Annotated in this window: 54 protein-coding genes and 2 tRNA genes (1 of these 56 cut by a window edge); 28 read left to right on the forward strand and 28 right to left on the reverse strand. The window is 56.7% G+C overall.

Going from position 1 to position 57,671, the window contains the following annotated elements; translation table 11 throughout:
* Together G512_RS0107910 and G512_RS0107915 are read left to right on the forward strand one after the other, a co-directional pair.
* On the forward strand, positions 1–437 hold the 3' portion of the coding sequence (locus G512_RS0107910) for a CarD family transcriptional regulator (RefSeq protein ID WP_028481258.1). The gene continues 142 nt to the left of window position 1, outside the view; only the last 437 of its 579 coding nucleotides appear in the window; its start codon lies beyond the left edge, outside the window; its stop codon occupies positions 435–437.
* A 173-nt stretch (positions 438–610) separates the two neighbouring features.
* Positions 611–1,477, forward strand: coding sequence for an RNA polymerase factor sigma-32 (locus G512_RS0107915; protein ID WP_028481259.1), 867 nt, complete (start codon positions 611–613; stop codon positions 1,475–1,477).
* 54 nt (positions 1,478–1,531) lie between these two features.
* On the opposite strand, the gene G512_RS0107920 is transcribed toward G512_RS0107915, so the two are convergent.
* Both G512_RS0107920 and G512_RS22045 read right to left on the reverse strand, forming a co-directional pair.
* On the reverse strand, positions 1,532–2,998 hold the full coding sequence (locus G512_RS0107920) for a M48 family metalloprotease (protein WP_028481260.1): 1,467 nt from the start codon (positions 2,996–2,998) through the stop codon (positions 1,532–1,534).
* Between the two features lie 18 nt (positions 2,999–3,016).
* Positions 3,017–3,580 (reverse strand): OB-fold nucleic acid binding domain-containing protein, encoded by a 564-nt coding sequence (locus G512_RS22045; protein ID WP_155943654.1) that lies wholly within the window; start codon positions 3,578–3,580, stop codon positions 3,017–3,019.
* 433 nt (positions 3,581–4,013) lie between these two features.
* On the opposite strand from G512_RS22045, the gene G512_RS0107930 reads away from it, so the two are divergent.
* From G512_RS0107930 to G512_RS20375, 3 genes are all read left to right on the forward strand, one after another.
* A tRNA-Arg gene (locus G512_RS0107930) sits at positions 4,014–4,090 on the forward strand.
* A 210-nt stretch (positions 4,091–4,300) separates the two neighbouring features.
* Positions 4,301–5,464, forward strand: a complete 1,164-nt coding sequence (locus G512_RS0107935) for an alpha-hydroxy acid oxidase (RefSeq protein ID WP_028481262.1) — start codon at positions 4,301–4,303, stop codon at positions 5,462–5,464.
* 93 nt (positions 5,465–5,557) lie between these two features.
* Positions 5,558–7,057, forward strand: coding sequence for a nicotinate phosphoribosyltransferase (locus G512_RS20375; protein ID WP_051269099.1), 1,500 nt, complete (start codon positions 5,558–5,560; stop codon positions 7,055–7,057).
* A gap of 14 nt (positions 7,058–7,071) precedes the next feature.
* Here the strand turns inward: G512_RS20375 and G512_RS0107945 are convergent, their stop codons facing one another.
* Both G512_RS0107945 and G512_RS0107950 read right to left on the reverse strand, forming a co-directional pair.
* The gene (locus G512_RS0107945; RefSeq protein ID WP_028481263.1) at positions 7,072–8,094 is read right to left on the reverse strand and encodes a Gfo/Idh/MocA family protein; all 1,023 of its coding nucleotides are present in this window, start codon (positions 8,092–8,094) and stop codon (positions 7,072–7,074) included.
* 21 nt (positions 8,095–8,115) lie between these two features.
* Positions 8,116–9,297: an AGE family epimerase/isomerase gene (locus G512_RS0107950; protein ID WP_143181385.1), complete on the reverse strand. Its 1,182-nt coding sequence runs from the start codon at positions 9,295–9,297 to the stop codon at positions 8,116–8,118.
* A 238-nt stretch (positions 9,298–9,535) separates the two neighbouring features.
* On the opposite strand from G512_RS0107950, the gene G512_RS0107955 reads away from it, so the two are divergent.
* On the forward strand, positions 9,536–9,892 hold the full coding sequence (locus tag G512_RS0107955; protein WP_028481265.1) for a hypothetical protein: 357 nt from the start codon (positions 9,536–9,538) through the stop codon (positions 9,890–9,892).
* A gap of 53 nt (positions 9,893–9,945) precedes the next feature.
* Here the strand turns inward: G512_RS0107955 and nagE are convergent, their stop codons facing one another.
* From nagE to G512_RS0107970, 3 genes are all read right to left on the reverse strand, one after another.
* Positions 9,946–11,649 carry an N-acetylglucosamine-specific PTS transporter subunit IIBC gene (gene nagE, locus G512_RS0107960; RefSeq protein WP_028481266.1) on the reverse strand — a complete coding sequence of 568 codons (1,704 nt, stop codon included), beginning with the start codon at positions 11,647–11,649 and terminating at the stop codon, positions 9,946–9,948.
* A gap of 68 nt (positions 11,650–11,717) precedes the next feature.
* On the reverse strand, positions 11,718–14,276 hold the full coding sequence (ptsP, locus tag G512_RS0107965; RefSeq protein WP_028481267.1) for a phosphoenolpyruvate--protein phosphotransferase: 2,559 nt from the start codon (positions 14,274–14,276) through the stop codon (positions 11,718–11,720).
* A complete protein-coding gene (locus G512_RS0107970) occupies positions 14,276–15,169 on the reverse strand; it encodes an N-acetylmuramic acid 6-phosphate etherase (RefSeq protein ID WP_028481268.1) in 894 nt (297 codons plus the stop codon). The genes ptsP and G512_RS0107970 overlap by 1 nt, the downstream gene beginning before the upstream one ends.
* Before the next feature lie 300 nt (positions 15,170–15,469).
* Between G512_RS0107970 and G512_RS0107975 the strand changes: the two genes are divergently transcribed.
* From G512_RS0107975 to nagA, 3 genes are read left to right on the forward strand one after another with little or no spacing between them, the layout of a single operon-like run.
* Positions 15,470–16,231: a GntR family transcriptional regulator gene (locus G512_RS0107975; RefSeq protein WP_051269103.1), complete on the forward strand. Its 762-nt coding sequence runs from the start codon at positions 15,470–15,472 to the stop codon at positions 16,229–16,231.
* 23 nt (positions 16,232–16,254) lie between these two features.
* Complete coding sequence (locus G512_RS0107980) at positions 16,255–17,292, forward strand: SIS domain-containing protein (protein WP_028481270.1); 1,038 nt, start codon at positions 16,255–16,257, stop codon at positions 17,290–17,292.
* Positions 17,292–18,464 (forward strand): N-acetylglucosamine-6-phosphate deacetylase, encoded by a 1,173-nt coding sequence (nagA, locus tag G512_RS0107985; protein WP_028481271.1) that lies wholly within the window; start codon positions 17,292–17,294, stop codon positions 18,462–18,464. Before G512_RS0107980 ends, nagA begins: the two co-directional genes overlap by 1 nt.
* Positions 18,465–18,710: 246 nt before the next feature.
* Here the strand turns inward: nagA and G512_RS0107990 are convergent.
* The 5 genes from G512_RS0107990 to hemC form a co-directional block, all read right to left on the reverse strand.
* Positions 18,711–18,786 (reverse strand) — tRNA-Thr (locus G512_RS0107990).
* A gap of 153 nt (positions 18,787–18,939) precedes the next feature.
* Positions 18,940–20,715: a heme biosynthesis protein HemY gene (locus G512_RS0107995; RefSeq protein ID WP_028481272.1), complete on the reverse strand. Its 1,776-nt coding sequence runs from the start codon at positions 20,713–20,715 to the stop codon at positions 18,940–18,942.
* A gap of 18 nt (positions 20,716–20,733) precedes the next feature.
* A complete protein-coding gene (locus G512_RS0108000) occupies positions 20,734–22,767 on the reverse strand; it encodes a COG4223 family protein (RefSeq protein ID WP_028481273.1) in 2,034 nt (677 codons plus the stop codon).
* Between the two features lie 117 nt (positions 22,768–22,884).
* Positions 22,885–23,607 (reverse strand): uroporphyrinogen-III synthase, encoded by a 723-nt coding sequence (locus G512_RS0108005; RefSeq protein ID WP_028481274.1) that lies wholly within the window; start codon positions 23,605–23,607, stop codon positions 22,885–22,887.
* Positions 23,607–24,545: a hydroxymethylbilane synthase gene (hemC, locus tag G512_RS0108010; protein WP_178378250.1), complete on the reverse strand. Its 939-nt coding sequence runs from the start codon at positions 24,543–24,545 to the stop codon at positions 23,607–23,609. Before hemC ends, G512_RS0108005 begins: the two co-directional genes overlap by 1 nt.
* Before the next feature lie 103 nt (positions 24,546–24,648).
* On the opposite strand from hemC, the gene tsaD reads away from it, so the two are divergent.
* The 15 genes from tsaD to G512_RS0108090 all read left to right on the forward strand — a co-directional run bounded on the left by tsaD (position 24,649) and on the right by G512_RS0108090 (position 38,461).
* A complete protein-coding gene (gene tsaD / locus G512_RS0108015; RefSeq protein WP_073833181.1) occupies positions 24,649–25,761 on the forward strand; it encodes a tRNA (adenosine(37)-N6)-threonylcarbamoyltransferase complex transferase subunit TsaD in 1,113 nt (370 codons plus the stop codon).
* A 30-nt stretch (positions 25,762–25,791) separates the two neighbouring features.
* Positions 25,792–26,268: an NUDIX hydrolase gene (locus G512_RS20380; RefSeq protein WP_051269105.1), complete on the forward strand. Its 477-nt coding sequence runs from the start codon at positions 25,792–25,794 to the stop codon at positions 26,266–26,268.
* A gap of 5 nt (positions 26,269–26,273) precedes the next feature.
* Complete coding sequence (locus G512_RS22050; protein WP_051269108.1) at positions 26,274–26,798, forward strand: NUDIX domain-containing protein; 525 nt, start codon at positions 26,274–26,276, stop codon at positions 26,796–26,798.
* 18 nt (positions 26,799–26,816) lie between these two features.
* A complete protein-coding gene (locus G512_RS0108030; RefSeq protein WP_028481277.1) occupies positions 26,817–27,824 on the forward strand; it encodes an NAD(P)H-dependent glycerol-3-phosphate dehydrogenase in 1,008 nt (335 codons plus the stop codon).
* Positions 27,825–27,911: 87 nt separating this feature from the next.
* Complete coding sequence (locus G512_RS0108035) at positions 27,912–28,202, forward strand: YciI family protein (protein ID WP_028481278.1); 291 nt, start codon at positions 27,912–27,914, stop codon at positions 28,200–28,202.
* A gap of 1 nt (position 28,203) precedes the next feature.
* Positions 28,204–28,632, forward strand: coding sequence for an EVE domain-containing protein (locus G512_RS0108040; RefSeq protein WP_028481279.1), 429 nt, complete (start codon positions 28,204–28,206; stop codon positions 28,630–28,632).
* 245 nt (positions 28,633–28,877) lie between these two features.
* Positions 28,878–29,261 carry a RidA family protein gene (locus G512_RS0108045; RefSeq protein ID WP_028481280.1) on the forward strand — a complete coding sequence of 128 codons (384 nt, stop codon included), beginning with the start codon at positions 28,878–28,880 and terminating at the stop codon, positions 29,259–29,261.
* A 134-nt stretch (positions 29,262–29,395) separates the two neighbouring features.
* Complete coding sequence (locus G512_RS20390; RefSeq protein ID WP_036488997.1) at positions 29,396–30,061, forward strand: carbonic anhydrase; 666 nt, start codon at positions 29,396–29,398, stop codon at positions 30,059–30,061.
* A 118-nt stretch (positions 30,062–30,179) separates the two neighbouring features.
* Positions 30,180–30,575, forward strand: a complete 396-nt coding sequence (locus G512_RS0108055) for a VOC family protein (RefSeq protein ID WP_028481281.1) — start codon at positions 30,180–30,182, stop codon at positions 30,573–30,575.
* Between the two features lie 96 nt (positions 30,576–30,671).
* Positions 30,672–31,790, forward strand: a complete 1,119-nt coding sequence (gene leuB, locus G512_RS0108060; protein WP_028481282.1) for a 3-isopropylmalate dehydrogenase — start codon at positions 30,672–30,674, stop codon at positions 31,788–31,790.
* 134 nt (positions 31,791–31,924) lie between these two features.
* Complete coding sequence (locus G512_RS0108065; protein WP_028481283.1) at positions 31,925–32,464, forward strand: GNAT family N-acetyltransferase; 540 nt, start codon at positions 31,925–31,927, stop codon at positions 32,462–32,464.
* 802 nt (positions 32,465–33,266) lie between these two features.
* Positions 33,267–34,229 (forward strand): LysR substrate-binding domain-containing protein, encoded by a 963-nt coding sequence (locus G512_RS20395; RefSeq protein ID WP_081657406.1) that lies wholly within the window; start codon positions 33,267–33,269, stop codon positions 34,227–34,229.
* A gap of 186 nt (positions 34,230–34,415) precedes the next feature.
* Complete coding sequence (locus tag G512_RS0108080; RefSeq protein WP_028481285.1) at positions 34,416–36,062, forward strand: U32 family peptidase; 1,647 nt, start codon at positions 34,416–34,418, stop codon at positions 36,060–36,062.
* A 203-nt stretch (positions 36,063–36,265) separates the two neighbouring features.
* Entirely contained in the window at positions 36,266–37,441 is a 1,176-nt protein-coding gene (locus tag G512_RS0108085; RefSeq protein ID WP_028481286.1) for a M20 aminoacylase family protein, read from the forward strand.
* 78 nt (positions 37,442–37,519) lie between these two features.
* On the forward strand, positions 37,520–38,461 hold the full coding sequence (locus G512_RS0108090; RefSeq protein ID WP_028481287.1) for a threonine/serine dehydratase: 942 nt from the start codon (positions 37,520–37,522) through the stop codon (positions 38,459–38,461).
* A gap of 32 nt (positions 38,462–38,493) precedes the next feature.
* On the opposite strand, the gene G512_RS0108095 is transcribed toward G512_RS0108090, so the two are convergent.
* Positions 38,494–39,201, reverse strand: coding sequence for a TenA family protein (locus tag G512_RS0108095; RefSeq protein WP_028481288.1), 708 nt, complete (start codon positions 39,199–39,201; stop codon positions 38,494–38,496).
* Positions 39,202–39,726: 525 nt separating this feature from the next.
* Positions 39,727–40,752, reverse strand: coding sequence for an aspartate-semialdehyde dehydrogenase (locus tag G512_RS0108105; RefSeq protein WP_028481289.1), 1,026 nt, complete (start codon positions 40,750–40,752; stop codon positions 39,727–39,729).
* A 26-nt stretch (positions 40,753–40,778) separates the two neighbouring features.
* On the opposite strand from G512_RS0108105, the gene G512_RS0108110 reads away from it, so the two are divergent.
* The 3 genes from G512_RS0108110 to G512_RS0108120 all read left to right on the forward strand — a co-directional run bounded on the left by G512_RS0108110 (position 40,779) and on the right by G512_RS0108120 (position 42,724).
* Complete coding sequence (locus G512_RS0108110) at positions 40,779–41,108, forward strand: hypothetical protein (RefSeq protein WP_143181384.1); 330 nt, start codon at positions 40,779–40,781, stop codon at positions 41,106–41,108.
* Positions 41,109–41,409: 301 nt separating this feature from the next.
* Complete coding sequence (locus tag G512_RS0108115; RefSeq protein WP_036489092.1) at positions 41,410–41,904, forward strand: hypothetical protein; 495 nt, start codon at positions 41,410–41,412, stop codon at positions 41,902–41,904.
* Between the two features lie 184 nt (positions 41,905–42,088).
* Positions 42,089–42,724 (forward strand): DUF2726 domain-containing protein, encoded by a 636-nt coding sequence (locus G512_RS0108120; protein WP_028481292.1) that lies wholly within the window; start codon positions 42,089–42,091, stop codon positions 42,722–42,724.
* On the opposite strand, the gene G512_RS0108125 is transcribed toward G512_RS0108120, so the two are convergent.
* The 6 genes from G512_RS0108125 to G512_RS0108150 form a co-directional block, all read right to left on the reverse strand.
* A complete protein-coding gene (locus G512_RS0108125) occupies positions 42,721–43,137 on the reverse strand; it encodes a hypothetical protein (protein WP_028481293.1) in 417 nt (138 codons plus the stop codon). The genes G512_RS0108120 and G512_RS0108125 overlap by 4 nt on opposite strands.
* A 139-nt stretch (positions 43,138–43,276) precedes the next feature.
* Positions 43,277–44,353, reverse strand: a complete 1,077-nt coding sequence (gene modC / locus G512_RS0108130) for a molybdenum ABC transporter ATP-binding protein (protein ID WP_028481294.1) — start codon at positions 44,351–44,353, stop codon at positions 43,277–43,279.
* On the reverse strand, positions 44,350–45,048 hold the full coding sequence (gene modB / locus G512_RS0108135; RefSeq protein ID WP_028481295.1) for a molybdate ABC transporter permease subunit: 699 nt from the start codon (positions 45,046–45,048) through the stop codon (positions 44,350–44,352). Before modB ends, modC begins: the two co-directional genes overlap by 4 nt.
* Positions 45,048–45,812, reverse strand: a complete 765-nt coding sequence (gene modA / locus G512_RS0108140; protein ID WP_028481296.1) for a molybdate ABC transporter substrate-binding protein — start codon at positions 45,810–45,812, stop codon at positions 45,048–45,050. Before modA ends, modB begins: the two co-directional genes overlap by 1 nt.
* 163 nt (positions 45,813–45,975) lie before the next feature.
* Entirely contained in the window at positions 45,976–46,746 is a 771-nt protein-coding gene (locus G512_RS0108145; RefSeq protein ID WP_028481297.1) for a tellurite resistance TerB family protein, read from the reverse strand.
* 73 nt (positions 46,747–46,819) lie between these two features.
* On the reverse strand, positions 46,820–47,299 hold the full coding sequence (locus tag G512_RS0108150; protein ID WP_036489095.1) for an Lrp/AsnC family transcriptional regulator: 480 nt from the start codon (positions 47,297–47,299) through the stop codon (positions 46,820–46,822).
* 114 nt (positions 47,300–47,413) lie between these two features.
* Here G512_RS0108150 and hppD point away from each other — a divergent pair, with 114 nt between their 5' ends.
* Positions 47,414–48,526 carry a 4-hydroxyphenylpyruvate dioxygenase gene (gene hppD / locus G512_RS0108155; protein WP_028481299.1) on the forward strand — a complete coding sequence of 371 codons (1,113 nt, stop codon included), beginning with the start codon at positions 47,414–47,416 and terminating at the stop codon, positions 48,524–48,526.
* 84 nt (positions 48,527–48,610) lie between these two features.
* Here hppD and G512_RS0108160 read toward each other — a convergent pair whose 3' ends face one another.
* The 8 genes from G512_RS0108160 to G512_RS0108200 all read right to left on the reverse strand — a co-directional run bounded on the left by G512_RS0108160 (position 48,611) and on the right by G512_RS0108200 (position 57,549).
* On the reverse strand, positions 48,611–49,999 hold the full coding sequence (locus G512_RS0108160; protein ID WP_036489000.1) for an alpha,alpha-trehalose-phosphate synthase (UDP-forming): 1,389 nt from the start codon (positions 49,997–49,999) through the stop codon (positions 48,611–48,613).
* A gap of 38 nt (positions 50,000–50,037) precedes the next feature.
* Complete coding sequence (locus G512_RS0108165; RefSeq protein ID WP_028481301.1) at positions 50,038–51,864, reverse strand: glycoside hydrolase family 15 protein; 1,827 nt, start codon at positions 51,862–51,864, stop codon at positions 50,038–50,040.
* 16 nt (positions 51,865–51,880) lie between these two features.
* The gene (gene otsB, locus G512_RS0108170; RefSeq protein WP_028481302.1) at positions 51,881–52,654 is read right to left on the reverse strand and encodes a trehalose-phosphatase; all 774 of its coding nucleotides are present in this window, start codon (positions 52,652–52,654) and stop codon (positions 51,881–51,883) included.
* 330 nt (positions 52,655–52,984) lie between these two features.
* Positions 52,985–54,115, reverse strand: coding sequence for a thiolase family protein (locus tag G512_RS0108180; protein WP_028481303.1), 1,131 nt, complete (start codon positions 54,113–54,115; stop codon positions 52,985–52,987).
* On the reverse strand, positions 54,112–55,575 hold the full coding sequence (locus G512_RS20400) for a class I adenylate-forming enzyme family protein (protein WP_051269112.1): 1,464 nt from the start codon (positions 55,573–55,575) through the stop codon (positions 54,112–54,114). The genes G512_RS0108180 and G512_RS20400 overlap by 4 nt, the downstream gene beginning before the upstream one ends.
* Positions 55,572–56,129: a biotin transporter BioY gene (locus G512_RS0108190; RefSeq protein ID WP_028481304.1), complete on the reverse strand. Its 558-nt coding sequence runs from the start codon at positions 56,127–56,129 to the stop codon at positions 55,572–55,574. The genes G512_RS20400 and G512_RS0108190 overlap by 4 nt, the downstream gene beginning before the upstream one ends.
* A gap of 75 nt (positions 56,130–56,204) precedes the next feature.
* Positions 56,205–56,825: an energy-coupling factor transporter transmembrane component T family protein gene (locus G512_RS0108195; protein ID WP_028481305.1), complete on the reverse strand. Its 621-nt coding sequence runs from the start codon at positions 56,823–56,825 to the stop codon at positions 56,205–56,207.
* A gap of 1 nt (position 56,826) precedes the next feature.
* Entirely contained in the window at positions 56,827–57,549 is a 723-nt protein-coding gene (locus tag G512_RS0108200) for an energy-coupling factor ABC transporter ATP-binding protein (protein ID WP_028481306.1), read from the reverse strand.
* Positions 57,550–57,671: the final 122 nt, after the last annotated feature.

Below are 57,671 nucleotides of genomic sequence, written 5' to 3' on the forward strand. Positions count from 1 at the left end.
TCGAATTTGATCAGGAGAAGATGACACTTCGCGTACCAGTTTCGAAAATCTCTTCAGTTGGTATGCGCAAGTTGTCTGATGCTGCGACAACGAAGAAAGCCTTTGAAACAATCAAGGGCAAGCCGCGGGTCAAGCGGACAATGTGGAGCCGCCGCGCTCAGGAATACGAAGCGAAGATCAACTCAGGCGATCTGCTTTCTATTTCTGAAGTGGTGCGCGATCTGTATCGAGCAGACACTCAGCCAGAACAGTCCTACTCCGAACGCCAGCTTTACGAAGCAGCGCTGGACCGGATGGCGCGTGAAATTGCAGCCGTGCAGAAACTGTCCGATTCCGAAGCTGTACGCCAGATCGAGCAGGAACTGGCAAAAGCGCCTAGCCGTGTAGCCAAGGCATCAACAGCTGATGACGCGGACGATCAGGAAGCAGCCGCATAAGGCAGCCCGCTTCCAGCCAACAAAGAACCCGGCCACGCGCCGGGTTTTTTGTGACCTGCGACACGCTGCCACACCCAATGCAAATACCAAACGCCCTGTGAACCGTCTCTCTCGCCCCGCCGTAAGCATTATTGCGAACACAAACTCCCAGAAGGGCGGAGGCACATATGGGCATGGTAGACTATCAAGGCTACTCCAACCAAATCTTGGAAGTCGCCCGAAGAGCACCTTACCTGACAAGAGAAGAAGAGCTCGACCTTGCGAAACGTTGGCGCGATAAACAAGATGCTCAGGCACTGGAGCGCTTGACCCTAGCTCATTTGCGCCTCGTCCTTTCTCAGGCGATGAAATTTCGCTCGTTCGGCCTTCCATTGGCTGATATGGCTCAAGAAGGTCAAATAGGACTTATGGAAGCGGCGGCAAGATTTGACCCCGACCGGGAAGTTCGGTTTTCGACCTATGCCAGTTGGTGGATCAAGGCCTCCATTCAAGACTACATATTGAGAAACTGGTCGATCGTTCGTGGCGGCACCTCCTCGGTGCAAAAGCGTCTTTTCTTCAGCGTTCGGCGCCTACACCTCGAGATTGCCCGGCAGCACCCGGACTTTTCTGATGTGGAAGTGAAATCCAAGATCGCCGAGAAACTGGGCGTTTCCGCAAAAGACGTGGAACGTATGTCCTCCCACTTGTCTGGACCTGACACCTCGCTGAACGCACCAATCAGCGAGGCAGATGATGGTGTTGCGGAGAAAATCGACCTGTTGATGGATACGGCACCTCAGCCAGATGACATAGCGTCCGAGCAGATCGACATGGATCGAAAGCGAAATTGGCTTGCAGATGCGATGAAAAGCCTGAACCAGCGCGAGTTGATGATCCTTAAAAAACGCAGGTTGGCAGACGAGACAATGACCCTCGAGGCCTTGGGGCAAGCTATGGGCATCTCGAAAGAACGTGTGCGGCAAATCGAAAGTGCGGCATTGAAGAAGTTGCGAGCGCACCTGGAGGAGCAAGAGCCGCGCCTGCTGCCCGCTCAGTAAGCCATCTCAGGCTGTATGCACCGATTAAAACCACAGTCACATTGGCTGTGGTTTTTAATCTGTGATCACCTTGACCAGATCACCATCTTTGAACCTGTGGTTTGCATCAACCTGGTTGAGAATGACAAATAACTGCAGTCGACGCGATGGCTCGATGCCACTCATACGCACCGCCAATTTACGGGCTGTATCACCAGTCTTGGCCTGCACAACCTTCACGCGCAAGGGCTGTAGACGCGCCTGCTCCGCCGGTGATAGCTGCCTGAAACTGTCAAGCGTCTGTTCGAAGGCCCTATTGAAGGATGCGTTGGGCGACCTGCTGGCAAAAATGAAACGATAGCCGGTCAAACCAATCCGCACGACCCCGATCCGGAACGACCATCCATCCGTCACCGCTGACCCGATAACCGCCGGAAGGCCATTGATCGTTGTGGGACGAACACTGTTGTCAATCAATCCGTTTACCCAGCCACTGCGCATGTATTCGTCAAGGCTGTTGAATTCGGTCAAGTCAGCGCCATCAAACCGCATGGCCGTGCCTTTTCCATCACTCGCCAGAACAGCCTCCGGGCTGTTTTCCAAGGCGAATTGCGAGGGTACGCTGAAGGAAATGCCAAGACCCTTATGAAGGAAGCTGCGGCCGCGTATGTACCCTTCCAGCGGATCATCTCCAAACAACATTCCGTCAATGTTGCTCAAGTAGTCGGCGCGATCACGCTTGCCAATACCGGGCGCACCAATCTGGCGCGCACTCTGGACGGCGCGTCGCACTCGCTCTGGAGTGTTGGGGTGTGAGGACAAAAAGTCCGGCGCGTTGCTTGTATCCCCGCCAAGGGTTTGAAACTTCGCAAAGCGATCCATCGTCTTCAGGAAGCGCGAGGCCGCGTAGGGGTCATATCCCGCGGCTGCCAGTGTCCGCACACCAATATCATCGGCCTCAAGTTCCTGTTCCTGAGAAAACCGAGCGAAAGACATCTGAGAAGAGCGCACGGCATTTTCCAGCTGGCTGCGATCCTCCACCACAGAACTCATGACGCGGTTGGCCAGTTCGGCAGCCTCGGCGCGACGTTGACGTTGGATCGCGTGATTTGCAGTCACATGCGCCATTTCGTGGGCCAGCACAGCGGCCAGCTCAGAGGTGTCATTTGCCAACGCCAAGAGGCCCCGAGTGACATAAAGGTATCCGCCGGGCAGGGCAAACGCGTTCACGGCAGGTGAGTTGAGAATGGTGATTCGGTACTGAGCACGCGGATCGTCCGAGGCCGCAACCAGCCCACCAACGACTTTTGCAATCGCCTTCTCAGCGCCTGCATCTTGATAAACACCGCCATAAGTCGCCACAACGCGTGGATGTTCACGCGCGCCGATATCAGCCGTCAGAGACGGACGCAACGTACCGGGTTTGGTTTCAGTGCCGGTTGATCCCACTAACTGACAGGACGCCACCGTTCCCGCCACTATGAGCGTCACTAACAACCGCATACCGCGTTTTACAGCGCTTAGGGGTGTCCCAAAAATCATTCCTGCTGGCCGCTCCAACTACTCAATTATTCGCAAGGCGTCAGGATGCCGTATTTCAATTTCCGGCCCACCACGCAATTGCACAACCCCGCGCACTTCAACTGTTTTTTCTGCAAGCCCTTCAGGTTCGAGCCCCTTGCTCCGAAAAGCATCCAGATTTTCTACCTCAATAATGCCAGTAAAATCGCGAGTCCAGCGCTCACCGAAATTCAAATAAAAAGTTGATCGTGTTTTTCCGACCGAAACAACCTTGCCCCTAACGATCTGGAAAGTACCGCGGGCCGTATAAAGCCGCGAATCTGTGGCAAGAAAAGGACCATCCTTGCTCCACCACCCACGTTTTGCTTGAGAAGCGCTCCATTCCGCCCGTTGATAAACTACGTCAACATCGTCGAGACACCGCAGCATCCCTCTGGGATTCCAATAGAACGCAACGCCTTGCTCCAATAGATACTTCGCTAGATCATCAGCCGGCCGTTTGCCTCTCAGAATGCGGACCGGCCATATACCCCAGCGATCCGGTTGCTCCGACAGAACTTGCAAACGCATCCCCGCCCCCCGGTTCAACCAAGCTTCGACCAATGGGCTCGCCAATGGCGGCATCGTGTGAATGCCAGCCAACTCATATCGGCTTTGCAGGCCAATGAAAGTCGCCGTAGACGCGTCCCAGATTAAAGAGGCGGCCTCGTTCTGCGGAAGTTCGCGACATAATTTGCGTGTTTCCTCGGCTGATAAGGCACCGCCCCAACACACCACCAAGAGAACCACCACCCAAAACCACCGTCGGCTCATGCCCCTCACCACACTCGTTTACGCCAACTAAACTTCAGGATGCATAGTCAAACAACCCACACTTTTCTCAGTAGGGCGAAAACTCACCTCTACAGGTACGATTTGGCCCGCTGAAGCCGTCCTGACAGGCATAAAGCCGCGGAAAGCTGCAGTTGCACCCTCGCCCAAAACGAAAAATCATGTTATGCGCACCCTACTCGCGTCTGGATTGACGTCCGTTATTGGCCCCGTAGCTCAGCTGGATAGAGCGGCCGCCTCCTAAGCGGCAGGTCACAGGTTCGAATCCTGTCGGGGTCACCATTCCCAACATTCATGTTATGCAATGCGCAGGACAGGCGATGGGCTCTCCAACAAAATAAGACGAAAGTCTACATCAAGTAGTTCTCAGTAATATACCTTCATATAACTCGACGTTATCTGTATAAATACCTCACTCTCTTTCTTGGATTTCGTTGACAGCGGATGAGGCAAGGCGCTTAGTAGCTTCCGGGAGAAAATATGGGAGCAGGTATGTCGCCTATTTTGGAGATAAACGACCTGAAAAACAGGGCACGCCGCCGCGTACCCAAGATGTTTTTTGATTATGCCGATTCCGGTTCGTGGACGGAAGGCACCTACAAAGCCAATGAAAATGACTTTTCGAAGATAAAGTTGCGCCAACGCATCGCAGTAGACATGACCAACCGGTCGCTGAAAAGCACCATGGTTGGGCAGGATGTAGCCATGCCCGTCGCGCTGGCCCCAACCGGCCTGACAGGCATGCAGCATGCAGATGGAGAAATTCTTGCTGCACAGGCTGCGGAAGAGTTTGGCGTTCCGTTTACCTTGTCCACCATGAGCATCTGTTCACTGGAGGCCGTGGCAGAAAAAACAAAAAAGCCCTTCTGGTTCCAACTCTACATGATGAAGGACAGAGACTTCATCGCCAACCTGATTGAGCGAGCCAAGGCTGTCGGGTGTTCTGCACTTGTGCTGACGCTGGACCTGCAGATACTCGGTCAGCGCCACAAGGATCTGCGCAACGGGCTATCCGCACCACCGAAGTTTACCCCGAAACATATCTACCAGATGGCAACACGCCCATTATGGTGTCTTGGCATGCTTCGAACCAAGAACCATAGCTTTGGCAATATCGTTGGTCATGCCAAGGGCGTGTCTGACCTGTCCTCGTTATCATCCTGGACAGCAGAACAGTTCGACCCCCAACTGAACTGGAATGATGTGGAATGGATCCGCAATTTGTGGGGAGGCCCCCTCATCCTCAAGGGCATTTTGGATATCGAAGATGCTCGCATGGCCGCTCGCACTGGCGCTGACGCCATCATTGTTTCCAATCACGGCGGCCGGCAATTGGATGGCGCTCCCTCCTCCATTGAGGTACTGCCTTCAATTGCAGATGCGGTAGGTGACCAGATTGAAATCCATATGGATGGGGGTATTCGCTCTGGTCAGGATGTATTGAAAGCCAAGTGTCTTGGCGCACAGGGCACATATATCGGCCGACCATTTCTTTATGGGCTAGGGGCTGACGGAAAGGCAGGCGTCACAAAAGCACTGGAGATCATCAGGCATGAACTCGACGTGACAATGGCGCTCTGCGGCAAACGGGACATCAACAGTCTTGACGCGAGTATCATTTACCCACCTCAAGGTTTGCAAAACCCCAAAGGATAGAGGTAAAACACCCAGCACCCATACCACAGGCAGCGTCCGTATGGCGACGCTGCCTTTCTTGTTTGAAGCTCCAATGAGCTGGAAGGCTTTCCGATGTCATACAAGCCCGGTTTCTTCAACGGTCCGGACGCGGTCGTGTCCGCCATCGATCTCAACAACTTGCTGCTCGACACGGACAGCTACAAGCACTCGCACTACCGCCAATACAAACCGGGCACCCAATTTGTTTCGTCCTATGTTGAAGCGCGGACAGCGAACGGGGCCATTGACTACACAGTGTTTTTTGGTCTTCAGATCGAACTGGCCAAGTTGCAAGGCGAAGTCGTTACAGAACAAGCCATAGCCGAAGCAACACCTTTCCTTCGCGCTCACGGGCTGGAACCGGCGGTCGATGCCTGGCGCCGCATTCAAACCCGTCACAATGGTCGTCTACCCGTACAGATCGATGCGCTACCGGAGGGGACCGTAACCGGTCTGCGCACAGCGCTCATGCGAATCACCAATACGGATCCCGAGTTTTATTGGCTTCCCACGTTTTTGGAAACACGCTTGCTTCGGTCAATTTGGTACCCAAGCACCGTTGCAACCAACTCTCTGTCAACCCTGCGTGAGATTGCCCGACGCATGCAAATCACGGACGGTAACGCGGACGGTGTGGAGCTGAAATTGCATGATTTTGGCGCACGAGGAACGACATCTTTCGAAGCCGCCGGTATCGGCGGATGTGCCCACTTGGTCGCGTCGCGCGGTACCGACACCATCAGTGGTTTGGTGTACGCGCGCAATTTTTATGGCGCTGACATGGCCGGCTATTCCATTCCGGCTTCAGAACACTCAACCATGACCAGTTGGGGGGGCGAGGCTGGCGAACTGGATGCCATGGCAAACATGTTGCAGCAGTTTCCTGATGGAGTTGTAGCCTGCGTCTCCGATAGCTACGACCTCTTCCGCGCCCTTGGTGACTACTGGGGAGACACACTCAAGGAACAGGTTCTGGCTCGTAAAAACGGCTTTCTTGTCGTACGTCCTGACAGCGGTAACCCTTGTGAAATACTCCCCAGCGCCATCGAGGCGCTTGGAGAAAAGTTTGGCTTTACCGAAACCTCAACAGGATATCGCCTGTTAAACGATAAAATACGTGTCATTCAGGGCGATGGGGTCACACCCCAATCCATAATTGACATCATGCAGGCACTGATGAACCACAAGCTGGCTATTGGAAACGTTGCCTTCGGCATGGGTGCAGGCCTATTGCAAAAACTAGACCGAGATACATTCGGCTTTGCCATGAAGGCCTCAGCGGTTTGCATCAACGATACATGGATGGATGTATTCAAGGCCCCCGCAACTTCCGTGGCAGGATTGAAAGCCTCTCGCCCCGGGCGTTTGGCGGTCGTGAAACCCGAACCCGGCATTTACGAAACCGTTCGGCTTGAAGACCTCGGATCTCGTCAAGATCAGTTGGAAACGGTTTTCAAGGATGGCACCGTGACGCGCATTCATCCATTTGAAGAAGTGCGGTCCCGGGCCAGCACCGAATACGATGACATGATGAATGCAAAGGCTCAGGGGCGCTGGTCTGGCACCCGCTGAGCCACACCATTTCTTTAGTCGGAGACTGTTGTGTTGACAGTCTCCCAGGCTTCAGTTGCCTCGGAACGGAAGATCGCGTCGATGATGCGCATATTCAAGATGGCATCTCCGGTCCCATAGGGAAGCTCTTCCTCACCACGCACGACACGGGAGAACAGCTCACCTTGAAGCTGATACTGGTCACAAGCGGGAATGGTCTCGATCTCCAAAGCACCGTCGCCCAACGTTTTTCCGTCATCCAATCGCAAAACCACTTCGCCGCCTTGAGGCGCGTTGTACGGGATAAGTAGTTCGAGACGCTTTTTTGTGCCCAAAAGGTTCAAGCGCTGATAGGGAACGGATTGCGTCGCGACGGAAAACTCCGCTCTCTTGCCATTTCCAAAATCCATAAGTGCGGTAGTCAGGCGGTCCGTGCCAAAATCTGGATGACGGTCCACGAGGCTGATAACCCGCTTCGGATCATTGTCGAAAAAGTAACGCGCCGCCACGATTGGGTAGCATCCAATATCCATCAGGGCACCGCCCCCAACCGACAGTTTGTTGCGGATGTTGTCAGGGTCAGGGTTGTTGTAGGTGAAAACAGATTGAACCAGTAGCAAGTCACCAAGTTCGCCCGCTTCGACAATTTCACGCGCTCTTTGCCATTGCGGGTGACACCGCACCATGAAAGCTTCCATGACGAACCGATCCTCAGGTACGTCCAAAAGCAACGCCGCTTCGTCCCCGTCAAGCGCAATCGGCTTTTCGCAAAGTACATGCTTGCCGGCTTCCGTCGCTTTGAGCGTGTACGGCACATGCATATGGTTAGGCAGTGGATTGTAAATCACTTCAATCTCGGGATCAGCCAGCAGCTCTTCATAGGAGCCATACGCCTTTGGGATTCCAAGGCGTTTAGCGGCAGATTCCGCGCCGGCAAGGTCTCGGGATGCAATCGCGGCCACTTCCATGCCTTGCGCCTTCATCAACGCCGGCACAACCTTTTCCATTCCGATCCGAGCCGTGGAAAGAATACCCCATTTGGTCTTTTTAGTGGTCATCTGAACCTCCCGCACGTCGATTTAGCTTGTTGTCTTTAAGATGTTTCGACTGTCTTGCACCGCATCAAAGCTGACAAGCTCGGAGATGGCACAAACGATATGGTAGAACGTACTCGCGGGAGCATTTTCTTCAATGAAGGTTCCATCCGGCTGCAGCTTGTCCCGCCATAAGCCGGGCGGGACGCCTTCAAAGAACTTCTTCAGCGCCACGAGCGAACGATTCAGCGACTTCACATAGCGCTGTCTTTCATCAGCCTCGCAGATTTCGAGCATTGCGATGGCCGCCTTGATCCATTCCGTCTGCCCCCACATTCGAGCCACAGGATCCGTTACGGCGAACGTATCATCGAGCGCCATAATGACCACATCGTGGTTGGGATCCAACCCGTGACCCTCGCCAATATCATACAAAGCGCGGGCAGCAGCCAGAGCCTGCTCATGTTGGCGCGGCGCCCCCCAGCGCACCAGCAGCCAAGCCCACTCGAATTGATGGCCAGGTTCCAGGCGGCGCCCCTTGTCTCCGGGCATGGGCTCCCATTGCAAGTCAAAAAACTCACGCACAGCCCCCGTTTCGGGGTCGATGAAATGCCTCAAGGCCAATCCCATGAGTTCCTCGGACAAATCACGCCAAGGCCCTTCGGGGTCAACGTGTTCCCAAGCCATTGTGGCTTCCAGCAAATGCATGTGCGGGTTGGAGGCCAGCGGCTCTGAAGGCGGATTGGTTTCATGAAACCCAGCCTCGGAATGGGCATAATGGGCGCGCATGTAGTCATGAATCTGACCGGCAATCTGACGTGCCTCAGCATAATGCACTTCGTCCGCTGCCGCGATGGACGCCAGCCCAAGCAGGGCAAAAGCCTGATTGTACAAATCAAAGGACGCATCCGTCAGCGCACCGGTATCATCCATCAACCCTGCAACATATCCCTCATCGGTTCGATAGGAATCCAACATGCTGTTGAGAGCATGCATGGCAGCAGACTCCCACGGCCCCTGCCACCCCAAACGTCCACCTTCGCAAAACGAATAGATCATCCGCGGATTCACGCGACCGCGGCGTGGTCCTTTCGCACCGCGCCCAGTCAGATCGATCGTCTCGTAGTAACCGCCAAGCACGTGGTCTGCACCTTCAGCCCACCACAGCGGGAGCGCCTTTTCGAAAAGCCATTGTTTTAACTCTAGAATATGCGCATGAGTATCCACTGTCAGGCCTCTTCGGATGCAGGTGTTATGGGCGTCCCAGTTCCTCCGGAACCACAGGGCGCAACTTGAAAAGCGGCCTGCATCCTAGCTACATGAATGATTTCTCACAATAAGTAGCTGAACCGAAATCGCTTTCCCCCTGCGACTTTTTATTGTCTTGGAAAGGGGGGAGCCGAAGTAATCCAGGGGGTTTCAAGTGGCGTATCAAAACATAATTACAAAAGCAGAAGAGGCTCCCATGGCTGGCACGCACGAGGAAATGCTCGACTCCATTCGCTGTGCTTCGGCCATCAGGCTGAGGACCTCGAAAGGTTACACCAATCTTGAGAAGGTTGTTACCTGCATCGCTTTGAACAGAGTGTTCTTGTTGCAGGAAAACCAAACGCGAGGTGATGGCTTCGGAGCCCTCCAGGAAAATCAGCTCGCCATTCTTTTTGTAGACCGAGACCCAGTGATCATATCCACCCGCCAACCGAAAGACTTTGACCGCTTGGCCCCCGTCCTTGCCTGCGCGTGCACCCCATCACCCACAATTGCAAAAGCGCCTCTGCAGGCAAACTGCGTGCTGGAAGTAACATTCAGCACATCACACTAAAAAACGCCCCGCTGATAAAGCGGGGCGTCCATTCGTCTCCCAGTTGGGAAAAATCAGGCAGAAACCATTTCGCCTTTGATTTCAGATGACAGTTGATCTGCAATCGGACCAACGATCACCTGGACAGAGCCAGCTGCAGGCTTCACCACTCCATGCGCACCGAGACGCTTGAGAGCAGCTTCATCTACCTTGGAGCCATCCACCACATTGAGGCGCAAGCGCGTTGCACATGCATCCACATTGGTCAGGTTCGCAGCCCCACCCAAAGCAACCAGATAGCTGGCTGCACGGCTTGCACTCGCAGCAGGACGCGGGGCAGTGCGCTTCAGCGCTTCCTTCACATCACCAGCGAGTTGATCTGCGATAGGACCAACAATCACCTGAACGGAGCCAGCGGCAGGCTTGACCACACCATGGGCGCCCAGACCTTTCAGTGCGGCTTCGTTGACGGCTGCGTTGTCAGCCACCGTGACCCGCAAACGGGTCGCACAGGCATCCACATCCAGAACGTTACCGACACCACCAAGAGCCTGAAGGTAGGAGCCAGCCTGATCATCACCAGCCGCGGCCATGGCGGTACCAGCGACTTCACCAGTCGTTTCAGCTGCTGCTTCGGCAGCAGTTTCGCGGCCCATGGTCTTCAGATCGAAGAACTTAATGGCAGCGACGAAGATGAAGTAGTAGATCGCAAAGAACGCAGCACCAACCGGGATCAACATCAGCGGATTGGTAGAGATACCGAAGTTGATCACGTAGTCGAACAGACCAGCAGAGAACCCGAAGCCGAGCTTCACGTTAAGCAGATCCATCACAACCAGAGACACGCCGGTCAGGATTGCATGGATCAGGTACAGAGCCGGAGCCAGGAACATGAAGGCAAATTCGATCGGCTCGGTGATACCGGTCAGGAAGGAGGTCAGCGCCATGGACGCCAATACACCACCCACTGCCGCACGGTTCTCAGGCTTGGCACACTGGTACATGGCCAGACATGCGGCTGGCAGACCAAACATCATGACCGGGAAGAAACCAGCCATGTAGGCACCTGCAGTCGGATCACCCGCGAAGAAGCGGTTCAGGTCACCAGTGACTACCTGTCCAGCCGAGTTGGTGAAATCGCCCATCAGGAACCAGATGATGTTGTTCAGGATGTGGTGCAAACCGGTCACGATCAACAGACGGTTCAGTGCGCCATAAAGGAACAACCCGATTTCACCCATGTGGGTGATGCCGTTTGTCAATCCGGTCAAAGCTGCATCAAATATGGCCCAACCATAGCCGAAGGCTGCAGCCACGACCAACGCCGCCAGACCGGTGACGATCGGAACAAACCGGCGCCCGCCGAAGAATGCCAGATAGTCCGGCAATTTGATGCTGTTGTACTTGTTGTACATCATCCCGGCGACGACACCCATGATGATGCCTATCGGAATAGCGATGCGGCCTTCCATTGTGCTGGCTGCATCAGGTTCGAGCCCGGCCAGATTTACCGCACCCTGCTGGGCAATGAGGAAACCGACGAGACCGGCCAGACCGGCTGCACCGTGATTCTCCTTTGCAAAGCCGACCGCAATACCAACGGCAAACAACATCCCCAGATTGGAGAAAATTGCACCGCCAGCTGCGGCGACAAATGGAATGTTCAACAAGTCTGGCTGACCGACACGCAGCAGGATTGCTGCCACAGGCAGCACCGCGATTGGCAGCATCAAGGAACGTCCCAAATGCTGGACGCCCGCAAATGCATTATTCGACATTAAAAAGTCCTCCCGCTCTCACTTTCAAAATAAGAGTTGAATTCTGGCTCCACACAACTTGCATGCGATCACGCTCCAGTTTCGCTAGCAAGACGGCGCACATCCTTGGATGTTTGAGCCGTTACAGCGGCCTGGGCCAAAGCCCGACAGTCCGCCAGGTTCAGGGTACGGATCAACGCCTTGACATCAGCGATCACCGCAGGCGTGGCCGACAACTCGGTCACTCCCAGTCCAATCAGGAACGGAACTGCAGCCACGTCTGAAGCTGCACCACCGCACACGGCGACAGTCCGTTCTTTTTCAGCGGCACCGGCAGCAACCTGCTCAATCAGGCGCAGCACACCGGGGTGCAGAGCATCAATGCTCGGCGCAAGAGCTGGATTGCCGCGGTCCATTGCCAGCCCGTATTGCGTCAAATCGTTTGTTCCTATTGAAAAGAAAGCAGCTTCTTCTGAAAGCTGACGTGCTGTCAGGGCCGCTGCCGGCACTTCAATCATGGCGCCGACCTCAATGGGCTCATCGCGCCCCAAGGCCTTGCTTTCTTCCTCGATCATCGCCTTCACGGCGCGCAGCTCGTCAATAGAGGTCACCATGGGCACCATCACCTTGGCCACCCCATAGGGTCGCACGCGCAGGATGGCGCGAAGCTGTGTCCGCAAAAGATCTGGTTGCTGCAGAGTTGCCCGAACGCCACGCACACCCAAAGCCGGATTTTCTTCTTCGGCGATTGGGAAATAGGTCAAAGGCTTGTCACCACCGGCATCCAGCGTCCGAATAATCACCGGGCGGCCCTGCAGCGCATCGGCAATCGCCTGATACTGCATGTACTGCTGATCCTCGGTCGGCGCACTTGAACGCCCCAGATACAGAAACTCGGTACGCAGAAGGCCACATCCTTCAGCCCCTTCAGACAATGCAAATGCGGCATCCTCCACCTTCCCCAAATTGGCAAAGACTTCGATACGCGCACCGTCTGCGGTGTAGCAAACTTCATGCGCCCGCTTCCGGTTCAACTCGCGTTGTGCCGCCCGCGCTGCAGCGGCATCACGTGTTTTTTGCTGTTCCGTTTCACTGGAGAAAACCCGAAGTGTACCTTTGGCCCCATCCAGAATGATCGGCGCGTTTTCCGGAACACGGGCAATATCTGGCCCGACCGCCACCAGGCACGGCACACCCAAGGATTCTGCAATAATCACAGCGTGCGAAGTCTTCCCACCGGCAGCCATGCAAATGCCCGCAAGCCGGCCAGGAGGAACGGCTGTCAACTCGGATGGCAACACTTCGTCAGCAATCAAAACGCCACCTTCAGGAAAGTCTGCAAGCATAGCGCGCGGATCATTCCCGGTCAGAAGCCCCAGAACCTGTTGCTCCAGATCCTTGAGATCGGCCGCCCGTTCTTTCATGCGTGCATCACTCAAGCGCTCAAGCACCCGAACCATGCGCCCGGCGACGAATGTCCAGGCCCACTCGGCGCTCTTGCCCTCTTTGATCAGCTCAAGGGCGCCAGGCACAAGATCAGGTTCCTGCAACAAAGCAGCATGCGCCTGAAAAATACTTGCGGAATGGCTTGCATCTGAAGAAGCCGCTTCAAGCCGTGTCTTCATGGCGTTAATCGCCTCTTGAAGCCGTGACGCCTCCGATGCAGCATCCGATGCTGTTTCAGGAAATTCCGTGCGCTGATGAAACAACCGAACCGCAGGCCCGACTGCGATGCCCGCGACAGCAGTAGTGCCAGCATCCAGCGTGACTTCTTTGTCAGACGCAAACATCTCAACCGACAAATCGACAATCTGTCCGCCTCGGGTTGAAGCTTCGGGTGCCCTGTCTGAAGGAGAAGCACTCAACGTACCTTGTTCCACCACGTCATCACCAAGCCCGGCAGCAATATCGTCCGTCAGCTTTTCAACCAAAGGCCCAGCTCCCGGCCCTTGGGCAGTAACGGTCAGAACATCACCGTGCTGGGTACCCAGGGCCATGAGAGAGACGACACTCTTGCCATTGGCGGTTTGGCCTCTGCATTCGATGGTGACCGCACCAAAAAACTCGCGGGCGGCGTTTGCCAGGGCGGCTGCGGGTCGTGCATGCAGACCGCTGGCAATCATCAACTTCACGTCTTTTGTGGCGATCTCATCGGACTCGATTGTCGTTTCCTCAGCCTGCGGGGCGTCGCCACCATCCACGGCCATCATGAAGTCGCCACTTTGAACTTCACAGTAAACTCGGCGTTCCAGAATGGGATGCGCTTCACCGTTGGCCACAACTATAATGACCTGCAGGCTGCGGGCTTTTTGCGCCACCATGTCCATATCAAAGGAAACAAGCTTGTCGCCAGCTCGGACGGTTTGCCCTTCCTCAACGTGGGGTACAAACCCCTCGCCGCCCATCTCGACAGTATCCACGCCAATATGAAGCAGAATTTCCGCACCGTTGGCGGCCCGTACTGTGCAAGCATGATGAGCCTTGTGAAGCGCAACCACGGTACCATCACAAGGTGCCCGTAGTTCTGCCTCGAACGGATCAACCACCATTCCGTCGCCAATGAGCCCCTCGGCAAAGGCCGGATCCGGCACCTCAGCAAGAGGGCTCGCCCACCCGGCAATCGGAGCCTGTAAACGCACAACGGTCATTATCGACTATCCCCTGAATTCAGTGACCGACGTAATACGCCCCCCGCAGCCTCCAGCCGCGCATCAATTTCATTGTCCGCAACCCCACTCAACCCGAGTACGGCCCGTTTAACGGTGCCATAACGGCCCAGCGCATCAGTTGCATCCGCATCAGATACCTGCGCGATTTGCGCGACCATGGCGGCACAGCGCTTGCGCAATTTCGCATTCTCCGGACGGACGTTGACCATGAGATTGTCATGAATGCCGCCGAGACGGGTCATGAGCGTTGTCGAGAAAAGATTGAACATTACTTTTTGTGAGGTTCCGGCTGCCAATCGGGTTGAGCCCGCCACCACTTCTGCCCCCGTCAGAGCAACAATCATGTGCTGCGCAGCTTCTTCCAATGGTGACCCGGTGTTATTGGCAAAACCAATTGTCAACGCCCCATTGGCGCCTGCAGCCCTCAATGCCTCAATGGTGAAGGCACTGCGTCCGCTTGCCGAAACCCCGACAATGACATCCTCGTCCCCAACGTCGAGATCCGCGACGCGATCAGCGCCAACAGTCCCTTCATCCTCTACCGAATCAGCCATTCCATTGGAGAGATCCAAGCCACTCGGCAAAATGACACGCACCCGGTCATCAGGCCAATCGAACGTGGATCCAAGCTCAAGAGCATCAAGAAGAGAGATGACGCCGGAGGACCCGGCTCCCACATAAATCAGGCGCCCTTCAGACCCACCCAGACGCGCAACAGCAGCATCAACGGCCGCCCCCATATCCCCCAAGGCCGGAAGACATGCAGCAACTGCGCGCATCTGGCCGTCCCATAGAGAGTTCAGGATTTCGGTCGTCTCCCAGGTATCCAATCCGCGATACCGTTCTGCCGCTTTTTCTGTGCCGTCCGACATGTGTCCTCCCAGCGCACGATCTCCAATTGGAGCTATATTGGACTGCTAAAAACCATACCGATGACGTAGACCGGACGCAACCTGTTTTTAATACCAATTTAATACCAGATCCACTCGGTGACATATCTGTCGATCATATAAATCGATCCAAGTCATTGTTTTCATTCGTTATATATCACTACAATTAGCACTAATGCTTATAATTTTAAAAACTATGGTTTGCTACCGAGAAATGAGTTCTTGCAAATTGGTACGGTATTGGTATGCTTAGCCCACTATCGATGCACTCGGAGTAAAACCATGTCGCTTAGAACTCCAGAGGCCGGGGGGATCGAGCCGATTGAGCTCTCGCAAGACCTGCCTTTGCCTTTGTACCTGCAATTGGCAAAGCATCTTCGCAATCAGATCACGAGCGGCAAACTGGCTGAATATGATGCCCTGCCCGGAGAACGCGAGTTAGCCGACCGTTTCGGTGTTTCCCGTGTTACCGTCCGCAAGGCCCTCTCGTCTCTGACCGCAGAGGGACTGTTGAACAAGCGTCAAGGATCCGGGTGGTTCATCAACAGCAGCACTCACGTGGAGCAACGCCTGTCAGCCCTGACCAGTTTCTCAGAGGATATGGCCTCTCGCGGCCTTCAATCGGGAACGGTTTGGCTTGACCGGTCCATCTCCAGAGCCACCCCGGAAGAAGCGTTGTTGCTCAACTTGCGCCCCGGAGACCAGGTTGCTCGACTTAATCGTCTTCGTCTGGCGGACAAGACCCCGCTAGCCATTGAATTGAGTGTAGTTCCCACAAAATACCTGCCGGATCCCTTTGGTTTTGAAGGGTCGCTGTATCAGCATCTACGCAATCTCGGGCATCCACCACACCGCGCCCTGCAACGGCTCAGCGCTGTGAGATTGATTCCCGATTTGGCCCGCCAACTGGAACTTCCGGAAGGCGCTCCAGCTCTTTACATCGAACGCCGCACCTTCCTGGAAGACGGCGCGCCGCTCGAATTCGTCGCCTCACACTACAGGGGCGATGCCTACGACTTCGTCGTTGAACTAAATCTGACCTAAACCCTCTCGGGAAAGGCAAGACTATGACTTTGACCCAAGCAGACCGGACCGCACTCGGCCGGGAGGCGTTGGAAACGCCTGATCGTGTGCGCGCGCAATTTGCAAAGAACGAAGGCGCGGTAAAAGATCTCGCGCAGCGCCTACGCAAATCCCCACCGCGTTTTGTTGTGACGTGTGCTCGGGGAAGCTCCGACCATGCATCCATGTATGGCAAGACACTCATCGAAAATTACGCCGGGCGGGCGGTTGCCTCAGTCGGTATGAGCATCGCCTCAGTCTATGGCCGATCACTGGACTTGAAGGACTCTCTCTTCATCGCCGTGTCTCAGTCCGGTCGCAGCCCAGATTTGTTGCGCCTAACGGAAATGGCCAAGGAACAGGGCGCACTTGTCGTCGGCTTCGTGAATGATGAAACCGCCCCACTTCTGGAACTGGCTGACGTGGCAATGCCACTTTGTGCAGGACCGGAAACGAGCGTCGCCGCTACGAAGTCCTACCTTCTCTCGTGCGCTGCCTTCTTGAAACTGGTGGCCGAATGGACTGAAGACACACACTTGTTGGGTGCCGTTGACCAGCTCCCCGGCGCATTCGATGCTGCCACACAACTGGATTGGGCTCCTGCGCTATTGAAACTGCAGCATGCCCGCAACATGTTCGTGCTCGGTCGCGGTCTCAGTTTTGGTGCTGCGCTGGAAGCTGCGCTCAAAATGAAAGAAACCTCCCGTATTCATGCGGAGGCATTCAGTGCTGCCGAAGTCATTCATGGGCCGCTTGGGCTGGCAGGCACAGGTTTGCCGGTGCTGGCCTTTGGTCAGGAAGATGAAGCAGCGGATACGATTCGCGCAACCATTGCCCGTATCACCGCCTTGGAAGGCGACGTTCTTTCCGCGATCGAAGCACCGGAAGCCGTCAAGCTTCCCACTGTTCCCGGAGTCAACCCGGTCATAGATCCGCTATGCCAACTCCTCAGCTTCTATGTAGCCGTTCAACACCTGGCGCTCACTCGGGGCATTGATCCCGACAATCCACCCAACCTGCGCAAAGTGACGGAGACACGCTGATGAAACGCTTTCTAACCGGTTGCCGGATTTTTACCGGCGAAGCACTTTTATCCGGCCACGGCGTGTTGGTGGCAAACGGCAGGGTTGAAGCGCTGCTTCCAGCAGACGCAAAACCCGAAGGTGCAGAAATCCTGCGCCTGTCACCGGATGCACTCCTGACACCCGGCTTCTTGGACCTGCAAGTCAACGGCGCAGGGGGCGTCCTGTTCAATGAAACGCCGACCGTGGCCGCCGCCCATCGCATTGCCGAAGCTGTCCGTCCCTTTGGCGTAACCGGCGTTTTGCCAACACTCATTACCGACAAAAAGGAAGCCTTGGACGCCGCTTGTGGTATTACCGCGGATGCAGCCAGTGTTACAGGTTCTGGCGTGCTTGGAATTCATGTAGAAGGACCGTTCATCAGCAAAGAGCGGAAGGGGGTTCATAATCCGGACTTCATTCGCGCACCTAGTGAAGAGGATCTGGAAACACTCAAGGCGCTTGCCAACAAACTTGCCCCTCACAACGCGCGTGTCCTGCTGACAGTCGCGCCAGAAAATGTGAGCGACGCATCACTGGCAGATCTGGCCAAGGCGGGCGTTGTACTTGCTGCCGGCCATACAGCCGCCACCTATGAACGCATCGAAGAAGCCACCCACATGGGGGTGACCGGCTTTACCCACCTGGGCAATGCCATGCCGCCAGTCCAGAACCGAGCGCCCGGCCCCGTCGCTGCCGCCCTCGCGGGCCGAGATACATGGTGCGGCCTGATCGCAGACGGGCACCATATCCACCCCGGTCTAATGAAGGTGATGCTTGCCGCCAAGCCGGCAGGAAAGATCTTCCTCGTGACCGATGCAATGCCCCCTGTAGGAACCGACGCGGAAACCTTCATTCTCTATGGTCAGACGATCTACCGCCGGGATGGCAAACTCACCACGGAAGACGGCACGTTGGCAGGTGCGGATATTGATATGGCCAGCGCCATACGCAATTGCGTCAAGCTGCTCGGCCAACCTTTGACAGAAGCACTACGCATGGCATCTCTCTATCCTGCGGCCTATCTGGGACTTGAGCGCACATACGGGCGCATCGCACCTGGCTTTGCAGCGGACTTCGCAGTGATCACTGAAGACGTAGAACCCTTGGAAACATGGGTGCAGGGTGCGGTCGTTTGGTCAAAAGACGGCTAGAGCCTACTACAAGGGCATGCGGCACCTTACCCCAGGACACGCCGCACACCATGCCCCGCGCTCTCCACGCCGGGCAACATATATAACCTCCCTAGCGATGCGAGTCGCACCTTATCGGCAGCCTTCACCTAGGCTGCCGTTTTTTTATCTACCGAATATAGTCGCGCAAATCTCAAAGCACGCTGACGCCTCGCCGATTATTGAATACGACGCTACTTCGCTACAAAAACAGATTGATAGGAAAACTGGTGCCGCTGATAGGACTCGAACCTACGACCCACGCATTACGAATGCGTTGCTCTACCAACTGAGCTACAGCGGCGCACGGCATCCGGACCAATGTCGACGGACGCGGCGAGTTCCAGCTTGATACCCAAGCGATCTCGAAGATGCAAGAGGGAAAAGCACCGATTTTTTGGGTCTCCACCAGCAATCAACATGCGGAAAACATCGGCGCTTTGTCCTGCCCATCTGCTCACGCCTCGTAGACGGCAGCCCCCTTCTTTTTGGGTGCTTCGTCATCTTCATCCCCATCCGGCCCGGGATCGTCTGGCAAATGGGATAGCGGAAACTCAACCAGTTTGCCGTCCTTCATCTTGGGGCCATCTGGCTTGCGTGCCTGATCTTCCTTTGGAGGTTGGTCTGTCTCAGGAATGACGACCAGATCCACCTCAGCCTCAGCGGCTTCAGCGGGACGCGGCGCGTCTGCCTTTGGGGCATCTTTGTCTTGTTCTGTTGTCTTTTCACCAGAGTGACTACCCGCTTCAGCCTCCGCATCTTTTGGGTGCTGGCGAACCTCGTCGGCAGACTCGTCCGAAGACGCTTTGTCCCCGCCCAAGTTTTCGGGATCGGCATGCGCAACCTCAGCTTCCGCCGTTGCGGGCGCAGCTGTGGCATTCGGGGCCGTTAACACCGGAGGCTCAAACAGCGCGTCATCCAAGGGCTCGAGCGTAATGGCCTCTTCTTCACTGGTTTCCGGCTGCTTCCATTCATAGGCGTCCAACCGTCCGGTCTTGGGCGAAACCGGCGCCCAATGAGCCGAAATCATGCCATCAGCCACCCACATCTTGTCCTGAGGTGCACGTACGGCACGGCTCATCCACTCGCGAACGCGACCCTGGTCGCCGTATTCCATCTCTTCCAGATCAGCCATCAACAGGAAAGCGCGCTGCGTCGGCTCGGAGCGCAGCACCTTCTTCAATTGCGCACGAGCTTCGTCAAATTCATGCGCATCCATGGCTGCAACGGCAACCGCCATCGCGCCCTCACCTGAATGCGCCCGCAAGGACGCCAGATGCTTGACGCGGTTGAGACGATCCAGAACGGAATCACCCGGACGGACATGGGCATAGGCATCTGCCAGATCCGGATGAGGAGCTTGCTTCCAGGTCGCTTCAATAATCTTGGAGGCCTTGCGAATATCGCCGCGCCGGGACGCCAAACGCGAGGCCACGAGAGCCGCAGGCACGAGATCGGTAGCCAAACCATGCGCCTCAACCGCAAGCGTGCGGGCTCGGTCCGGGTTTTCACTTTCCAGCTCCAGAGCGCGCGCCGTCAGCAAGACGGCCTTGTGCCTGCGATAGGTCTTCTTATCGATCAGTTTGCCAGAATAGTTCCGGTTCAGCGTGGCAATCGCGGCTTCCCAATCGCCAGAAACGGCCTGATAGCCGAGCACCGCCTTGCCAGCCCATTTGAGACCAGGCACCAGAGAGGACGCTTCCTCTGCAAAATGGCGAGCGGCAACAGGCTCTTGAGCCTGCTCTGCTTCAATGAACAAGCCATGCAGCCCTACAGCCTTCGCACGTGGATCTTCCAACATCGCTTCAAACCGCTTGCGGCTTTCAGCATGATCGCCAAACATCTGGGCCGCCTGTGCCAGCAACAGCTTCGCTGCAGGCTCATCACCTTTCAAAAGTTTGTCGGCCTGCAGGCCATGCTTGCGCGCGGTATACGCATCTCCAGCCCCAAGTGCCATAAGGCCCTGCGAGAGCGCATCAAATCCGCGATCCTTGCGTCGCCGCTGCATGAAACGACCGGTAATGGAGGGGAACTTCCAGATAAACCGAAATAATCCCCATACGACAACAGTAACCGCTAGCAAGGTGCCCAGTGCCACTAGCGTTGTGAGCAAGCTGGCCTGGATGCGATAGCCCTCCCAGTCCAGCGTCACAATGCCGGGCCGGTCAGCGATCCACGCACCGCCCAGCGCGAGCACGAAGACAACAGCGAAAAAGAACAGTACGCGGATCATGCCGTCAGATCCTTCCGGTTATTGCTGGCTTGCCGTAGCAAGCGATTTCAGAACTTCATCGGTTACCTGAGCCACCAGAGCATCAGCCTGCAACCGCGCACGAACCTGACCAACCCAGCCAGCGCCTGCCGCCTTCACCGGCTCCGGCAGTTGTTCGTATGCCTCGATTGCGCCTTTCAGGTCACCCTCAGCCACACGCGCCTCCATCTGGCCCAAACGGTCGCGTGGTGTTGTGCCTTCGTTGTCTCCAGGTGTTCGAATGGAAACCAGCGACTGCGCACTGGACATAAGGCGGTCAACAACGCCGTCACTCTGTTCGGTCACATCTGCGGCGCTCATGGCCCGTGCAGCGCCACCAAAGCGTGCCATCAATGCACTGCGTGTCGGAATGCCCGTAGAGGCATATTCCTTGAGCGGTCCCAATTGCGCCTTGTCACCAGTCATAACCGCTTCCACAGCGCTCAGCTCGGTTTGATAGGGCCGGCCACTGTCTACAGCCGCCTGCAACGACGCCACTGCGATGGCCCGTGCCGCCCTTTCCTGAGCACTGGCATCACCAACACGCTGCTCAAGCCGATCCAGCTGTGTCGTGACCGTGTCCGACAGGCTGTTCAGTTGCGAAACCAGGGCGTCCAGCTGCACCTTCGTCTCCGCCTGCGTTTGAACCTGCGCCTGCAAATTGGCCGCTGTTTGTGCAATGCGGGTTTCAAGCGAGCTCACGACAGCGCGTTGTTTCTCCAGATCACCGGGAAGCTCCGCAAGCTCACTTGCCTTTTGCTGAAGCTTGCTTGCTTCTTCCTGAAGGCTTGTCACTTGTTGCGTAACGGTATCCAGCGCCTCCTGAGAAGCCGCCTTTCCGGATTCGGAAAGGTCGTCGACCTGCGCCTTTAGGTTATCAAGGGCAGCCTTGAGACTGGAAACTGCAGCGCCGTCGCCGGCAGCGCCTTCATTCACATAACCGCGCAACTCATCCAATCCCTGCTTCAAGGATTGCATGCGGCTGTCATATGCCTCTCCCAAGGCCGCGCGCATCTGGTCGACGTTCGCCGCGGCCGTGTCTTCAAAAGAGGCTATCCGTTCTTTCAATTGATCAACAAGCGAGGTGTCCGGCGCCGTTTGTTCCAGGTCCGTCTGCAAGCTGGCAATGCGATCTTCAAGCTTTTGCATCCGTTCCTGGGAGGTCTCCACCAAGGACTGCAACGCATCCTGTTTTTTGATCTGATCAGGAGAAGCAACAGAAATCAGACCCATTTGGTGCAACCCGGCCCCGGCACCCACAACCAACAGACCACCAATCACACCAGCTGCGACAAGTGCACCGACGCCAGCACCGCTCTTGCGCGGAGGCTCTCCAGCATCGGAACCGGACTGCTTGCCATTGCCGTCACCTCCGCCGCTACCAGATCCGCCAGAAGGTGGGGTGGCGGAAGTCTTTTTGCCTGAGGCATCATCCTTGGAGGATTTATCCGTGGGGCTCGTCTCCTGCGTGGAGGCCTTCTTGTCATCACTCGCGTTGGAAGCGGCCGTCATTTTTGAAGGGGTGTCATTCGCCTTTGCGGCCGCGCCGGACTTGGGCACCGAACCCGCAGTGGCCTTGCCACCCTGTTGGGCATCATCAGATCCGGCCTTGGCCACAGTATCGTTCAAGGAGCCCTTACCAGCAGTTTTTTCAGGCTCCGCGCTCTTGGCTGCAGGCGCCTGTTTTTCCGTGCCCGCCGATGTCGCAGGCTTATCATCAGTCTTGGTTCCTGACGCGCCGGTCTCGTTGCCTTTCTCAGGCTTGGCTTCACTCCCCGCCGCCCTAGTCGGCTCGGAGTCCGGCTTGGCTGTCTGCTGCGTTTTTTCTTCAGCTTTGGCCTTGGCGTCTTCAGACGCCGCAGCTTTGGCAGCCTCCTCGGCTGCTTTCTTCTCTGCAGCCACTTTCACCTCTTTGGCTTCCAGATCAATGGTTACGCTCTTTCGCGCAGTACGGCCGGAAGGGCGCGTACCAGCAGATCGATTTGTGGAGCTGCCGGTCCCGGTATTCCCGGTCTTGGGTTTGTCAGCTGCCATCAAATATCCTCCATCCGTACACCACAGGGGTAAATTTCAATCTGGGTTGGCAAGCGATCTGCAACACATCTTCATAGGCCACATATTTCAGTGTAGCGCAATCAAGAGAATTGCGGTCTAGCTTGGCGCGTGTTTCCTTAAAATCAGATCAAACAACGCCGCCTCAGTGGGTTCGCGCGCGATTTCCACCTCTGCGAAGCCATCCAGCGCTGCGGCTATTTTCTCGGAAACACATAGAGCTTTCATAGAGTTAACCAGCACTTTGATTTTTTCAAGGCGCAAAAGCTCGGTAAACGTGTGGGCGGTCCGCTGGGAATAGAACAACACGGCATCGAATTCGCCGCCACGCAAACGCTGCGCGGTCTCCGCCGACAAGCGCTGACGCGCATTCATGGTATAAACCAAAGCGCCGCGACATTTTATCTCATAGTTTTCGAGGATTTTTGGTAGGTCACCACTCAAATCACGCCCATGGGGGTAAAAAAGAGTGCCCGAAACACCATGGCGTACGATCAACCGCTCAAGGTCGCCCAACGCTCCATCGGCGCTGTAAACCTCTGTAAAGCCGGCCTGCACCGCAGCTTCTGCGCTGCGATCACCCACCGCGAACACAGGCAGGTGCGTCAACTGGTCCACGACACCCAACGCCACCAGTGCATTGACAGCCCGCTCGCTGGTGAGCGCCATCGCTCCCAACCCCGCAAAATCCAGTTCCGCTGGCGCAGGTGTCACAACCTCGAAATCGAGCAGGGGCTCTATAAAGACCTCATGCCCAAAATCCCTCAGTTGCACCGCGGTCCGTTCGGCTTCTGGTTGGGGACGGGTCACGAGAATACGCATCAACTCTCCAAAAAGTTGGGCCCCGCTTTGGCATAGAGTTCCTTGCCAGCCGCTCGCCCAAGCGCCTCGGCCTCAGAAACGGAACCTTCGCGCTCAACACGATGCGTCTGGCTGCCATCGGGTTTGATCACTTCACCCACGAAGCGTATCCGGTCTGCCTCGATCACTGCAAGCCCACCGATCGGGGTGCGACAAGAACCGTCCATTTCAGCAAGGAATGCCCGTTCCACAGTGACCTGTATCTCGGTGGCCGGGTCATGAATCGGCGCTAGCAGCTGAGCCATCTGCGCATCATTCTCGCGCACCTCAATGCAAATCGCCCCTTGGCCAACCGCAGGCACGAACTGCTCCGTATTGCAGCGCGAGGTGATTACATGGGTCATGCCCAACCGCTCCAACCCTGCACACGCCAGGAACGTGGCGTCCACCACGCCTTCCTCCAGCTTGCGCAAGCGCGTCTGCAGGTTGCCACGATACATGACAACATCAATATCGGGACGCAGCCGCTTGACCTGCGCTTGTCGGCGCAATGACGAAGAGCCCACGACAGCGTTCTCAGGCAAGTCTTCCACTCGCGTTGCCTTGGGCGAAAGGAATGCATCGCGCACGTCTTCACGGGGCAAATAGGTTGTAAGGGCCAGCCCGGCGGGCAACACGGTCGGCATATCCTTTGTAGAATGCACCGCCATATCGATACTGCCATCCAGAAGAGCGTCCTCAATTTCCTTTGTGAACAACCCTTTCCCGCCAGCCTCGGACAACGGCCGATCCTGAATGCGGTCCCCAGATGTTTTTATGACAACGACTTCAAAGGCATCCTCGGGCAAATCATGAGCCGCCATCAGGCGATCTCGAGCTTCATGCGCTTGAGCCAGAGCCAGCGCACTGCCACGCGTGCCGATTTTGATGAGCTTTTTTTGCAAGGAATTCATTTCCAACGCTAGGACCTCGTGCTAAGGGAGCGAGTAAAGCGTTCGACCTATAAAATCAATCGGCCATTCGGGCATAAACTAAGAACAGGTCATAAGGAGTTACCGGGTGCTGACCGTTCTCGGCATAGAAACAAGTTGTGACGAAACCGCCGCAGCGGTGGTGCGGTTGGATGGAACAGGAGAGCACCGGATCCTCTCCAACACAATCTATTCCCAGATTCACGAGCACGAAACTTATGGCGGTGTCGTGCCGGAAATCGCAGCGCGCTCCCACATTCAGGTACTCGACAGCTTGACCCAACAGGCAATGACCGAAGCGGGAATTGACTGGCACGACCTGTCCGCAATAGCGGCGACAGCAGGCCCAGGATTGATCGGCGGCGTCATTGTTGGCTTGATGACGGCCAAATCCATTGCGATGGCAACAAACAAGCCCTTGTTGGCAATCAACCACCTTGAAGGTCATGCGCTGACAGCCCGCCTGACGGATGACGTTCCCTTTCCTTATCTACTGCTGTTGGTATCAGGCGGCCACACCCAGTTTCTGCTCGTCAAGGCCGTCGGAGACTATGAGCGGCTTGGCACCACCATCGACGATGCAATCGGTGAAGCGTTCGACAAGACGGCCAAACTGCTTGGCCTGCCCTACCCCGGCGGACCTGCAGTTGAGCGAGCGGCTCAGAAGGGAAATCCATCCCGCTTCAAGCTGCCTCGCCCCCTTCTCGACCGGCCTGGACTGGACATGTCATTTGCTGGCTTGAAGACAGCTGTGCGCACTGCTGCCCTGAAGGAAGAGCCTGTAGACGAAGACACGGTCAACGACCTGTGCGCGGCCTTTCAGGCCGCAGTCGCAGATGTAATAGGGCACCGTACAGAACGCGCCTTTGATGTTTTCCGCCAGCGGTACCCGCAGGTCCAACCCACCATGGTGATCGCGGGCGGCGTAGCCGCCAACAATGCCATTCGCCAGCGCCTGCAGGAAACCGCAGACCAAAGCGAAGCACGGCTCATCGCACCACCACACAAGTTGTGCACCGACAACGCAGCCATGATCGCATGGGCCGGTATCGAGCGCCTGCGCTTGAGCCGGGATGAAGACCCCACAGCCTTGTCGGGAAACGGCATAGACGACGATATGGACGAGTCCCCGCGTCCACGGTGGCCGCTGGACCAGCTATCGCAAAGCGTCTATGGGTCAGGCAAGAAGGGCGCGAAGGTCTGAGCGCCTGATCGTATTCAAAGGCTCATCTTGATGCATGTTTCCAGACGCGATTTACCCTTCAAGGCTTATATCTACGTGACCTGTGGCACTGACCTGCTTGTCATGCATGAACCGGAAGTTCCGGAAGACGAAGGCTGGCAGGTTCCCGGCGGTACTGTCGATCCGGGCGAAAGCTTCCTGTTGGCGGCACTGCGCGAGTTTGAAGAAGAAACCGGATTGTCCTTGTCTGCACCTCTCGCCTTTTTGGGTGAGGAAACCTATTTGAAAACCGAGATCCGCAATCCGGGTTGGCAGCACCGGGTGTTCTACCACGCTGAACTGAGGAAAAAACCAGCGACGCACTGGGACCATTTCGAGATGCACCCAAGCGACGGCGGGCCGCCCATTCGCCTGCGGTATGAATGGATCGACCTCACCCAACCCGCCGTTTTGGCTCCCGCCCTTTTTTATGCCGACTTTGATCGCCCGCTCACCAGCTTGCGCCAACGGCTGGGTTTGAAAGACTAGGCACCGTGACGCAACCCGTTTTGACCCGATATCACGTGCCCGCAAACGAAGCACCTGAAGGGCATCTTGTCTTCAAGGCCTATGTTTATCTCACCTGTGAGCGAGACCTGCTGGTCATGTATGAGCCGGAGATGCCCGAGGATTCACGGTGGTGGATACCGGGCGGCACGGTAGATCCCGGCGAAAGCTTTCTTCAAGGCGCCCTGAGGGAATTTGCAGAGGAAACCGGCTTGCAAACTCGCCCCGCTCTGGATTTGTTGTCAAGGGAAGCTTACCTGTGCACCGAGACACCCCGACCGACTTGGCAGATGCGCGCGTTGTTCCACGGCCGGATTAGCCGCAAGCCAGCGCTGAGCTGGGATCATTATGAACACCATTCCAGCCGAGGCGAAGGAAGCATTTTGATGCGGTACCAGTGGCTTGACCTGACCGAACCCGCTAACCTCCTGCCAGATCGCTTTCATCTGGATTTTCAGCGCCCGTTGCCCCTGCTGCGTCACCGCCTCGGGCTCACGGCCAAGGCACCATAAGACAAGAAAGGCTATGCTATGCCCACATCCTATCAGAATATCGCGGTTCTTGGCGGCGGTTCCTGGGGGACAGCGTTGGCGTTGGCCGCTTGTCGCGCCGGGCGTGAAGTAACCCAGTGGGCGCGGGATGAACAAACGGCAAAAGCCATCAATAATGACCATGCCAATCCACGCTACCTACCAGGCATAACGTGGAGCGAAAACATAACGGGTACGAGCGATCTGGCGCAGGCAGTCTCTCGGGCAGACGCCATTCTTTTGGTCACCCCTGCTCAGACGACGGCACAGATGATGGATGCCCTTCGCCCGCTGGTGAAAACAGGTACCCCTTTGGTGCTTTGCGCCAAGGGTATTGAAGCGAACACCGGGCGTCGCCTATCAGAGGTTGTGGATGAATTGCTGCCGCAAGCCACTGCCTGCGCTCTGTCAGGCCCGAGTTTCGCCGCGGATGTGGCCAAGGGGTTGCCCACTGCGGTTACCATCGCCTCTCGCAATGCACCTGTCGCCGATCAGTTGTCGAAGGCATTGGCCTCCGCCAGTTTTCGCCCCTACGCCACAGATGACCTGATTGGCGTGGAAGTCGGCGGTGCTTTGAAAAACGTCCTCGCCATCGCCTGCGGAGCCGCCGTGGGATATGGTCTGGGAGCCAGCGCCCAAGCTGCGTTGACAGCGCGAGGCTTCGCAGAACTCTCCCGTCTGGGCGCTGCCCTCGGCGCGCGCAAGGAAACGCTCACAGGCTTGTCTGGCCTTGGAGATCTGGTTCTGACCTGCTCCTCGGAGCAATCCCGAAACTTTGCGTTCGGTCTTGCATTGGGGCGTGGCCAGGCTCCCGACAGCTTGGTAGCCCCCGGACAAAAACTGGCAGAAGGTGCCCATTCCGCACGCATAGCCGTCGCTCTTGCAGACAAATACGGCGTCGATATGCCGATTGCTGCCGCTGTGGCCCAGGTTGTTGCGGGTGAGTTGAGCATTGAAAAGGCGCTTAGCGACCTAATGACGCGCCCCCTAAAGAGGGAGGCGCACTGAATCGCTGCCCCCTTTAAAGTTTACGTGTTGGATAGTAATGAGATACGCGTATTTTGCGATTCTGCATGAACTTCGGGAGGCGAACCCATGCTGTATGCAATCATCTGCACCGACAAGGCCCACGCAACCAACCTGCGTGAAGAAACCCGTTCGGCGCATCTGGAATTCATCAAGAACCTTGGCAAGCGTGTGAAAGCGGCAGGACCATTCCTCGCAGACGACATGACAACCTCGACCGGCACCATGCTCATTGTAGAGTGTGCCAACCGAGATGAAGCACTGGCAATTTCTCAAGAGGATCCCTATTCCTCCGCTGGCCTGTTCGAGTCCGTTGAAATTCGTCCGTGGAACTGGCTCATCAACAATCCGGAGACCTGATTTGAACTACTGGCTTTTCAAGTCCGAACCCAACAAGTGGTCCTGGGACCAACAGAAGGCTAAAGGGGAAGAAGGCGAAGAATGGGATGGCGTGCGTAACTATCAGGCACGCAATTTCATGCGCACCATGAAAGTGGGCGACCGCGGATTCTTCTACCATTCCAACATTGGCAAGGAAGTTGTTGGCATTGTGGAAGTGTGCGCTCCGGCCCACCCGGACAGCACCACGGATGATCCACGCTGGGAATGCGTGGATATCAAGGCTGTGTGCGATGTGCCCAAACCTGTCACCCTTGCGGACGTGAAAGCCGAAGAGCGGCTCTCCGACATGGCGCTGGTAACCTCCATGCGTCTCTCGGTACAGCCCGTCAAGCCGGAGGAATGGGATCTGGTCTGCCGTATGGGCGGCCTTGACCCTGAAAAGCTCTAGCCTCCCTAGACTGCCCCCGCTCCAGACATTCAGATCGAAGCGGGGGCATTTGGGCTTATATGGCCCCTGTTACTTTTCTTGAAAAACTTTTCTTTTCAATACCTTGGCCCCCACTGCGATGGTCTGGGACGAGACCCGATCACGCTGTTTTTGCCATTGAATCCCCCAGCCCCAATTGTGCTAGACTATTAGAAGCGCCAAGCGCGCTGACATACCCACTGATCTAACCGAGGAGGGTTGCAGGCATGACAGACCGCAGACTTATTTCGTCCGGATCTCCCTTCGAGAAGGCAGCAGGTTATTCGCGCGCAGTGATAGCCAATGGATACGTGCATGTGTCCGGCACAACAGGCTATGATTACGACAGCATGACCATGCCAGATGACGTAGCCGCACAAACAGCCAACGCCCTTGAAACCATCAAGGCCGCTCTTGCCGACGCGGGGTCGAGCCTGGAGGATGTTGTACGGGCCCGCTATTATGTCACGGACAGAGCCTATGTGGATGCAGTTTTCGCTGTGCTTGGCGAATATTTCGCCGACATTCGTCCCGCCGCAACCATGGTGATCTGCGACCTGATCAAGGAAGAAATGAAGGTTGAAATCGAAGTGACCGCCAAGCTTAAATAGCAGACCGATCTGCGCCAGTCCGAACAACCCGTGGATAAGCGCGGATTACCCGCGGTGTTTCCCTTATCTTGTTCGGACTGCCGCATGATAAAGCACGGCCAGTGCTGTCCAAACACGGGGAACAACGGACCACCATGAAAGATTTTCCAAAGGACTTGCTCGCGGGTTACGGCCGGTTCAGAGACAAAACCTATCCGGGACTGCGGGAGCAATACAATGCGCTGGCCATTTATGGCCAGGATCCCAAGGTCATGGTGATCTCGTGCTGCGACAGCCGGGTCTCGCCAGAGGGGATTTTCAACGCTGGGCCTGGCGAACTTTTTGTCGTGCGCAACGTTGCAAATCTCGTTCCCGGCTTTGAAGATGATCTGGGCACCCACGGCACCAGCGCAGCAATCGAATACGCCGTAACAGGGCTGGAAGTACAGCACATTGTTGTCCTCGGTCACTGCAAGTGCGGCGGTGTGCAGGCCTTTCGAGCGCGTGGGATCGCATCCGGCACGCCGGGCCAGTTTCTGGGACCATGGATCAAATTGTTGGAACCAGCCGCAATAGAATTGGCGTGTAATCCGGTTGAGCCCAACGAAGACCCTCAACTGGGCATGGAATATGCCGGCATTCGGCAGAGTCTCAAGAACCTGCGCACCTTTCCTTTCATTGAGAAACGTCTTGCTGACAAGCACCTTCAGCTTCATGGCGCATGGTTCGACATCGGCGCCGGCGAATTGCGTGTCATGGATAAGCAAACCTCCAAGTTCATTCCCGCTGTGGAGCTGCTACCGGGCCTCAGCGTCAGCTAGTCCCCTTCAGCTGTCCGTTTTTGCCGCAACTCTTGAACGATGGGCCAAACTGGCCTAGGTCGGGGGCGCAACACTCGCCTGTTTCCCTTTTGACTATCAACTGCGATGAGGCTCCCAAATGGCAAAAGCCATTCACATGATGATCCGCGTGCTGGAAGAAGCACGCTCAGTTGAGTTTTACTCAAAAGCCTTCGGACTCGAGATCGCCGAGCGGTTTGACTTCGACAGCTTCACCCTGGTTTACCTGCGCAATGACGAAGCAGATTTCGAAGTGGAACTGACCGTCAACAAGGATCGCACAGAAGGCTATGATCTGGGCAACGGCTATGGCCACCTGGCTTTTTGCGTTGATAAGCTTGATGAAGAACACGCCCGGTTCCAGAAAGAAGGGCTCGCTCCAGAAGACATCAAGGAGTTTTTCCGCGATGGCACTCTGATCGCCCGGTTCTTCTTCGTAACGGATCCGGACGGCTACCGCATTGAGATACTTGAGCGTCACGGCAGGTATCGTTGAGGACATCTATCGGGTCCGCGCCTTGCAAAAGGCGCGGAAATCCGGCCTTATCTCACCGTTCCGAATTCAAGCGTAAAAAGGGGGCGAGTGAGACCCATGGCAAGCAATAGGCTGCTTCTTCTTCCCGGTGACGGTATCGGTCCGGAAATCATGGAGGAAGTCAAGAAGGTCATTGGCTGGTTCAACGAGCGTACGGCTGACACTTTCGAATTTGATGAAGGTCTCGTCGGTGGCGCGGCCTATGATGCCCATGGTGCCTCCATCTCCGAAGAAGACATGGCCAAGGCCAAAGCCGCCGACGCCGTCATTTTTGGTGCCGTTGGCGGCCCGAAGTGGGACGATGTTCCCTATGACGTTCGCCCCGAAGCGGGCCTCTTGCGCCTGCGCAAGGACCTTGGCCTGTTTGCCAACCTGCGCCCCGCAATCTGCTACCCGGCACTGGCCGATGCCTCCTCCTTGAAAAAAGACGTCATCGAAGGCCTGGACATCCTGATCGTGCGCGAGCTGACAGGTGGTGTCTATTTCGGTGAGCCGAAGACCATCACCGACCTGGAGAACGGCCAACAGCGCGCAATCGATACACAGGTTTACGACACCTACGAAATCGAGCGCATTGCAGGCGTTGCGTTTGACCTTGCCCGCGCCCGCCGCAACAAGGTCACCTCCATGGAAAAGCGCAATGTGATGAAATCCGGCGTTTTGTGGAACCAGGTCGTCACCGCCACCCATGACAAGTCCTACAAGGACGTGGAACTGGAGCACATGCTGGCCGACGCAGGCGGCATGCAGCTGGTGCGTTGGCCAAAGCAGTTTGACGTCATCGTCTGTGACAACCTGTTCGGCGATATGCTGTCCGATGTTGCAGCCATGCTGACCGGGTCTTTGGGCATGCTGCCTTCCGCATCTCTTGGGGCCCCGGACGCTGCCACAGGCAAGCGCAAGGCACTTTATGAGCCCGTGCATGGCTCCGCGCCAGACATTGCGGGCACAGGCGCAGCAAACCCGATTGCCATGATCGCGTCCTTCGCCATGGCACTGCGCTATTCCTTCAACATGATCACCGAAGCGGACATGCTGGAAAAGGCGATCTCCAACGCCCTCGACAAGGGGCTGCGAACCAAGGACATCGCGCAAGGCGATCAGGCCACCATCTCCACCAAGGAAATGGGCAACGCCATCGTTGGCGAACTGGAGGCCCTGGCAACTAGCGCCTGAGGCTTCAGCCGAGATAGCAAGAACACAAATGAAGCCCGTTTCCACCCTGGAAGCGGGCTCTTTTTATTGTTTCCCGTAAATGCGAGCCTTATATCCGTCCGCATCCAGCTTTGAACACATCACGGAAAGCACTCATGCACCTGTCGCTTGCAACACCAGACCGCAATTCCGAAGTCACGGACTTGATGCGCCGCACCTTTACGGCCTCGGAAGGAGCCGAGGAAGGAAACCTGATCGGCGCCTTGGCCCGAGACCTGCTCACCACGACGCCATCGCAGGATTTGCGTGTGTTCATTGCGACAGCAGAAACTGATGTTATGGGTGCGATTATATGGACCCGATTACAATTCGAGACCAACACGCCACAAGCCTTTCTGCTTTCGCCAGTGGCGATCACGCCTGAGTGGCAAGGAAAGGGCGTTGGTCAGGCATTAATACGGTACGGTCTTACAGACCTCCAGAAACAGGGGGTGGAAATGGCAATCACCTATGGCGACCCAAGCTTCTACTCAAAAGTTGGCTTCCAACCGATCACCGAGTCCATGATAAAGCCTCCGCAGCCTCTGGCCCACCCTGAAGGATGGCTTGCGCAGTCCTTGACCAGCGCAACTCTTCAACCTGTCGAAGGCACTACACGGTGTGCCCCAGCCCTCAACCATCCTGACTATTGGTAGGCATCTCGGATTATAGTACGTGATATAACTTATATACCCTCTTGAATTTGCGCGAATTTATCTTTGGGTCGGTCGGATAACGCCATGGGCGTGGACGCAGCTTGTTACACGTTTTCCTCCCAATGCATAAACCTGCATCATCAAAACGACACATGCGCATACACTGGCCGACGACTGGAAAGATAAAACGTTTCACCAAAAGGCATCAATGCACTCATCCATTGATGCTGGCTAATCTACGACAAACCCCACATTTTCGCGGCTAAATGGCGCCTACCTGTGATTTTCTTGATCAAGACCGATGAAACGCTGCTCATCCTAGAATTGTCCACCGCTTTTCCCACAGCTTAGTAACCGTCTCGCTGGTCAGTTTCTGAGCCCAAGAAATTCTCATCAATCAAGGTTGTTTACGAATGCGGCACGCAATTGATGAGGTTTAAATGATATATTCCTCACCGCGCTTGCAATAGGAAAGGTCCATTTCGGTCCTTTCTGCTTGATGACCTTAACGTCAATTGACTGCGTCTTCTCAAACTGATCAAATTCTAACTTAACGTAATAGAATTTATCTTTGATATACTCTATGTAAAAACAAAGTATCAATAATTTATTCTCAGTTTTTCCGTTACTAATACAATTATTGATAATGTCACGATGGATCGAAAACACTAATGAAAATGTCATAATAGGTCATCTTTTGTATTTACAACTGCAGAAGGTGTTTAAACTATACAATCGCTATGATAAAAAATAGCTCATAAACACCAATCCTTATTCTGTAATTGTCTATGCAAGGCTTTTCATGGGTCGCTTACCTCCTCTAAACGCTTTGGTTGCATTTCGAGCAGTAATGGAAACGGGAAGTCTGGTTTCCGCTGCGCAGAAACTGTCGATTACGGCCAGTGCAGTCAGTCACCGACTTAAAGCACTGGAAGACCACTTGGGTCTCGAGTTGTTTGTTCGCCGCTCCCGAGCCGTATTCCCAACCGCAGCCGCCTATCGTTATTTCGCCGAGGTTTCCGAAGCTTTCGACCGGATCAGCGCTGCAACGCGCACCATCGAAAGCGTTGGTAACCGGGACTTGTTGTCCATTCAATCCACATCCGGCTTTGCCAGCCGCTGGTTGTTGAGCCGGCTGAAGGCATTCACCACCCAGACACCAGAGATCACGGTGACGGTCGCCAGCAGCGACGGAAACGGGGTCTCGGATGATGGCCAGTACGATGTGGAGTTTGTTCGGGGCATTGACGTGCCCACGGGCTATGAAGGGATATCCTTGGGCAAGGAGAAATACCGCCCTCTCATTGCGCCAGATCTTCTGGAAACCATCGGCTATCCCAAAAAGCCTGCGGAACTGATGAAGATGCCGATCATTGTCAGCCGCCGTTGTCCCATAAAGTGGCACAACTGGCTGGAAAGCGCCGGTGTTGAAGACCCGATCATCAACGAAACCATGGTGTTCGACAGTTCCGCACTGTGTCTTGATGCCGCCGCCAAGGGCCTTGGCATCACGCTGGAATCAAGCCTGCTTTCTGCGGAGGCGGAAGCCGCCGGCGACCTGGTTCCCCTGTTCCCTGAATACCAGAGTGTCTTGTCCAGTTACCGCCTCGTTTGGCGGGAAAAGCGCGGAAGTGAGCCCAAAATTCGCCGGTTTGTCAGCTGGCTGGAAGAACAATTCCGGTCTCGCGACGAGACCGCCGAAGGCGGAACACGCGCCAAGGAAAGCCCGCGTCAACGCGCACAAGCGGACGAAATGGCAGGCTGACACAGCATTGCCGGGACAGCAGGAGCGCGGGCGGCTGGCCCTCCGCGCTTTTTGTCTGTTCAAACTGCCGGAAATCGCATAAAAGCAGAGCCAGTTCGTGCCGCTGGCCGCCCCATTTCCCGTGGGTTGAAGGCCAGAGCGGCGATTGCGCCGAAAGGCGACCTCAAATTCCGGTCAGATAAAAATATGAGACGTTCCGAACTCCTGATGCCTGCGGGCAACCTGCAGAAGCTGAAAATTGCCGTGCTTTATGGAGCCGATGCGATTTACCTTGGCACGCCGGACATGTCGCTGCGCACCAAGGCCGAGTTCACATTGGAACAGGTGGTGGAAGGCATTGAATTTGCTCACAAGCATGGCAAACGCGTGTACCTGACGCTCAACTTGTTCTCCCACAACAAGGATATTCCAAAGCTTGACGAATACGCCGAGACAATTCGCGATATCAATCCTGACGGCTTGATCATCGCCGATCCAGGCGTGTTCCAGTACATGCGTCAAAAGCTGCCAAACGTTCCATTGCACATCTCCACTCAGGCAAATGTCTGTTCATGGCTATCGGTCAACTTCTGGAAAGAACAAGGCGCCGAACTGGTCGTTCTGGCCCGGGAAGTGTCTTTTCCCGAACTTGCCGAAATTCGCGAAAAGTGCCCGGATGTGCGCTTGGAGGCATTCGTGCATGGTGCCATGTGCATGACCTACTCCGGCCGCTGCCTGCTCTCCAATTTCATGGCAGAGCGCGGGGCCAACCAAGGCAACTGTGCCAATTCCTGTCGTTGGAACTACAAGGTGCGCATGCGCATGAAGGATGGCACCATCAACGAACTGGAACTGACAGAAAACAACATCGACATGTTCGAGTTCCTGCTCGAGGAAGGATGCCGTCCCGGCGAGTTGATGCCGATTTTGGAAGATGGCCGCGGCTCCTACATCCTGAACTCCAAGGATTTGTGCCTGATGCCGAAGCTTGATGACTATCTGCGCATCGGTGTCGATTCCCTGAAGGTGGAGGGGCGCAACAAGTCCATGTACTACGTGGCCGTGGTGGCACGCGCCTATCGGCAGGCCATTGACGACTACTATGCTGATCCGGAAAACTGGAACCCGCAAAAGTACATGGACGAAATGTACTCCGTTGCGAACCGGGGCTACACCACCGCCTTTCACGACGGCCGCCTGAACAATTACGCCCACAACTATGAAGACACGCACTCCATCGGCGAGTGGGAATTTGCGGGCCTGATTGAAGAAGTGACCGACGACGCGTTTTACATGAAGGTGAAGAACAAGATCACCGCAGGCGAGGTTCTGGAGTTCCTGCAGCCGCTTTCGGATCAAAGCGTGCTGCTGCGCATTTACGAGTTTGAAGACGCCAAGGACGGCAGCGTCACAAGCGAGGTGCACGCTGGTAAGCAACCCGTGGTACGCATCCCCTTCAGCCTGTTTGACAAAGAGGATGTTTCCACTTTCAAGGAACGTTTCCCGGTCAACACGATCATCCGCAAGGAAAAGCCACTGACGCCGGAACAGTGGAGCCGATTGAAACTGGATCGAACAGCAGAACGCATTGAAAGGCGCGGCGTGGCAACGCCGGCCCAACAGGACAAGTACGAAACCCTGCGCGACAAGTTGATCGACGCCATTGCCGACGGCAATCAGGACCGTACCCCGAAGTCACCGCGTCTTGGCATTGATGGATGCTGCGGACGCGGGTGCAACGGCTGCATGATTTTCTGGGAAGATCCCAAGTTCGAAAAGGCTCGTGAGTTGCTCAAGTCCAAGAAGCAAGGCGAGATGTTGGAAAGAAACGCACTCAAGCACGATATCGCTTAGATAAGTCTTGCGTTTTCAAGCGGGAGCAAGGGAATTCAGGAGGCGGAAGCGCAAGCTTCTGCCTTCTCTTTTTGCCAGCTCTTCACAATTCCATGAGAAAAAGACAGCACTCCGCGCTGCAATATCTCTTGTTCAAACACGCGAAATAGTTGCACATTGGACCCCTTCCAAACTAACAGAATGCTTTGAGGGGAGTTCCACACATGCCGATTGTCAACCGACTGGCCGAATTTCACGACGAAATCACCGCGTGGCGGCGCGACTTCCACGAAAATCCGGAGATCCTCTATGAGGTACATCGGACTTCAGCCCGCGTTGCCGAGTTACTGGAAGGCTTTGGCATCGACGAGGTTGCAACAGGCATAGGCCGTACTGGCGTTGTGGGTGTTATCAAGGGGCGCAACGGCGGTAGCGGCAAGACAATCGGCCTGCGTGCAGACATGGATGCGCTGCCTTTGACCGAGACTTCCGGCAAGCCTTGGGCTTCCAAACATCCTGGGAAAATGCATGCATGTGGCCACGATGGCCATACGGCGATGTTGCTTGGTACAGCCAAATATCTGGCAGAAACGCGCAATTTTGACGGAACAGTGGTGGTCATCTTCCAGCCCGCCGAGGAAGGTGGTGCTGGTGCCAAGGCCATGATTGACGATGGCCTGATGACCCGCTGGGGCATCGACGAAGTGTACGGCCTCCACAACATGCCGGGCTTGCCGGTTGGGGAGTTCGCCATCCGTCCAGGTCCATTGATGGCGGCAACGGATGAGTTCGAAATCACCATAACCGGTCAAGGCGGCCATGCAGCCCGCCCCTATGAAACGATCGACCCGATTGTCGCGGGAGCGCAGGTGGTCAACGCGCTGCAGTCCATCGTCAGCCGCAACGCAAACGCGCTGGATGCCGCCGTCATTTCGGTCACCGTCTTTGAGGCCGGCTCCGCTTTCAACATTGTTCCAGAGACCGCCAAACTCCGCGGTACCGTGCGCACGCTGAGCAATGAGGTGCGTGAAATGGTCGAAGAACGTATGAAAACCATGGTGGAAGGTATCTGTGCAGCGCATGGCGCAACAGCCACCCTCAACTACCACAAGGGCTATCCAGTCACCAGCAACCATGCAGACCAAACCGACTTTGCAGCCTCTGTCGCTCGTGAGGTGGCGGGCAGCGAAGCGAAGGTCAACAGCGACGTGACACCCACCATGGGAGGTGAAGACTTTTCCTTCATGCTGGAAGAACGCCCGGGCGCCTTCATTTTTGCCGGCAATGGCGATACCGCCAAGGTTCACAACCCGGCCTATGATTTCAACGATGACCTTATTCCCTATGGATGCTCCTACTTCATCCGCCTGGTTGAAAAGGCCCTGCCTGTTTCGGCGTAATCCATACAAACCATCTCGGCGCCTCACCCTTCATGAGGCGTCGGGGCCAGTTTCTCCAGCCTTTCAATTGGACATCCGATGATCAATAGAGCGGAAATTGCCAAAGCGTATCAACGCCTTAAACCATTCATCCGCCAAACGCCCACCATCGAAAGCGGCGCGGGGACCCTTGGCCTGCCCTATTCAATCAATCTAAAGCTGGAGCATTTGCAGCATTCTGGCTCGTTTAAGGCGCGCGGGGCTTTCAACTCACTCCTCCAGATGACAGTGCCCAAAGCGGGTGTGACGGCAGCCTCTGGTGGAAATCATGGCGCTGCAGTGGCTTGTGCAGCCAGCAAATTGGGCCATCAGGCCCGAATATTCGTGCCTGAGATCTCCAATCCGGCCAAGATTGAAAAGATCCGCCGATTTGGTGCTGATGTTCATGTGGAGGGCGCGGCGTATGCGGACGCTGCCCAGTTGTGTAGTCAGCACCAGAAAGAAACCGGCGCTATCGACATTCACGCTTATGATGCGCCCGACACAATCAACGGTCAGGGCACTGTGGCCTTGGAATGGGCGGGGCAGTGCCCGGATTTGGATACGGTATTGGTCGCAGTCGGCGGCGGTGGGCTTGTCGGGGGGATAAGCAGTTACTTCCAGAACGCTGTGAAGGTTGTGGCGGTGGAACCTGAAGGCTCCTGCTCGCTCAATGCTGCATTGAGCGCGGGCGAGCCGGTGGATGTGACGCTGAACAGCATCGCAGCCAACAGCCTTGGTGCGCGCCGGTGTGGCCTACACGGTTTCGACCTTGCCCAAAGCTTTGTAAATCAGAGCCTTCTGGTCTCAGACGACGCCATTTTGCACACTCAAGCACTGCTGTGGCGAGATATGCAGCTGGTAGTGGAACCCGGAGCAGCCACAGCACTGGCCGCCCTGATCAGCGGCGTTTACGAACCCAAGTCCGGCGAGCGCGTTGGTGTGCTGCTATGTGGCGGCAACGCAGATTTCAACCAATTGGAACAAGCACTTGGCACCTAAGGAAAGCCCGGCGCAGAGCCGGACTGTTCTCTTTAGGCCTGCGCTTCAGGGCTGACCGCGGAAAAGAACGCAGCCTCCAACTCGCACATACGCACAAAGCGCTCCCGAACCTCTCGCTGACGCCATTCCGGCAAGATCGCGCCCACACGGTCGACTTCGGCTCGTAGCCAATCCACAAAACGCAAGAACGCGGGATTGTCGTGTAGCTCAATCCACTCCGCAAGATAGAACCGTTCGGGGCGCGGCTTGCGCGCTTCGCGGGTACACCACTCACGATAAACCCACTCGGCACACAGCAAACAGGCCAGCCCGTCTTCATACTTGGCCTTGCCAGCTGCGGACAACAATGTGGCGGCTGTGGCGCGGGTAACCTCTCCTTGACCGGCCCCCTGATAGGTCTGCTCGTCAATACCCAGCGCCGCAAACGAGCGAATGAAATAGTCATTCTCGGAGGACGTGAGCTGGGCTAGAAAAGCGGCCAGAACACCTTTGGCTTCCATGGTCGGCGCCTTGGCTACAAGATACCCGAGTGAGGAAGCTAGATCCTTGATAAAGCTATAATCTTCAAGCAGATAGCGCGCATAGTCGGCATCGGAGATGGTGTCGTCACCAACGGCCTGCGTGAAAGGGTGGTTGATCGCGTTCAGCCAGCTTGCTCCGGCACTGAGCACCAGCCAATCGGAAAAGCTGGCGTTAGCGGACTGGGCCTGATAGTCGGCAAATGTTGTTTCTGAAAGCATGCCCTGGACTGTCTCCCGGTAGTTGCAGAAGCGATTGCAAAGGCGGAGCATGCCAGCTTAACTTGGCGCACAATAGATCGCGTAACAACTTAGAGCCTGTCCACACTGCGCTCACCGGCACATCCTCGCTTCTCCACCAAAGACACCCCTCCCACCATTGCGACCGCAACTCTGGAAGGGGCAGGAACCACTGCCTCCGCCATTTCTCAAACATCGTTATAAAAAAGAGTTTTAGGCATATAGAATTCAGTTATGTTGAAATCGCCTTTTCTATCTTTCTGACCCACACCCATTCAGAAAGGCCCACGCGCTTACTGGAATAGCGCGCAGATCATGGCCCAAAAGGGCTCAATGTTTACAATGGGATAGAGAAAAAAGGCGGCGGATGAAAAGAGGATAACCCGGAGCGTGAAAGCGGAACGCATACCCGCGCTCCCCGATTCATGAACATTTCTAAAAGGTAGAGCGGCGGAGCCGAAACCCCGCCGCCCTTTCTTGTTCCCCTCTTGGTATAACTCTGGCCGATTAGTTTTTTGGTTGAATCAGGCCGCGATTGACGAGCACTTCGGCAATCTGGATGGTGTTGAGTGCAGCACCCTTGCGCAAGTTGTCAGAAACGACCCACATGTTGAGGCCGTTCTCGACTGTCGCATCCTCGCGAATACGGGAGATGTACGTCGCATCTTCCCCTGCGGATTCGTAGGGCGTGACGTAGCCACCGTCTTCGCGCTTGTCCACAACCAGACACCCCGGTGCTTCGCGGAGAATGTTCTGGGCTTCTTCAGCACTCAACGGCTCTTCGAACTCCAAATTCACGCTTTCGGCGTGACCAACAAAGACAGGAACGCGAACAGCGGTACACGTTACCTTGATCGCCGGATCCAGCATCTTCTTGGTTTCGGCCAGCACCTTCCATTCTTCCTTGGTGTAGCCATCCTCCATGAACACGTCGATGTGTGGAATGACGTTGAAGGCGATGCGTTTGGTGAACTGTTGCGGCTCGATCGGATCGTTCACGAAAACAGCGCGGGTCTGGTTGAACAGTTCGTCCATGGCGTCCTTGCCGCCGCCGGAAACGGACTGATACGTGGAGACAACAACACGCTTGATCTTGGCGGCATCATGCAAAGGCTTCAGAGCAACGACGAGCTGAGCTGTCGAGCAGTTCGGGTTGGCAATGATGTTCTTCTTCTTGAACCCGACGATATCGTCTGCATTAACCTCCGGCACAATGAGAGGCACATCCGCATCGTAGCGCCACGCGCTGGAGTTATCGATAACCACACAACCCTTGGCGCCGATTTTAGGTGCCCATTCCTTGGAAATGGAACCTCCGGCCGACATGAGGCAGATGTCCACGTCAGAGAAATCAAAGTTCTCCATGGCCTGCACCTTCAGCGTCTTGTCACCGAAAGACACCTCACGGCCTTGGGAGCGACGGGACGCCAGTGGCACAACCGTCTCTGCCGGGAAGCCTCGTTCTGCGAGAATTTCGAGCATTTCGCGGCCCACATTGCCGGTGGCACCTGCGATTGCGACCTTGTAACCCATTGGTTCTTTTCCTCTTCGTCTCCCCCGTGGACACTCTGAGCGCCGTGCGCCCCGAGAGCCCTCTGGCGCCCTCCATCCCGGGGGAGAGCACGGGAATAGAGAGGCACCGTCAGACGGTGGTTGTGGTCGTCATTGTTGTTTTCAGTGTGGTTGTCATTCGGGCAGACATCATCGCGCCCGCCGCAGAAGCCGCGGTTGCTGGTGTGGTCGCGAATGTGATCTTCAGATCAGCCATGAATCCGGCAGTGCCCGTTCTTGGAATAGAAAACGCAAAGGTTCTGCCCTGTCTTTTTGTTGTTGTCAACCGGGCGCAGCCACGTAAAGCGCTGCAGCCCCTCATGTCATTTGCCATTTGAACCAACGCTTGGCGGCAAATGCTAGGATATCCCCGCGCCTTTGCACTCAGGAATGAAGCTCATCACGTCGATCCAGTGAAAGATTCTCAAGAAAACAACGCCGTTGGCGCTCTCGCAGCCATCGTTTGTCCTGCGTTCGTTTGAACGAAACTGTCATTTTGTGCGTTGCCCGGCGCGATGCAAACGCCCCTGACCAACCACACCAACAAAACAGTGGGGGACGGCCGTCATATCGGCGCAGGTGGCTTGCACTGCCAGAGCGGAGCGCGCAAGTTTGCTTGCAGATCAAACGGGCACTGACATGGATCCTCTGACTATCGCACTCGACCTTGCGGGCGAACTGGAACGCTCGGGCATCAGATCCGTTTTCGGCTACGGGTGGTGGGTTCTGCCCGCAACCAAGCTGGCCCATGCCCTTGGTGCCGCATTGCTGTTTGGCTGTCTGGTCCCCATGAACCTGCGCATGCTCGGCGTCTGGCGTTCTGCACCGCTTCATGATCTGGCGCGGGTGCTGGTGCGCTCCAGCCTTGTGGGCGGACTTGTGGCCATTGTTTCTGGTGTGCTGCTGTTGTCTCTCAATGCGCGCGGCTACGTGCAAAACGAGATGATGTGGTGGAAGGCCGGTTTTTTTGTTGCGGCGCTGCTCAATGCACTGGCGCTGCGGTTCGTCCCTGCCTGGCGTTATCTGGCCCGTGTCGATTCCCGAGGAACAATCCGCCGTTTTCGCTGGGCCGGCTTGATCGGACTTGTCGCCTGGGGCGGCGTGATGGTGTGCGGCCAGCTTATCAACTTCTAGCCTGATTGCTGGATTCTCACCCTTAGAAGGCATCAAATTCGTCGCGATGCTTTGATTGTGTCTGACAAATGATGCAACCCTGGCGTCGCAACGGGAATTTTGCGTCAAAAAAGACACGTATTTTAATTTATTTCTACCATTAATTGTGATATCTGGCTGATAAAAAGACACAGGGTTGAAACAAATGAGCGAAGCACTCTTCACTGTGCTCGGTCTCGCCATCGGTGGCCTGTGCGGTCGCTTGATACCGAACTGGCGCGACAGATCGGCAGGGACACATGCCAGTCAAACTTCACAGCATCAGTTCGCCATTGTCCGCGAGGCGCAGTTGGCACCGCTGCCCATTCTCAGCACCGAGGACAGCAAGGCGTTAAAACTGCTGGAACACTTCATGAAGGGCGAAGGCTATGGCGATTGCCGTGTGCTCGCCCATGTGCCTTTGCGTGCTTTGATGGCCGCATCCAAACCGGGCAGCAGGCCCGCAGACCGCAGCCGCAGAGCTGAACGCTGGCTTGCCCAAACCTGCCTGGACTTTGTCGTGGTATCTGCGGACGGGTCCGCCCTTGTGGCCTGCGACGCGGCTGAGCCGGATGCGCCAGCCGACCCAAGCCAGGCAGCCAAAGCGCTTGCCTTTAAAAAGGCAGGCATTGGCTACGTGGAAATTTATCCCTGCGATCTGGTCAATCCGACCGGCCTGTTTGATCGACTGGAAAACGCTCTGCGCGGCGAAAGCGTCACCGAAGAGACAGCCGGCACCGCGCAACGCAACTCCAAACGAGGCACAGCGGCAAAGGTTAGCCCAGAAGGCAGCGGCGTCTAGTGCGCCCGCACATACACCGCTTCATTGGTGAAACTACCGGAATCCAGCACATGAACAGTTTGATAGACGGTGAGGCGATCTTCGGCGCTGTTCAACTCACGCCGCGCTGACATGATGGTCAACCCGCCCCGCTTGGCCTCGGATGTCAAAACACGGTCGCTTTCAAAAGTCAGCGCCAGGGTATCGGCAAACGGGTTCTCCGGCATCGGGCGATCTTCTCCATCCGCAATACCGGAAAAGTTGGCCTCGTAGGTTTCACCGTCAGCTTCAACGGTTTTCATGAAAAAACCAATCTCGCCTTCCTTTTCGGCGATGGTCAGGCTGCCGCCCAGTGGCACAGCTCCCTGCTCGTAGTTTGATTGATCGGGATCCAGAATCCATGTGCCCAGAAAAGGTTTGAGGCGATCGTCCATGAACGCGCGCTCCTGTGTTGAGTGGCCCTGTGGTTTTAAGTGGGCCTTATGCCGGAGGTGTCGCGGTGTTGCAAGCCACGCGCCGATCCCCAGTGGATCGGCAGTGGAGAGCGGCTCGTTTTTTGGCGAAGACGGCCCCTCACCCAAGGGCCGGTTCCAGTGCCACACTCTTGATCAAGACATAGACAGACTGACCCACATCCAGTTGAAGATCACGGGCGGCCAGTTGAGTAATACGCGCCCGGACCTGTTGCGCCCCGACTTGTACCAGCACCTCCACGTAGGGCCCGGCAGGCTGATGAAGCGCCGCGATTTTCCCGCTGAGTTGATTTCTTATGGAGAGCCCGCGCGGAGGCTCCAGAGCGATGATGACATCCTTGGCCTGAATGTGCAGCAAAACGGGACCGAGCGATCTTGGACGGGGCAAGGGCACAACCACCTGCTGGCCTTCAAATGCAATCCGACCGGTTGCGGTATCTTCGTCATGCGCGATCAAGCGCCCCTTTACTCGGGACCCTGCTTCCGGCCCCTCTGAAAAGCCGGGAACGTCCAGCCGGTTGAGCACCTCATCCAACGCGCCCGAGGTCACAACACGGCCATCTGTCATCACCACCATATCGGTCGCCAGTTGCTCGATTTCGCTCAAGGAATGAGAGACGTACAACATGGGAATACCGATTTCCGCCTTCAAAGCCACCAGATAAGGCAGAATTTCCGCCTTGCGGGCCGCGTCAAGAGACGCCAGCGGCTCATCCATGACCAACAGGCGCGGCCCGGCCAGCAAGGCGCGTCCAATGGCCACCCGCTGGCGCTCGCCCCCAGACAGAAACGCCGTGCGTCGCTGAAGCAACGCCCCAAGCCCCAGCAGATCAACAACGTCATCAAACGACAACGGGCTTGAGCGCCCACCCGCCCATTGGCCATAGCGCAAATTGGCCGTAACGCCGAGATGGGGAAACAAGCGCGGTTCCTGAAACACGACCCCAAGCCGGCGCTTGTGGGCGGGCACATTCAGACCGGCCCGCTGGTCATAAAGCAACGTGTCACCCACGCGGATCTGCCCCCGCTCCGGCGTATGCAGGCCGCAGATCATGCGGATAAGCGTTGTCTTGCCACAACCGGACGGCCCAAAAACCGCCGTGACATCACCCGCGCTTTCAAAAGCCACTGAACTTGCAAAGTTGCCTGCACGTCCCTGCACATCCACCGCGATCATGCACACCCCCTGACCCGCCGGGCGACCAAACGCGCCAACACTTCGGAACTGCCAAGGGCAACAACGGAAATACCAACGGAAATCAGTGCAAGCCGCAAAACCGCCGCCTCGCCATCCACTTTCTGCAACTCCGTATACAGTGCCAGCGACAAGGTGCGGGTCTCTCCGGGAATGTTGGAGACAAAGGTGATCGTGGCGCCAAACTCTCCCATGGCCTTGGCAAAGCCAAGAATGCCCCCTGCAAGAATGCCCGGTAGCGCCAAGGGCAGCGAAACAAGGAAAAAGGTTTTCAGCGGGGACGTGCCCAACGCCCGCGCCGCCTCCTCCAACAACGGATCAGCCGCATCAAACGCCAGCTTGATGGGCCTGACAACCAGCGGAAACGCCATGACACCCGCCGCCAGCGCCGCTCCGGTCCACTGGAAAGCAAAGGTCAATCCCATCCAGTCCGCTAGCCATTGTCCCATGGGCCCGCGCGCGCCAAACCCCAACAGCAGCAAATACCCGGTCACAACCGGAGGCAGGACCAAAGGCAAATGCGTAATCACGATGACCAGGGTTTTGCCCGGAAACGCCCAGCGCGACAAACAATAGGAAAGTGCAATCGCCAACGGCAAGATGGCCGCCACGGCCACGCCAGCAACCTGAAGAGACAGAACGACAGCACTCCACTCCGCCGGGCTGAGCTGCAGCATCACAGCCCCGAGACTTTGAAACCGTAACGCGCCAGAACCGCCTGACCCGTCGGCGTTTGCAAATAGGCATAGAAAGCCCGTGCGGTCTCATCGGCCTGCGGCGTCAACGCCATGGGGATTTCGATGGGTTTGTGCGCCGTGGCGGGAATGCGGGCCACCACCGCCACCCGCGGCTCGACCTGCGCATCAGTGGCATAAACCAGCCCGAGAGGCACCTCGCCCCGAGCAATGGACGCCAGCGCAACACGCACATGCTCCATGGGTGCCAGCCGGGCGGACACTTTGGACCACAACCCCAGTGTCTCCAACGCCTGCTTGCCATACCGGCCGGCAGGAATCGTCTCCGGTTCGGCAATGGCAAAACGCCCGGCGCCAAGCCGCGCCGCAATTGCCTCTGGCGTGAGCGCCAAGGGAGCCGCGTCTCCAGCCGGTGTCACCAGCACCAGTTCATTGGAAGCCAACAAGACCACCGTGCCCTCTTCAACGGCCGATTGCGTCACCAGATAGTCCATCCACGCGGCATCGGCCAGCGCAACCACACCCGCGGGCGCGCCCTGTGCCACCTGACGGGCGATGACAGCAGATCCGGCAAACGAGAAGGTGAGCGTTGAGCCGGTCTCCTTCTCAAACGCCTCGCCAGCACTTTGCAAAGCATCGGTCAGACTGGCTGCCCCCATTACAAAACCGGCATGCGCCGGACCAATCCAGCCCAAAACAGTGAGCATCACACTCAAGCCTACTGCGCGCAGCACATTCACCATCATACATCCTCAGAGCAAGCAAGTGACGGGCACGACACCCTGCCTCAGACTATGCCGCATTCATCCCCGTTTCCAATGGGCCAAAAGAAAAAGCCTGTGCAATGAGGTCACTGCACAGGCTCCATCGCAGGATCGGACAGCCGATCCCGATCTACATCATCGCTGATCAGGTCTGAGCTTCGGCAACCGCTTGTTCCAACTCATTCACCAAAGCTGGCTCCAGCCCAAGCCGCGCCGCAAGCATCTGTAAATAGGCCTGTTCGGCCGGGTGATCCGGCTCAATGGTCAAGCGCGACGCCGTATAAAGCTCCAGCGCCAGTTCCTGCGTGGTGGCTGCGGCAACCACCTTGTCGATATCCAGCGGTGTGCGAAGTTCATCCATGATGAAGGCCTTTTCCTCCACCCCGAGACCCAACTTGTCGATCTGCTCGAAAATGTGGGCCTGTTCCTGCGCATCAATATGGCCATCTGCCTTGGCCGCCTGGATCATGGCAATCAGCACATTCAGTGCCATCTGGCTTTCGCCGCCGGGTGCCGCCGCTGGTTCGAATGCCGTGCCTGAAGGATCCGGCAAAGCCACCTGCTCCGGCGCGGCTGCGCCGCCGCCCGCACCACCTGCCGTGGGCGCGGTACCTGAGCCCCCAGCCTGCGGGTTCTGCTGGTTTTGCTGCCAGTTACTGTAGGCCTTGTAGGCCAGACCACCAACAAGCGCGAGACCGCCATAGGTTACGGCCTTCTTGCCAAGCTTGCGGCCCTTTTTCGACCCCAGAAGCAGACCCGCCAGACCACCGGCCAGCGCTCCGCCAGCAAGCCCGCCCGCATTGTTTTGCAGGTAACCTTTTCCTTGCTGCAATGCATCCCCTGCGCGCTGGCTTGCGCCACCCTGCTGCGCGCCTGAGCCAAGGAACTGATCAACCAGCTGCTTTGGATCGAACATGTCTCTACCTGACCTTTCTCAAAACTCACTTTGGAAAGATTTGGGTACACATCATCACGGAAACAAGGTCTTGTTACACTTTGCGAAGAGGCAGCCGGTTTTCATCCTTGATGATTTCCATGGCAATGGATGATCGCACGTTCCGTACGGCCTCATGAGGCAGCAGATCGTTATTGATGAAGCGGCTCAGCTCTTTGAGGTCCGATACGCACACCTTGAGCAGGTAGTCCATGTCGCCGGTCATGGTATAGGCTTCCAGCACACACGCCAGCGTCCCCATCAACTCATGAAGCCGGGCGGAGTTCTCGCTGTTGTGGGTATCCAGTGTCACGCCAACAAAGGCGATGACGCCAAAGCCCAGCAGATCCGGCGCCAGATCCGCGCGATATCGCCGGATGACCCCCGCATTCTCCAGGCGCTGTCGCCGCCGCGACACCTGAGACGCCGACAAGTGGATCAACGTGCCCAGTTCCGCGTTGGTCCGCGAGGCGTCCTCCTGCAAATGCGCAAGCAATTTGAGATCAAAGGCGTCCACTTCAACACCAATCGTCATTTCCGCCTCCTTCACGCACAAACCGTGCATATACGCCCTGTTACATACGCAAAAACGCACAGACGTCGCAACAGATATTTCAGATACTGAGATCAACAAAGAGGAGGAGACACAATGGGACCCTTTCCGCATGACGCCCCCCCAGCGCAAATCACGCCGGACAACCCCGCAGGAACCGACGGCTTCGAGTTTGTAGAGTTCTCACATCCGGAGCCTGAAAAGCTCGACGTGCTGTTTCGCAAGATGGGCTACAGCGCTGTGGCCCGCCACAAGACCAAGAACGTGACCGTCTATCGGCAGGGCGACATCAACTACATTCTGAACGCCGAACCCAACAGCTTCGCCAGCCGGTTCGTGGAGGCTCACGGGCCCTGTGCGCCGTCCATGGCATGGCGTGTCGTGGACGCCCAGAAAGCCTTCCAGCACGCTGTTTCCAAGGGGGCCCAACCCTATGAGGGCACTGACAAAACGCTGGATGTGCCGGCAATCGTCGGCATTGGCGGGTCGCTGTTGTACTTCGTCGACAAGTACGGCGACAAGGGATCGGCTTATTCCGAGGAGTTCGATTGGGTTGACGAGGTTGATCCAAAGCCGACCGGCGTCGGCTTCTACTACCTCGACCACCTCACCCACAATGTGTATCGCGGCAACATGGACAAGTGGTGGGACTTTTACCGCGACCTGTTCAACTTCAAGCAGATCCACTTCTTTGACATCGACGGCCAGATCACCGGTCTGGTGAGCCGCGCGATCACCTCTCCTTGTGGCAAAATCCGCATCCCCTTGAACGAATCCAAGGATGATACCAGCCAGATCGAAGAGTACTTGAAGAAGTACAAGGGCGAGGGCATTCAACACATCGCGGTCGGTACCGATGAAATCTATGGCGCAACAGACCAGCTTGCCGAAAACGGCCTGCGCTTCATGCCCGGCCCGCCAGACACCTACTATGAGCGTAGCCACGAGCGCGTGAAGGGCCACGACGAACCCATCGAGCGCATGAAAACACACGGCATCCTGATTGATGGTGAAGGCGTGATCGACGGTGGCATGACCAAGATCTTGTTGCAGATCTTCTCCAAAACCGTGATCGGGCCAATCTTCTTCGAGTTCATCCAGCGCAAAGGCGACGAAGGCTTCGGCGAAGGCAACTTCCGAGCGCTGTTTGAAAGCATCGAGGAAGACCAGATCCGGCGCGGTGTCTTAAAAACCGACGCCGCAGAATAGCCCCACCCCAAGGTGTTCTCCAGCAATGCAGAAGGCCGGCGATCCATCCGCCGGCCTTTTCCTGTTTCTCGCCAGCCCGTTGGATCAGGCTGAATAGGCGGCGAACTCGGTGCGCAGATCGCTCAAAATGGCCTGTGCCCATTCATGAGCGCCCTCTTCGCAAATGCGTTCATACATTGCAAGCCACCGTTCGCGGCGCTCCTCCCACGGCATTGTCAGCGCTGTCTGCAAGGCGGCAGCCACTTCTTCGGCCGAGTGCGGGTTGACGATCAGAGCTTCCTTCATGCGCTCCGCCGCCCCTGCAAACCGAGAAAGAACCAATACGCCAGGATCTTCGGGGCGCTGTGCCGCCACATACTCCTTGGCAACCAGATTCATGCCATCACGCAAGGGCGTTACCAGTCCAACTTTGCTTTCCCGGTATACACCGGCCAGCGCCTTGCGGTTGAACGAGCGCGTCAGAAACCGGATCGGCGTCCAGTCCAGATCCGCAAAACGGCCATTGATATGCCCGGTTAGGTGTTCCAGTTCGTTGCGAATATCAACATAGCTGTCGACCTCGGAACGCGAGGGAGGAGCCACCTGCATCAGGCTGACCTGCCCACGGTTCTCCGGGTAATCCTCCAGCAAGCGTTCAAAGGCCTTGAAGCGCTCTGGTAGCCCCTTTGAATAATCAATGCGATCGACACCAATAATCTGCTGGCGGCCATCCAGAAGTTTCTCCACCCGCGCCATATGGCGGCGGGCATCAGCCGAATGTACGAACTGGGCAAAGCTCTCAGCGTCAATGCCAATGGGATAGGCCCGGGCAATCACCTCACGGCCAACGGCACTCACCCGGTCGTTGCCAAGATCTTCGCCCTGCAACTCTTCCACCACGAACCGGCGGAAATTGGCAGCATCCCGCTCGGTCTGAAAACCGATAAGGTCATAGGCCAGCATACGCCGCACCAACGATTCCGCATTTGGCAGCGCCGCCAGAATTTCGGGTGCCGGGAACGGGATATGCAAGAAGAAGGCAATCGGGTTCTCCACCTCCATGGCACGCAATTGCGCAGCCAGACCAAAGAAGTGGTAGTCATGCACCCAGATTGTGTCATCGGGCTGAATACTGGGATGAAGACGCGCCGCGAAACGTTCGTTCACTCGGCGGTATCCCTCTTCATAGCGCCGATCGAACTCCGCCAGGTCCAAACGATAGTGCAAGACGGGCCATAGAGTGCGGTTGGCGTAGCCAATGTAGAACTCGTCATAGTCCTGCTGAGTGATATCAATCTGCTGCATCACCACCTTGCGGTGCTTTTCTTCATGCAACAGGCCAAAGGTCCCCTCTTCGGAGACCTTGCCGGTCCAGCCGAACCAGATACCACCTGTTTGACGCAGTGTGTCCACGAGGGCCACAGCCAAGCCGCCTGCCTTGCCGCTGTCTTTCAAGGGACCAACACGGTTGGAAACGACAATCAGGCGACTCATGGGCGACCTCCAATAATTTTAGTTGTACCGAATACGCCCTAGGTTACCTTATCCCACGACGCTGACAACCGTACCGCACCATTAATGATGCCCACCATGGAGTACGTCTGCGGGAAATTGCCCCAAAGTTCGCCAGAATTCGGCGATGTATCCTCTGACAGCAAACCCACGTGGTTGCGACAGGACAACAGCTCCTCATAGATCTCACGAGCTTCCTCGACCCGACCAATCCGAGCCAGAGCATCAATGTACCAGAAGGTACAAATATTGAAGGCATTCTCCGGCTCTCCAAAATCATCGGCCTGATGATAGCGGAACAGATGATTGCCGCGGCGCAAGCTGGCACCGATCTTGTCAACGGTGGCAATAAACCGAGGATCGTTGGCAGGCAGGAAGCCGACTTCCGCCATCAACAGCAAGCTGGCATCCATGTCCTTGCCGCCAAAGCTTTCTGTAAACGCCCCGATATCCTCGTTCCAACCTTTCTCGCAGATGGCCGCGTGGATGATATCGGCCCGCTCCTGCCAATGGGCAGCCCGATCCTCAAGACCGAAGTTGTCCGCGATCTTGGCCAGCCGGTCACAGGCGGCCCAACACATGAGGGAGGACGACGTGTGAACCCTTGCGCGCGTGCGCAACTCCCAAATGCCCGCATCCGGCTCATTGTAGAGTTTGAAGGCCCTTTCACCGGCCTTTTCCAGCCGCTGAAAGTCATCCAGCCCCGGCTGACGCAGCAAGCGCCGGTCAAAGAACGCCTGAGACGCGCCCAGAACGATATTGCCATACACATCATGCTGGAAGTGTTCATAGGCCTGGTTGCCAACGCGTACCGGCTCGTTGCCACGATAGCCCGGCAAATCGACAATCTGCTCTTCAATTCTGGCCTCGAGCCCGATGCCGTAGAGCGGCTGGACATGACCACCATTGGCCATGCTGGTAATATTGTTGAGATAGCGCAGATAGTTCTCCATCGTCTCCATTTCAGAGAGGGAGTTCAACGCGCGCACCACAAAGAACGCATCGCGCAGCCAACAATAGCGGTAGTCCCAGTTGCGCACCGTGTTGTGGGCTTCCGGAATGGAAGTTGTAGCAGCGGCAATAATTGCGCCCGTTTCCTCGAAAGTACACATTTTCAAGGTGATGGCCGCCCGAATTACCGCTTCCTGATACTCTAGCGGCAAACCGAGACGCCGAGACCACACACGCCAGTAACGCTCGGTCTCCTCTTCGAAATCACGGCAGATCTTCTCCGGATTTTCAGTCAGGCTTTCATCCGGCCCGAAGTAGAAAGCGCGCGGTCCGTCGAGCAAAAACGCGGTTTCTTCGCGTACATAAGTCACGGACGCATTGGTCGTCAGCCGAAGCGCAATGCCATCGCCAACATAGCGGATGTGGTTGGAGCCAAATGTGATTTCCGGTGTGCGCTTGCCCCAGTCAAACCGAGGCCGCAAACGCACCCGGATTTTCGGGTGACCGCTGATGGGCTCGACCCGGCGTGCCAAGGCGTTGGGGCGGAACATCCGGCCCTTGCGGTTGAAGCGGGGAGCAAAGTCCGTAATCTCGATGGCATTGCCATCATCATCATAAAGACGCGTCTTCACAACGGCGGTGTTGTCAACGTACTGCTGCTCGGAACGCACCGCGCCCACCAGTTCGATGGAGAAGGCGCCATCGCCCTCTTCTCCGCGGGTCCCCAACAGAGAGTGGAACACCGGGTCCCCGTCGAACCGCGGCAAACAGCACCAGACAATGCGTCCCATGGTATCAATCAGACCCGCATAGGAACAATTGCCGATCATGGCCATGTTCAAGCTGGGTTCAGAAAGCGGAACGACAGGAAAGGAAGGAAGCTGCTTGTCGCTCATGAAGTAACCTCTTTAATCAGGGGGCGTCGTGTTGTGATCGAAGCCTCTGGTTTTCAAGTGATACGATGTCATTGGCCTGCGCCAGCCAGTCATGTACATCCTTGACCGTGGGCAGGCGGAAAAACGCAGCGCTGTCTTGTGCGCCAACCTTGATGCCGTAGCCCCCAAGGGCCTGAACGGCGGCAATGCCATCCTCATCGGTTACATCATCACCGATGAACACAGGCAGACGACCCTTGAAGGCCGGCATTTCCAGAAAACGGCGCACAGCCGTGCCCTTGTCCTCGGCCGTTGGCTTGGCCTCTACAACCATGTTTCCGAAAATGGCGTGCAGGCTGGGGAACCGGGCGGTCATTTCGACAACCCGCGCCCGAACCTCTTCTTCACGGTCCGGTGCGGCACGGTAATGCACGCACAGCGCGCTGCCCTTGTCCTCCAGATTGACGCCATCGGTCAAAATGCCGGAAAGCAGGATGTCTTGCCGCAGTTCGGCAACACCGGGCCATACCTTCGCTGCTTCCAACTCCCCACCAACGGTCAGCCGGCGTTGCAAGCCGTGCAAGCCCGCAGCGGGCAGCGTGAGCGGGTCCAAAAACCGATCTATGTCGCGCACGTCGCGCCCGGAGACCACCGCCAGCGCGCCATCCAGATGATCCTGGACCTCCTGCAGGGTGGGGATCAGCTGATCGGACACGGCAACCGCACCCGGCGTATGAGCCAGTTCGACGAGGGTTCCATCAAAGTCGAGGAACAGGGCCATTTCCTTGGCAAGATGAGGCGGTCTGGTCATGAGAACATACTATGCTTGTTACTGGTCACAATAAGACTGGCACAGCAGCACAGCTGCTGGCAAAGCGAAAAGGAAACACCAAGCGCCCTGTCAAGGTGGCAGGTAACGCGGCGCCTCCGCAAAACAAGAGAATCTCTTCTCCTTGACCTCCCGAGATGGCTTCAGGCGCTCCGGATGCCGCTCCCATCATGCAAGTGCGTGCCGGATCGCTGGAGTCGACCTCGAGAATGAAACGATCATTGATTGCTTGAAATGCCGAGACCGGGTTTTCAACCGTTTTATATCTGCATCCGGGGACAACCCGCAGATCAAGCCGCTTGAGTGATGTGATCAGCCCAATTTTTGCGCAACAACTGCCGTACTCAAGCCACCGGCTGCAGCAATGGCGGCCAGGCCTCGCGCTCCAACGGGTTCTCGAGCCAGTTCATGAAACAACCGCACCATCAGAATGGCGCCTGAGGCGCCAATGGGGTGACCACGGGCCAACGCCCCGCCGCCACGGTTGATGGCCCCCGGTGCAAAGTTGAAGGGGGCCAGACACGCCAGCGCTTGCACCGCATAAGCCTCCATCATCTCCACCACGGACAAACAGCCATAGTCCAGCGCGTGCCGCCTCTGCATGTCCTTGAGCGCGGCAACCGGCGCCAAGCCGGGCTGTGCCGGATCACTGCCTTGCTGAGAACAAGCCTGCACGCGCAGCCCATGCCCTTTTTCCGCTTCTACACGGCGAACAACCAACGCTGCAGCCGCGTCAGCTTCCACAGCAGTCGTGGCGCGGGTCACAACGCCATCACCATGACGTGCCAAGACCGGAGCCCGTTCGGCCACAGCCGGCGAAAGCTTCCGCATGAACCCATCCCGGCGGGGATCGTCTAGCGTGACGGCCACCAGCTCCGCCGCTTGGCGCCCGGCCTCATGAGCCGCCAACGCCTTGCGATGACTATCAACGGCCCAGTCATTTTGCTCTGCTGGCGTGATGCGGCAAAAATCCGCCAAAACGGCATTGGCCTGCGCTGGATCAGGATCGCGAGCGGGATCAGGACTGAAGGGGGGACGCTCATAAAACGCCAACTCCCCACCCTGATCCCGATGGGCCCTCAAGGGTCGCCGACTGAAGCTTTCCACGCCGCCGCACAGCACCACATCCGCCGCGCCGCTCTCTACCAGAGACACTGCCAGCATCACACTATCAAGGCCCGCACAACACTGGGTGTCGACAGTCATGGCCGCAACATGGTCGGGCAGACCCGCCGCAAGCGCGCATAACCGTGCCGGGTTGCCCCCACCATAAAGGCCATTGCCCAGAATAACCCGGTCCACGTCACAGGCCGCAACACCGGCATCCGCCAACGCAGCCTGCGCCACCGGTGCCCAAAGCTCCCAAACCTGCAATTTGGCATAGACGCCGCCACGCGGCTGAACCGAGCTGCGCCGGGCTGAAACCACGGCTGCGGTTGTCATGAAGGGACCTTTGCGCCGCGTACGATAAAAGCATCGACAGCCGCGTAGTCAATCTTGCCGCTTTCGGTCGTCGGCAATGGTCCTTCGTGCACGAGGATGGCACGGGGTGCCTTGACTGCGCCCAGTTCGTGCCGCGCCTGACGCAGGATGTGAGCGGTATCAATCTCAGGCATATCCGTATGCGGTTCGACGACAACCACCGGCACCTGTCCCCGGCGCACATCAGGCACCGCACCCACGGCACAAGCCTTGACCGCGGGCACCTTTTGAACAACCGCTTCAATTTCCTTCGGATACACGTTCACGCCCGAGGTGATGATCATGCGGTTCTCGCGACCAGTCAGAAAGAGATAGCCTTCTGTATCCAGATAACCGTGATCTCCGATAGAGATGAAGTCTCCCGCCCGTTTCAGACGCGAAGACCCTTCCCCGACATAGTCTTGAAACAACTGATCACTGGCCACCCACAACAATCCGGGGTGTCCTGCTGGCAATCGCTTTCCTGCTCCATCCCGCGCTTCAATGCGCACGCCTGTCACGGGCCGACCAACACTGTCTTGAGGGGCGGCTTCACCCGGTCGTTTGAGGCTGATGAGGCTGGTTTCCGATGCGCCGTAAAAAGAAAGGATATCCGCAGCCGGAAAAAGCGGCTGAACCGTTTCCGCCATCGCCGGCGTCCAAGCAGCCCCGCCCACCATGACCGTTCGTACAGAAGGGAAGGTCTGACCGCCTGCCAGCTTGGCCAGCGTCAGCAATTGGGTTGGCGTGGCATACCCGAACGTGGGCTTGTTGCGGCGCAGTGTTTCCAGGCACCGGCGCGGATGAAACGCCGACTGCGCATAGACACTCGCCCCGCGATGCAGAGCATGCACCGCCCCGAACAAATGCAAGGAGTGGGTCAGCGGGCCTGGTACAAAGATCCTGTCGTTGGCGCCAAAGCCGAGGATATCTTCAATCACCCTGAAACTGGCCAGCCACGATCCATGCGTGCGCAAAAAGCCCTTGGCCTTGCCAGTTGAGCCGGATGTGAAGCCGATATAAAAGCCGTCGTCCCGTGAGGGCCCGTCAATCGGCGCGGTTCGCGCCTCCGCAAGATTCAGACGCAGCGCAGCGCCTTGTGTCTCCAGCCTTTGGCGGATGAAATCATCATCCAGCACCAATGAGCAGGACGCCGCCCCGATCTGGGCCGTTTTCAAATCAACCGACACCTTCGGGTCCACCACAGCGGCCACCCGTCCTGCGGCGATAACACCGAAAAATCCGGCAAGCAAAGGCCCGGCACGGCGGCAATCCAGCGCAATGCGATCCCCCGGCTGGCTATGCTTTTGCACCTCGTGTTTCATCTGAGCCGCCCAAGCCGTGAAAGCCGCGAAGTCAAGGGCTGCCTCATCGCACTCAATAGCCAGCTTCTCCGGCGCAGCAATGGCCTGCGCCGGCAGATGCATGCCAATGAAGGTCATGAGCGGGAATGCAAGGCCGAGGGCAGGCCCCGCGCGACCGTTTGCGCAACCACGGCAGTGATGGCCACCTTGATCAAATCACCGGGCAGGTAGATCGCGCTGCCGATCAAGGCCTTGTCCAGCGGCACCCCGCCAATCAAGCTCAACCCCGGTACGCCAAACAGATAGACAACACCAATACCACCAATGGCAGCGGCAATAGCTGCGCTCACCATGACACTGCGGCTCTTCAATAGCTGCATGATGAAACCGGCTGCCACCGCGCCAAAGAACCACCCCACCAGGAACCCTGCGGACGCGCCGGCAAAAACGCCAAGGCCGCCCCGTCCCCCGGCCAGCAGCGGCAATCCCAGCGCTGTGAGAAACAGCAGCAGCAACACCGCCAGACCACCCCGAATTGGGCCCAGCATCACCCCTGCCAGCATAACGCCCAACGTCTGAGCCGTGATCGGCACGCCGCCGAGAAATGGTATGGCCACCTTCGGCAACAGTCCGAGGGCCGCAATCAGGGCTGCATAAAACGCGATTTGTACAAGTGCTTTGTCCTGAGCCATTCGTGCTCCCCTTTGGCATGCGCCCGTCCAGCGACGCATCGATTCATTGCTGACTTCAATAGCGCAGACCGCTGGTCAACGCGATACCCGATTGGAATAACCATCCGCCCCGCCACGCGCGCTCAACGCTTCGGCGACCTCGTCACTCAGTTTCAGTGCATGGATGACAAACGGCGCCAACAGGCGAATGCTGTTCTTGCGGCCCGTCCGGGCCCGATACGCTTCCTGCAGGTTGCTATAAACGGCCAGCAACATGGGTACGAACCGGATGACGAGCGCTACGGCCAGAGCCACCCGCCGAGAGGTCAACCCAACCACCGTCAGCGGCTTGAACAGCGGCTCCACCGCATCCATCAAGTCTTCCATGCGTGTGGTAATGCTCAGGAAATTGGCGAGCAACACCAGAGTGGTCAGACGCAACGCCAAAACCACCCCTTCCTGCAGGCTGGTAAAGAGCGCATGAAGCAAAAAGATGAACCCGACCATCCAAGCAAAATTGCCAATCACCTTCAGCGCCTGACGCCCTTTGGTGCCAAGCGACAGGTAAAAACCCACTGTCACAAACAGCCCGGCAGCCTGCTGCCACCATTGGTCTAACGGAAACAACAGGAACGTCACCAAACAAAGGGCAATCAATTTCACTCTGGCAGGCAGCGCATGGGCCCAGCTCGGTCCGGACACGTACAGCGAAACCATCCTACAACGCCTCCGCAAGCAGACTGCGGCGCTCTGCTTCTGCCAATTCCGCCTCCAAATAGGCGTCTATGACCTCGGCAGGAGGCCCCTTGGCTGTCAACCTGCCGTCCTCAAGCAAGACAACCTCGTCAAATGCGCGCAAGGCTCCCAGCTCGTGGCTTACAAAAATCACCTGCTGTGGCAAGCTCTCCAATTTTTTCAATAGGATATGCCGCGTCACGTGATCAAGGCTGGAAAACGGTTCATCGAGCAGAAGGACCTTCGGTTCCATGATCAGTATGGACAAAATGCAGATCAACTGCTTCTGGCCCTCCGATAACTGGTGAACCGGCTCTTCGGCAAATCGGCTACATCCGTGTTCAGCCAGGTAGGCACTGGCTTGCCGGCTCGCCGTTTTCTTGTCGCTACCCAACTGACGCAGCCCAAAGGCGACTTCTTCAAGGGCAGTTGGGAAAATCAACTGGTGATCCGGATTTTGAAAGACAAATCCAGCCACCCTGCTCAGGTTTTTTCGATCGTCCTCTCCGATGCCATGAACGCGAATGCGCCCGGAACTTACGGGAAGCAACCCGTTCAAAGCTCTGAGCAGAGAACTCTTTCCGGATCCGTTCCGGCCAATAATGCCGATGCGCTGTGCTTGAAGATCCGCGCTGATATCCTCAACCACCCTTTTGTCACCGCGATCGATGCAAACGCTGGACAACTGGATCCCACTACCGCTCACGGGCGCTTCCTGTTTTTGACGAACCAATCTGGCCTTTTGCGTAATCGTGGCCCCGGCGAAAGTCAAATCAACCGGAAACCTTACCCAAGACAAACACAGGCCAAACCTTCGGCAAGCCCCTT

It is taken from the genome of Pseudovibrio exalbescens DSM 16456 (genome assembly GCF_000422785.1).
GTDB classification, from domain to species: Bacteria; Pseudomonadota; Alphaproteobacteria; order Rhizobiales; family Stappiaceae; genus Pseudovibrio; species Pseudovibrio exalbescens.

Coding starts and splice junctions, on each gene's coding strand:
- G512_RS0108095 (WP_028481288.1), bottom strand. CDS start 39,201: ATGCTTTCAGAAACAACATTTGCCGACTATCAGGCCCAGTCCGCTAAC.
- G512_RS0107995 (WP_028481272.1), bottom strand. CDS start 20,715: ATGATCCGCGTACTGTTCTTTTTCGCTGTTGTCTTCGTGCTCGCGCTG.
- G512_RS20400 (WP_051269112.1), bottom strand. CDS start 55,575: ATGACCTTCATTGGCATGCATCTGCCGGCGCAGGCCATTGCTGCGCCG.
- G512_RS0108190 (WP_028481304.1), bottom strand. CDS start 56,129: ATGGCTCAGGACAAAGCACTTGTACAAATCGCGTTTTATGCAGCCCTG.
- G512_RS0107935 (WP_028481262.1), top strand. CDS start 4,301: ATGTCGCCTATTTTGGAGATAAACGACCTGAAAAACAGGGCACGCCGC.
- nagA (WP_028481271.1), top strand. CDS start 17,292: ATGAAACGCTTTCTAACCGGTTGCCGGATTTTTACCGGCGAAGCACTT.
- G512_RS0108145 (WP_028481297.1), bottom strand. CDS start 46,746: ATGTTCGATCCAAAGCAGCTGGTTGATCAGTTCCTTGGCTCAGGCGCG.
- G512_RS0107915 (WP_028481259.1), top strand. CDS start 611: ATGGTAGACTATCAAGGCTACTCCAACCAAATCTTGGAAGTCGCCCGA.
- G512_RS0108055 (WP_028481281.1), top strand. CDS start 30,180: ATGGCAAAAGCCATTCACATGATGATCCGCGTGCTGGAAGAAGCACGC.
- hppD (WP_028481299.1), top strand. CDS start 47,414: ATGGGACCCTTTCCGCATGACGCCCCCCCAGCGCAAATCACGCCGGAC.
- G512_RS20380 (WP_051269105.1), top strand. CDS start 25,792: ATGCATGTTTCCAGACGCGATTTACCCTTCAAGGCTTATATCTACGTG.
- leuB (WP_028481282.1), top strand. CDS start 30,672: ATGGCAAGCAATAGGCTGCTTCTTCTTCCCGGTGACGGTATCGGTCCG.
- G512_RS0108045 (WP_028481280.1), top strand. CDS start 28,878: ATGACAGACCGCAGACTTATTTCGTCCGGATCTCCCTTCGAGAAGGCA.
- G512_RS0108125 (WP_028481293.1), bottom strand. CDS start 43,137: ATGGACGATCGCCTCAAACCTTTTCTGGGCACATGGATTCTGGATCCC.
- G512_RS0108195 (WP_028481305.1), bottom strand. CDS start 56,825: ATGGTTTCGCTGTACGTGTCCGGACCGAGCTGGGCCCATGCGCTGCCT.
- G512_RS0108165 (WP_028481301.1), bottom strand. CDS start 51,864: ATGAGCGACAAGCAGCTTCCTTCCTTTCCTGTCGTTCCGCTTTCTGAA.
- G512_RS0107975 (WP_051269103.1), top strand. CDS start 15,470: ATGTCGCTTAGAACTCCAGAGGCCGGGGGGATCGAGCCGATTGAGCTC.
- G512_RS0108030 (WP_028481277.1), top strand. CDS start 26,817: ATGCCCACATCCTATCAGAATATCGCGGTTCTTGGCGGCGGTTCCTGG.
- G512_RS0108120 (WP_028481292.1), top strand. CDS start 42,089: ATGAGCGAAGCACTCTTCACTGTGCTCGGTCTCGCCATCGGTGGCCTG.
- G512_RS0108160 (WP_036489000.1), bottom strand. CDS start 49,999: ATGAGTCGCCTGATTGTCGTTTCCAACCGTGTTGGTCCCTTGAAAGAC.
- G512_RS0108105 (WP_028481289.1), bottom strand. CDS start 40,752: ATGGGTTACAAGGTCGCAATCGCAGGTGCCACCGGCAATGTGGGCCGC.
- G512_RS20375 (WP_051269099.1), top strand. CDS start 5,558: ATGTCATACAAGCCCGGTTTCTTCAACGGTCCGGACGCGGTCGTGTCC.
- G512_RS20390 (WP_036488997.1), top strand. CDS start 29,396: ATGAAAGATTTTCCAAAGGACTTGCTCGCGGGTTACGGCCGGTTCAGA.
- G512_RS0107920 (WP_028481260.1), bottom strand. CDS start 2,998: ATGATTTTTGGGACACCCCTAAGCGCTGTAAAACGCGGTATGCGGTTG.
- modB (WP_028481295.1), bottom strand. CDS start 45,048: ATGCTGCAGCTCAGCCCGGCGGAGTGGAGTGCTGTCGTTCTGTCTCTT.
- G512_RS0108150 (WP_036489095.1), bottom strand. CDS start 47,299: ATGACGATTGGTGTTGAAGTGGACGCCTTTGATCTCAAATTGCTTGCG.
- G512_RS0108085 (WP_028481286.1), top strand. CDS start 36,266: ATGCCGATTGTCAACCGACTGGCCGAATTTCACGACGAAATCACCGCG.
- otsB (WP_028481302.1), bottom strand. CDS start 52,654: ATGACCAGACCGCCTCATCTTGCCAAGGAAATGGCCCTGTTCCTCGAC.
- G512_RS0108005 (WP_028481274.1), bottom strand. CDS start 23,607: ATGCGTATTCTCGTGACCCGTCCCCAACCAGAAGCCGAACGGACCGCG.
- nagE (WP_028481266.1), bottom strand. CDS start 11,649: ATGTCGAATAATGCATTTGCGGGCGTCCAGCATTTGGGACGTTCCTTG.
- G512_RS0108080 (WP_028481285.1), top strand. CDS start 34,416: ATGAGACGTTCCGAACTCCTGATGCCTGCGGGCAACCTGCAGAAGCTG.
- G512_RS0108000 (WP_028481273.1), bottom strand. CDS start 22,767: ATGGCAGCTGACAAACCCAAGACCGGGAATACCGGGACCGGCAGCTCC.
- G512_RS0108180 (WP_028481303.1), bottom strand. CDS start 54,115: ATGACAACCGCAGCCGTGGTTTCAGCCCGGCGCAGCTCGGTTCAGCCG.
- G512_RS0108065 (WP_028481283.1), top strand. CDS start 31,925: ATGCACCTGTCGCTTGCAACACCAGACCGCAATTCCGAAGTCACGGAC.
- modC (WP_028481294.1), bottom strand. CDS start 44,353: ATGATCGCGGTGGATGTGCAGGGACGTGCAGGCAACTTTGCAAGTTCA.
- ptsP (WP_028481267.1), bottom strand. CDS start 14,276: ATGACCGTTGTGCGTTTACAGGCTCCGATTGCCGGGTGGGCGAGCCCT.
- G512_RS0107970 (WP_028481268.1), bottom strand. CDS start 15,169: ATGTCGGACGGCACAGAAAAAGCGGCAGAACGGTATCGCGGATTGGAT.
- G512_RS0107980 (WP_028481270.1), top strand. CDS start 16,255: ATGACTTTGACCCAAGCAGACCGGACCGCACTCGGCCGGGAGGCGTTG.
- G512_RS0108115 (WP_036489092.1), top strand. CDS start 41,410: ATGGATCCTCTGACTATCGCACTCGACCTTGCGGGCGAACTGGAACGC.
- G512_RS0107955 (WP_028481265.1), top strand. CDS start 9,536: ATGGCTGGCACGCACGAGGAAATGCTCGACTCCATTCGCTGTGCTTCG.
- G512_RS20395 (WP_081657406.1), top strand. CDS start 33,267: ATGGGTCGCTTACCTCCTCTAAACGCTTTGGTTGCATTTCGAGCAGTA.
- G512_RS0108090 (WP_028481287.1), top strand. CDS start 37,520: ATGATCAATAGAGCGGAAATTGCCAAAGCGTATCAACGCCTTAAACCA.
- G512_RS0107945 (WP_028481263.1), bottom strand. CDS start 8,094: ATGACCACTAAAAAGACCAAATGGGGTATTCTTTCCACGGCTCGGATC.
- modA (WP_028481296.1), bottom strand. CDS start 45,812: ATGATGGTGAATGTGCTGCGCGCAGTAGGCTTGAGTGTGATGCTCACT.
- G512_RS0108035 (WP_028481278.1), top strand. CDS start 27,912: ATGCTGTATGCAATCATCTGCACCGACAAGGCCCACGCAACCAACCTG.